This is a genomic window from Actinoplanes sp. NPDC026670, assembly GCF_040638175.1.
Taxonomy (GTDB): domain Bacteria; phylum Actinomycetota; class Actinomycetes; order Mycobacteriales; family Micromonosporaceae; genus Actinoplanes.
Window position 1 is genome coordinate 1 of the sequence record NZ_JBEZXU010000004.1, and the last position, 56,531, is coordinate 56,531.

Annotated in this window: 50 protein-coding genes and 3 tRNA genes (1 of these 53 running past the window's edge); 25 read left to right on the forward strand and 28 right to left on the reverse strand. The window is 68.8% G+C overall.

Going from position 1 to position 56,531, the window contains the following annotated elements; genetic code table 11:
- Window positions 1-408 precede the first annotated feature (408 nt).
- The 9 genes from AB0E94_RS05135 to AB0E94_RS05175 form a co-directional block, all read right to left on the reverse strand.
- Complete coding sequence (locus AB0E94_RS05135) at window positions 409-2,031, reverse strand: cation acetate symporter (RefSeq protein WP_360322773.1); 1,623 nt, start codon at window positions 2,029-2,031, stop codon at window positions 409-411.
- Window positions 2,028-2,417, reverse strand: a complete 390-nt coding sequence (locus AB0E94_RS05140) for a hypothetical protein (RefSeq protein WP_317789476.1) — start codon at window positions 2,415-2,417, stop codon at window positions 2,028-2,030. Before AB0E94_RS05140 ends, AB0E94_RS05135 begins: the two co-directional genes overlap by 4 nt.
- A gap of 31 nt (window positions 2,418-2,448) precedes the next feature.
- Window positions 2,449-3,894 carry a DUF4173 domain-containing protein gene (locus tag AB0E94_RS05145; RefSeq protein ID WP_360322775.1) on the reverse strand — a complete coding sequence of 482 codons (1,446 nt, stop codon included), beginning with the start codon at window positions 3,892-3,894 and terminating at the stop codon, window positions 2,449-2,451.
- A gap of 140 nt (window positions 3,895-4,034) precedes the next feature.
- Window positions 4,035-5,096 carry an ATP-binding protein gene (locus tag AB0E94_RS05150; RefSeq protein ID WP_360322777.1) on the reverse strand — a complete coding sequence of 354 codons (1,062 nt, stop codon included), beginning with the start codon at window positions 5,094-5,096 and terminating at the stop codon, window positions 4,035-4,037.
- Complete coding sequence (locus AB0E94_RS05155) at window positions 5,093-5,776, reverse strand: response regulator transcription factor (protein WP_360322779.1); 684 nt, start codon at window positions 5,774-5,776, stop codon at window positions 5,093-5,095. Before AB0E94_RS05155 ends, AB0E94_RS05150 begins: the two co-directional genes overlap by 4 nt.
- 259 nt (window positions 5,777-6,035) lie before the next feature.
- On the reverse strand, window positions 6,036-6,776 hold the full coding sequence (locus AB0E94_RS05160) for a LytTR family DNA-binding domain-containing protein (protein WP_360322781.1): 741 nt from the start codon (window positions 6,774-6,776) through the stop codon (window positions 6,036-6,038).
- Window positions 6,773-7,966, reverse strand: coding sequence for a histidine kinase (locus AB0E94_RS05165; protein ID WP_360322783.1), 1,194 nt, complete (start codon window positions 7,964-7,966; stop codon window positions 6,773-6,775). The genes AB0E94_RS05160 and AB0E94_RS05165 overlap by 4 nt, the downstream gene beginning before the upstream one ends.
- Before the next feature lie 9 nt (window positions 7,967-7,975).
- Window positions 7,976-9,562, reverse strand: a complete 1,587-nt coding sequence (locus AB0E94_RS05170; protein WP_360322785.1) for a sugar transferase — start codon at window positions 9,560-9,562, stop codon at window positions 7,976-7,978.
- Window positions 9,563-9,738: 176 nt separating this feature from the next.
- Window positions 9,739-10,599, reverse strand: coding sequence for a DNA-formamidopyrimidine glycosylase family protein (locus tag AB0E94_RS05175; RefSeq protein ID WP_360322787.1), 861 nt, complete (start codon window positions 10,597-10,599; stop codon window positions 9,739-9,741).
- A gap of 24 nt (window positions 10,600-10,623) precedes the next feature.
- Between AB0E94_RS05175 and AB0E94_RS05180 the strand changes: the two genes are divergently transcribed.
- Window positions 10,624-11,805, forward strand: a complete 1,182-nt coding sequence (locus AB0E94_RS05180) for a glycosyltransferase family 4 protein (protein WP_360322789.1) — start codon at window positions 10,624-10,626, stop codon at window positions 11,803-11,805.
- A gap of 76 nt (window positions 11,806-11,881) precedes the next feature.
- On the opposite strand, the gene AB0E94_RS05185 is transcribed toward AB0E94_RS05180, so the two are convergent.
- The 3 genes from AB0E94_RS05185 to AB0E94_RS05195 are packed head-to-tail and all read right to left on the reverse strand — an operon-like array spanning window position 11,882 to window position 14,395.
- The gene (locus AB0E94_RS05185; RefSeq protein WP_360322791.1) at window positions 11,882-12,634 is read right to left on the reverse strand and encodes a CDP-alcohol phosphatidyltransferase family protein; all 753 of its coding nucleotides are present in this window, start codon (window positions 12,632-12,634) and stop codon (window positions 11,882-11,884) included.
- On the reverse strand, window positions 12,615-13,676 hold the full coding sequence (locus AB0E94_RS05190; protein WP_360322793.1) for an iron-containing alcohol dehydrogenase family protein: 1,062 nt from the start codon (window positions 13,674-13,676) through the stop codon (window positions 12,615-12,617). The genes AB0E94_RS05185 and AB0E94_RS05190 overlap by 20 nt, the downstream gene beginning before the upstream one ends.
- A complete protein-coding gene (locus AB0E94_RS05195) occupies window positions 13,664-14,395 on the reverse strand; it encodes a phosphocholine cytidylyltransferase family protein (RefSeq protein ID WP_360322795.1) in 732 nt (243 codons plus the stop codon). Before AB0E94_RS05195 ends, AB0E94_RS05190 begins: the two co-directional genes overlap by 13 nt.
- A 122-nt stretch (window positions 14,396-14,517) precedes the next feature.
- Here AB0E94_RS05195 and AB0E94_RS05200 point away from each other — a divergent pair, with 122 nt between their 5' ends.
- The 3 genes from AB0E94_RS05200 (at window position 14,518) to eccB (ending at window position 18,162) form a co-directional block, all read left to right on the forward strand.
- Complete coding sequence (locus AB0E94_RS05200) at window positions 14,518-15,612, forward strand: PLP-dependent aminotransferase family protein (protein WP_360322797.1); 1,095 nt, start codon at window positions 14,518-14,520, stop codon at window positions 15,610-15,612.
- 83 nt (window positions 15,613-15,695) lie between these two features.
- On the forward strand, window positions 15,696-16,811 hold the full coding sequence (locus tag AB0E94_RS05205) for a magnesium and cobalt transport protein CorA (protein WP_360322799.1): 1,116 nt from the start codon (window positions 15,696-15,698) through the stop codon (window positions 16,809-16,811).
- 37 nt (window positions 16,812-16,848) lie between these two features.
- A complete protein-coding gene (gene eccB, locus AB0E94_RS05210) occupies window positions 16,849-18,162 on the forward strand; it encodes a type VII secretion protein EccB (RefSeq protein ID WP_360322801.1) in 1,314 nt (437 codons plus the stop codon).
- Window positions 18,163-18,168: 6 nt separating this feature from the next.
- Here eccB and AB0E94_RS05215 read toward each other — a convergent pair whose 3' ends face one another.
- Window positions 18,169-18,708 carry a hypothetical protein gene (locus tag AB0E94_RS05215; protein WP_360322803.1) on the reverse strand — a complete coding sequence of 180 codons (540 nt, stop codon included), beginning with the start codon at window positions 18,706-18,708 and terminating at the stop codon, window positions 18,169-18,171.
- A 168-nt stretch (window positions 18,709-18,876) separates the two neighbouring features.
- Here AB0E94_RS05215 and AB0E94_RS05220 point away from each other — a divergent pair, with 168 nt between their 5' ends.
- On the forward strand, window positions 18,877-19,401 hold the full coding sequence (locus tag AB0E94_RS05220) for a peptidylprolyl isomerase (RefSeq protein WP_360322805.1): 525 nt from the start codon (window positions 18,877-18,879) through the stop codon (window positions 19,399-19,401).
- A 21-nt stretch (window positions 19,402-19,422) separates the two neighbouring features.
- Complete coding sequence (locus AB0E94_RS05225; RefSeq protein ID WP_360322807.1) at window positions 19,423-20,331, forward strand: rhomboid family intramembrane serine protease; 909 nt, start codon at window positions 19,423-19,425, stop codon at window positions 20,329-20,331.
- On the opposite strand, the gene AB0E94_RS05230 is transcribed toward AB0E94_RS05225, so the two are convergent.
- A complete protein-coding gene (locus AB0E94_RS05230) occupies window positions 20,324-20,719 on the reverse strand; it encodes a PH domain-containing protein (RefSeq protein WP_360322809.1) in 396 nt (131 codons plus the stop codon). The genes AB0E94_RS05225 and AB0E94_RS05230 overlap by 8 nt on opposite strands.
- A 113-nt stretch (window positions 20,720-20,832) precedes the next feature.
- Between AB0E94_RS05230 and AB0E94_RS05235 the strand changes: the two genes are divergently transcribed.
- On the forward strand, window positions 20,833-21,258 hold the full coding sequence (locus AB0E94_RS05235; RefSeq protein WP_360322811.1) for a hypothetical protein: 426 nt from the start codon (window positions 20,833-20,835) through the stop codon (window positions 21,256-21,258).
- Here AB0E94_RS05235 and AB0E94_RS05240 read toward each other — a convergent pair.
- Both AB0E94_RS05240 and AB0E94_RS05245 read right to left on the reverse strand, forming a co-directional pair.
- On the reverse strand, window positions 21,255-22,142 hold the full coding sequence (locus AB0E94_RS05240) for a transketolase (RefSeq protein WP_360322813.1): 888 nt from the start codon (window positions 22,140-22,142) through the stop codon (window positions 21,255-21,257). The two genes, AB0E94_RS05235 and AB0E94_RS05240, sit on opposite strands and share 4 nt — an antisense overlap.
- Window positions 22,139-22,771, reverse strand: a complete 633-nt coding sequence (locus AB0E94_RS05245; protein WP_360322815.1) for a thiamine pyrophosphate-dependent enzyme — start codon at window positions 22,769-22,771, stop codon at window positions 22,139-22,141. Before AB0E94_RS05245 ends, AB0E94_RS05240 begins: the two co-directional genes overlap by 4 nt.
- 46 nt (window positions 22,772-22,817) lie before the next feature.
- Here AB0E94_RS05245 and soxR point away from each other — a divergent pair, with 46 nt between their 5' ends.
- Complete coding sequence (gene soxR, locus AB0E94_RS05250; protein WP_360322817.1) at window positions 22,818-23,261, forward strand: redox-sensitive transcriptional activator SoxR; 444 nt, start codon at window positions 22,818-22,820, stop codon at window positions 23,259-23,261.
- Window positions 23,262-23,499: 238 nt separating this feature from the next.
- Here the strand turns inward: soxR and AB0E94_RS05255 are convergent, their stop codons facing one another.
- From AB0E94_RS05255 to AB0E94_RS05265, 3 genes are all read right to left on the reverse strand, one after another.
- Complete coding sequence (locus AB0E94_RS05255; protein WP_360322819.1) at window positions 23,500-23,631, reverse strand: hypothetical protein; 132 nt, start codon at window positions 23,629-23,631, stop codon at window positions 23,500-23,502.
- A gap of 5 nt (window positions 23,632-23,636) precedes the next feature.
- Window positions 23,637-24,266 (reverse strand): class I SAM-dependent methyltransferase, encoded by a 630-nt coding sequence (locus tag AB0E94_RS05260; protein WP_360322821.1) that lies wholly within the window; start codon window positions 24,264-24,266, stop codon window positions 23,637-23,639.
- 1 nt (window position 24,267) lies between these two features.
- Window positions 24,268-24,352 (reverse strand) — tRNA-Ser (locus tag AB0E94_RS05265).
- A gap of 67 nt (window positions 24,353-24,419) precedes the next feature.
- Between AB0E94_RS05265 and AB0E94_RS05270 the strand changes: the two genes are divergently transcribed.
- The 4 genes from AB0E94_RS05270 to AB0E94_RS05285 all read left to right on the forward strand — a co-directional run bounded on the left by AB0E94_RS05270 (window position 24,420) and on the right by AB0E94_RS05285 (window position 28,155).
- A complete protein-coding gene (locus AB0E94_RS05270) occupies window positions 24,420-25,382 on the forward strand; it encodes an NAD(P)H-quinone oxidoreductase (RefSeq protein ID WP_360322823.1) in 963 nt (320 codons plus the stop codon).
- Between the two features lie 261 nt (window positions 25,383-25,643).
- Window positions 25,644-26,162 carry a DUF4352 domain-containing protein gene (locus tag AB0E94_RS05275; RefSeq protein WP_360322825.1) on the forward strand — a complete coding sequence of 173 codons (519 nt, stop codon included), beginning with the start codon at window positions 25,644-25,646 and terminating at the stop codon, window positions 26,160-26,162.
- A 233-nt stretch (window positions 26,163-26,395) separates the two neighbouring features.
- On the forward strand, window positions 26,396-27,313 hold the full coding sequence (locus AB0E94_RS05280) for an NlpC/P60 family protein (RefSeq protein ID WP_360322827.1): 918 nt from the start codon (window positions 26,396-26,398) through the stop codon (window positions 27,311-27,313).
- 311 nt (window positions 27,314-27,624) lie between these two features.
- Window positions 27,625-28,155: a YbhB/YbcL family Raf kinase inhibitor-like protein gene (locus tag AB0E94_RS05285; RefSeq protein WP_360322829.1), complete on the forward strand. Its 531-nt coding sequence runs from the start codon at window positions 27,625-27,627 to the stop codon at window positions 28,153-28,155.
- A gap of 51 nt (window positions 28,156-28,206) precedes the next feature.
- On the opposite strand, the gene AB0E94_RS05290 is transcribed toward AB0E94_RS05285, so the two are convergent.
- Window positions 28,207-28,920: a class I SAM-dependent methyltransferase gene (locus tag AB0E94_RS05290; protein ID WP_317789503.1), complete on the reverse strand. Its 714-nt coding sequence runs from the start codon at window positions 28,918-28,920 to the stop codon at window positions 28,207-28,209.
- Between the two features lie 277 nt (window positions 28,921-29,197).
- Here AB0E94_RS05290 and AB0E94_RS05295 point away from each other — a divergent pair, with 277 nt between their 5' ends.
- A complete protein-coding gene (locus AB0E94_RS05295; RefSeq protein ID WP_360322832.1) occupies window positions 29,198-31,174 on the forward strand; it encodes a hypothetical protein in 1,977 nt (658 codons plus the stop codon).
- 596 nt (window positions 31,175-31,770) lie between these two features.
- Here the strand turns inward: AB0E94_RS05295 and AB0E94_RS05300 are convergent.
- Window positions 31,771-32,565 (reverse strand): hypothetical protein, encoded by a 795-nt coding sequence (locus tag AB0E94_RS05300; protein WP_360322834.1) that lies wholly within the window; start codon window positions 32,563-32,565, stop codon window positions 31,771-31,773.
- A 319-nt stretch (window positions 32,566-32,884) separates the two neighbouring features.
- On the opposite strand from AB0E94_RS05300, the gene AB0E94_RS05305 reads away from it, so the two are divergent.
- Window positions 32,885-34,414, forward strand: a complete 1,530-nt coding sequence (locus AB0E94_RS05305) for a peptide deformylase (RefSeq protein WP_360322836.1) — start codon at window positions 32,885-32,887, stop codon at window positions 34,412-34,414.
- A 6-nt stretch (window positions 34,415-34,420) separates the two neighbouring features.
- Here the strand turns inward: AB0E94_RS05305 and AB0E94_RS05310 are convergent, their stop codons facing one another.
- Complete coding sequence (locus AB0E94_RS05310) at window positions 34,421-35,530, reverse strand: globin domain-containing protein (protein WP_360322838.1); 1,110 nt, start codon at window positions 35,528-35,530, stop codon at window positions 34,421-34,423.
- Window positions 35,531-35,637: 107 nt separating this feature from the next.
- On the opposite strand from AB0E94_RS05310, the gene AB0E94_RS05315 reads away from it, so the two are divergent.
- Window positions 35,638-36,411: a CPBP family intramembrane glutamic endopeptidase gene (locus tag AB0E94_RS05315; RefSeq protein WP_360322840.1), complete on the forward strand. Its 774-nt coding sequence runs from the start codon at window positions 35,638-35,640 to the stop codon at window positions 36,409-36,411.
- Here AB0E94_RS05315 and AB0E94_RS05320 read toward each other — a convergent pair.
- On the reverse strand, window positions 36,366-36,953 hold the full coding sequence (locus AB0E94_RS05320; protein WP_360322842.1) for a hypothetical protein: 588 nt from the start codon (window positions 36,951-36,953) through the stop codon (window positions 36,366-36,368). The genes AB0E94_RS05315 and AB0E94_RS05320 overlap by 46 nt on opposite strands.
- Before the next feature lie 49 nt (window positions 36,954-37,002).
- Between AB0E94_RS05320 and AB0E94_RS05325 the strand changes: the two genes are divergently transcribed.
- From AB0E94_RS05325 to AB0E94_RS05340, 4 genes are all read left to right on the forward strand, one after another.
- Entirely contained in the window at window positions 37,003-37,434 is a 432-nt protein-coding gene (locus AB0E94_RS05325; protein ID WP_360322844.1) for a hypothetical protein, read from the forward strand.
- 312 nt (window positions 37,435-37,746) lie between these two features.
- Window positions 37,747-37,837 (forward strand) — tRNA-Ser (locus AB0E94_RS05330).
- 41 nt (window positions 37,838-37,878) lie between these two features.
- A tRNA-Arg gene (locus AB0E94_RS05335) sits at window positions 37,879-37,951 on the forward strand.
- A 186-nt stretch (window positions 37,952-38,137) separates the two neighbouring features.
- Window positions 38,138-38,689, forward strand: coding sequence for a Uma2 family endonuclease (locus AB0E94_RS05340; RefSeq protein ID WP_360322846.1), 552 nt, complete (start codon window positions 38,138-38,140; stop codon window positions 38,687-38,689).
- A 75-nt stretch (window positions 38,690-38,764) separates the two neighbouring features.
- Here the strand turns inward: AB0E94_RS05340 and AB0E94_RS05345 are convergent, their stop codons facing one another.
- Window positions 38,765-39,814, reverse strand: a complete 1,050-nt coding sequence (locus AB0E94_RS05345; protein WP_360322848.1) for an SEC-C metal-binding domain-containing protein — start codon at window positions 39,812-39,814, stop codon at window positions 38,765-38,767.
- 80 nt (window positions 39,815-39,894) lie between these two features.
- Here AB0E94_RS05345 and AB0E94_RS05350 point away from each other — a divergent pair, with 80 nt between their 5' ends.
- From AB0E94_RS05350 to AB0E94_RS05360, 3 genes are all read left to right on the forward strand, one after another.
- Window positions 39,895-40,152 carry a hypothetical protein gene (locus tag AB0E94_RS05350; protein WP_360322850.1) on the forward strand — a complete coding sequence of 86 codons (258 nt, stop codon included), beginning with the start codon at window positions 39,895-39,897 and terminating at the stop codon, window positions 40,150-40,152.
- A gap of 172 nt (window positions 40,153-40,324) precedes the next feature.
- Window positions 40,325-41,179: a hypothetical protein gene (locus AB0E94_RS05355; RefSeq protein ID WP_360322852.1), complete on the forward strand. Its 855-nt coding sequence runs from the start codon at window positions 40,325-40,327 to the stop codon at window positions 41,177-41,179.
- Window positions 41,180-41,442: 263 nt separating this feature from the next.
- Window positions 41,443-44,403 (forward strand): hypothetical protein, encoded by a 2,961-nt coding sequence (locus tag AB0E94_RS05360; RefSeq protein WP_360322854.1) that lies wholly within the window; start codon window positions 41,443-41,445, stop codon window positions 44,401-44,403.
- A gap of 78 nt (window positions 44,404-44,481) precedes the next feature.
- Here AB0E94_RS05360 and AB0E94_RS05365 read toward each other — a convergent pair whose 3' ends face one another.
- The 4 genes from AB0E94_RS05365 to AB0E94_RS05380 all read right to left on the reverse strand — a co-directional run bounded on the left by AB0E94_RS05365 (window position 44,482) and on the right by AB0E94_RS05380 (window position 51,215).
- Window positions 44,482-45,765 carry a pectinesterase family protein gene (locus tag AB0E94_RS05365; protein WP_360322856.1) on the reverse strand — a complete coding sequence of 428 codons (1,284 nt, stop codon included), beginning with the start codon at window positions 45,763-45,765 and terminating at the stop codon, window positions 44,482-44,484.
- Window positions 45,766-45,825: 60 nt separating this feature from the next.
- Window positions 45,826-47,544, reverse strand: a complete 1,719-nt coding sequence (locus AB0E94_RS05370) for a cellulose binding domain-containing protein (protein ID WP_360322858.1) — start codon at window positions 47,542-47,544, stop codon at window positions 45,826-45,828.
- A gap of 56 nt (window positions 47,545-47,600) precedes the next feature.
- A complete protein-coding gene (locus tag AB0E94_RS05375) occupies window positions 47,601-48,995 on the reverse strand; it encodes a cellulose binding domain-containing protein (RefSeq protein ID WP_360322860.1) in 1,395 nt (464 codons plus the stop codon).
- 114 nt (window positions 48,996-49,109) lie between these two features.
- Window positions 49,110-51,215 (reverse strand): sigma-70 family RNA polymerase sigma factor, encoded by a 2,106-nt coding sequence (locus tag AB0E94_RS05380; RefSeq protein WP_360322862.1) that lies wholly within the window; start codon window positions 51,213-51,215, stop codon window positions 49,110-49,112.
- Between the two features lie 391 nt (window positions 51,216-51,606).
- Here AB0E94_RS05380 and AB0E94_RS05385 point away from each other — a divergent pair, with 391 nt between their 5' ends.
- From AB0E94_RS05385 to AB0E94_RS05395, 3 genes are all read left to right on the forward strand, one after another.
- Window positions 51,607-53,253, forward strand: coding sequence for a hypothetical protein (locus AB0E94_RS05385; protein WP_360322864.1), 1,647 nt, complete (start codon window positions 51,607-51,609; stop codon window positions 53,251-53,253).
- A gap of 3 nt (window positions 53,254-53,256) precedes the next feature.
- Window positions 53,257-54,150: a hypothetical protein gene (locus AB0E94_RS05390; protein WP_360322866.1), complete on the forward strand. Its 894-nt coding sequence runs from the start codon at window positions 53,257-53,259 to the stop codon at window positions 54,148-54,150.
- Between the two features lie 337 nt (window positions 54,151-54,487).
- A protein-coding gene (locus tag AB0E94_RS05395; protein ID WP_360322868.1) for an Ig-like domain-containing protein crosses the window boundary here: on the forward strand, window positions 54,488-56,531 show its 5' portion. Its footprint extends 194 nt past the window's final position; the window shows 2,044 of its 2,238 coding nt (coding positions 1-2,044); the start codon lies at window positions 54,488-54,490; its stop codon lies beyond the right edge, outside the window.

The window sequence follows — 56,531 nt, forward strand, 5'->3', positions numbered from 1 at the left end:
CCCGCGCCGCGCCCGCACCCGCGCCGCGCCCGCACCCGCGCCGCGCCCGCACCCGCTCCGCACCCGCGCCCGCACCCGCGCTGCACCGTCGCGATCTTGCACGATTCTTCCGGTTCCTCGCGATCTTGCACGATTCTTCGCGTCGGGGCGTGAAACATCTTTCAAGATCTACTTTGTGGCGGAGACCTTGCAACCTTCTTCCTGTCGGGGCAGGGAGAACCGTGCAAGATCGGCTCGAGGGTGAACATCCGTGCAAGATCTCTGGAGGCTCGGCGTACGGCGGCTTCGGGACTGCGCCCATCTTGTCGACCTGCGCGGCTTTCGGTGATGGGTGGGCGTCGACGTCGGCTTCCGGTGATGGGTGGACGTCGGTGTCGGCTTTCGGTAATGGGCGGGCGTCGGTGTCGTTCAGCTTCGGAGGGCCTCGGGGGCGTGCAGGCGCAGCATCGTCGCGCCCACGTCCGGGGGCACCCGCCGGCCTGTGAAAAGGGACACTCCGACCATCACCAGGAAGGCCAGGGGTACCGTCCAGGCGGCCGGCTGACCGACCAGTTCGGCCGGCCAGCCGGTCAACGGTGGCCCGAGCACGGTCAGCAGCACCGCCGCCATCGCCGCGCCCCCGCCGGCGATCAGCCCGGCGATGGCGCCCACGTCGGTCAGCCCTCGCCACCAGATGCCGAGCACCAGCAGTGGGCAGAAACTCGACGCCGCCACCGCGAACGCCAGCCCCACCACCCGGGAAACGTCCATGTCGGACACGTAGAGGGCCAGCCCGGTCGGCACCGACGCGGCGAGCAGGGTGGCGATCCGGAAGTCGCGGATCGAGCCGTTGCGGCCGGGCCTGAGCACGTCCGTGAAGATCACCCCGGCGACGCTGGTGAGCAGGCCGGACGAGGTGGAGAGGAACGCGGCCAGCGCGCCCGCGGTGACCAGGGCGCCGAGCAGCCGGCCGAGATGGCCGTCGCCGAGGACCGCTTCGGGCAGCAGCAGCACCACCGCATCGGTGTTGCCGGTCATCAGCAGTTGTGGTGTGTAGATCCGGCCGAGTACCCCGTACAACGTCGGGAGCAGGTAGAACAGGCCGACCATGGCGAGCACCACGAGGGTCGTCCGGCGGGCTGAGGCCCCGTCCGGGTTCGTGTAGAAGCGCACGAGTACGTGCGGAAGGCCCATGGTGCCGAGGAACGTCGCCAAGATAAGCGAATAAGTGGTAAAAAGTCCGCTCTTGTCGGGAAGGAGCCAGTCCTTGCCGAACTCGCTGTCCACAGTGCTCACCGTCGGAACCGGCGCTCCCGCCGCGAAGTGCAGCTCCTGGCCCTTCTCCACCCGGAGCGTGCCGTTCAGGAGCGCGTCCTGCTGAACCGTCACGGTCGTCGCGACGGGGAAGACCGCCCCGGCCGGCGGGGTCACCGCAGGGCGGCCGTCGGCCTGCCACTGCAAGATCAAGAAGATCATGGGTACGGCCAACGCCGTCAGCTTCAACCAGTACTGGAACGCCTGCACGAAGGTGATCGCGCGCATCCCGCCGAAGGCCACGTTCGCTGTCACCACCACGGCCACGACGAGAGCACCCCAGGCGTACGACCCACCGGTCAGCGTGGCGAACGTGAGCCCCGCCCCCTGCAACTGGGGCAGGAGGTAGAGACACCCGATGAACAGCACGAACGCGGTCGCCAGCCGGCGCAGGGCGGTGGACCGGAGCCGTACCTCGCAGAAGTCGGGAAGGGTGAACGCCCCGGACCGGCGCAGCGGCGCGGCCACGAACAGCAGTAGCGCCAGATAGCCGGCGGCGAACCCGACCGGGTACCAGAGGACGTCCACGCCGTACCGCAGGACCAGCCCGGCGACGCCCAGGAAGGAGGCGGCGGACAGGTATTCACCGCTGATCGCGGCGGCGTTCCAGGACGGGCTCACCGATCGGGAGGCGACCAGGAAGTCCGATGTGGTGCGGGCGAAACGCAGGCCGTACGCCCCGATCGCCACGGTCAGCAGGACGACCAGGACGAGGCCGGGGGCCAGGTACGGATTCACTGCTCCGGCCTGCGGATGAGGGCCGCGAAGTCCTGCTCGTTGCGTTCCGCCCAGCGCACGTAGGCCGCGCCGACCAGCACCAGGAACGGGAACGACAGCACCCCGAGCAGCACCCACGGCAGGTGCACGCCGAAGACTTTGACGGTGCCGACGGCCGGCGCGACCGCGAACAGCAGTGGCAGGGTGCCCAGTCCGGCCGCCACCACCAGGGCGAGCCGCAGCGCGAGGGCGAGTTGGGCGCGTACCAGACCTTTGACGAGCGCCTCGCCGACCGGGGTCTGTTCGGTGAGGTCGGTGCTGCCGTGGTCGGCTGTGCCGCGCCGGGAGGCGGCGTCGGCGAGCACGACCGTCACGCGTGGGCGCGGGGGCGGATCGTCGACGGCCATGTCCGGCAGTCTGTCCGCCCCCGGCTGATTGTCAAGACCGGTACAACATCTGGTGGCAGGTGCTGGGGCTGACCGGCCGGTGCTGGGCGACCAGATCGCGGGCCTTCTCCCGGGCCAGGTTGAAGCCGCGCCAGTCGTCGGCCGGCATGCCGTCGCCGATCGCGTCGAGCAGGCAGTTCCGGATGTCCGGGTCGTCGAGGCCGGTCAGTCCGGGCGCCGCGTCCGGGGAGAGGTCGGCCAGGTACTGCACGTCGATCTGCTGGGTGCGCTCGAACCGCTGCACGTGGTTCTCGGCGATCAGCCCGTCCGGGTCGGCGCCGGCCAGGCCGAGCAGGGTCAGCACGCCCACCGCGAGCGCGACCCGGGGCAGCCAGGCGGCCCGGATCCGGATGCCGGCGATCAGCACCATCACGAGCACCAGCCCGAACCAGGCCTCACAACAGGCGACCAGCAGTCGCAGCCGGGTCAGGCCGTACGTGTCGGTGTAGACGTTCATCCGGTGCAGGGCCGAGGCGACGATCACCAGGGTGAGGGTGGCCAGTGCGCCGAGCACCACACGCAGCAGGATCCGGTCGGCGGGTTCGGTCCGCGGCGCCCAGCGGGCCGCGCCGGCGAGGACCATCAGGGTCAGCGCGGTCACCGCGCAGAGCTGCCAGAACCCGCTGCGGGCGTATTCGGCGTAGGTGAGGCCGGCGGTCTCGACGACGTGCTGCACGCCCCCGAAGAGGACGGTGAGCTGGATCGTCACGAACGCGGCGAACAGCAGCACCAGCAGGCCGAGCGGGATCGCCCACTCCAGGCGGCTGACCTTGCGTCCCTCGGTGCGGTCCAGCCGGCCGAGCGCGGGCGGTGCGGCCCGCAGGTACGCGGCGGCGGTGAGCAGCGGGGCGGTGACCACCGAGACGAAGATCCAGCGAACGATCGTGGTCGGCTGGAGTTCCGGGATCGCGGCCTCGAAGACCCGGGCGAACGCGGCGTCGGCCGAGACGAAGAGCGCGCCGAAGACGACCAGGAGCAGCACCGACACGGCCAGGGTGGCCAGCACCCGCAGCGCGTTCCCGCTCCGCCCTCTGCCGCGCAGCCGTGCTGCGCCCCGGGCCAGCCACAGGCCGCCGCGGCTCGCGGCGATCGGGGCCAGCGCGTACGTCGCCACGATCGAGCGCAGCGAGCGGCCTGAGGAGAGCGCCAGCGCGGTGGTCATGGTCGCGGTGAGCAGGCACAGCACGAAGAGCCAGCCGGCCGCCCGGAACGTGCCGACGGTGAGCAGGGCGACGGTGGCCGCGGCCCACAGGAACCGGTCCCACGTGCCGTTGTCGGTGCGGGTCGGCACCAGGGCCGGCACGACGTCGGGGATACCCACGACGCGAGCCGTGATCAGGGCGGCGGTCGCGGCCAGCGCGGTGACGAGCCAGCCGAGGCCGGCCCGGTCCAGCGGGACGCTGAGGGCGGCGGTCAGGGTGGCGGCGAGGACGGCCACGACGGTCGCGGGTGAGGCCGGGCGGCCCGGTCCCGGCCAGTACCGGCTCCACGGTCCGGGCGCCGGCCAAGGCCCGTGGATAAGTCCTATTTGTCCGTTCGAAGGTTGCACGGTGGTGATGGACATGTCACTGCTCTCCCTCAGACCGCTCGCAGCGGAAGTCGTACCTGGATGTGGCACCCGCGACTGCCGTCCGGCTCGATCACGGCGATGGTGCCCCGGTGCAGCTGCACCACCCAGCGCGCGATCGCCAGGCCCAGCCCGGTTCCGCCACCGGTGGCGCGCTCGCCCCGCGTGAAACGCTCGAAGACCCGCTCCCGCTCCTCGGCGGGGATGCCGTCGCCCTGGTCCACGACGGCGAGCACCACGTGGTCGTCGTGCCGCTCGGCCCGGACCGTGACGATCCCGCCCGGCGGGCTGTGCCGAGCCGCGTTGTCCAGCAGATTCGCGAAGACCTGATGCAGGCGCTCCCGGTCGCCGGGCACCACGAGACGCGGCGCCGACACCTCGAACCGCACGTCGTGGCCGGTGCCGCCGGCGTTCACGGTCGCCTCCCGGGCCACCCGGTCCAGGAAAGCCGGCAGGTCGATCGGCTCCCGGCGCATCGGCACCACCCCGGCGTCCAGCCGGGACAGGTCCAGCAGGTCGGTGACCAGGCGGCTGAGCCGCTCGGTCTGGGCCAGGGCGGTCGCCATCGTCTCCGGCTCGGCCGCGGCCACCCCGTCGACGATGTTCTCCAGCAGGCCGCGCAAGGCGGTGATCGGCGTACGCAACTCGTGCGACACGTTCGCGATCAGCTCCCGCCGCTGCCGGTCGGAGGCCGCCAGATCCGCCGCCATCTGGTTGAACGCCGTGGCCAGCTCGCCCACCTCGTCCTGCGAGCGGGTCCGGATCCGGCGGGTGTAGTCGCCGCGCGCCATCTCCCGGGCCGCGACCGTCATCTCCCGCAGCGGCACCGTCGCGCCGTGCGCCATCACCTGCAACGTGACCAGGCCGAGAGCCGCCGCGATGGCGATCCACAGCAGGTCGATCCGGTAGAAGTCGATGCTCCACAGGAACACCAGCAGGCCCACCCCGCCGGCGAAGCCGAGGGCCAGGGAGAGTTTCGCCTTGATCGACCGGACCGGGTCGAGCGGCCGGGGCAGCCAGGCGAACATCGGCGCCACCAGGTTGTGGATACGCCACATCAGCCAGCTGGTCATCTGTCGACCTCCAGGGCGTATCCGACGCCGTGGACCGTACGGATGAGGTCCGCCCCCAGCTTGCGCCGCAGACCCTTGATGTGGCTGTCCACCGTTCGGGTACCCGAGGTGTCGGCCCAGCCCCACACCTCGGACAGCAGCCGCTCCCGGGGCACGACCGTGCGCGGCCGGCCGGCCAGGTGGGCCAGCAGATCGAACTCGGTCGGGGTCAGGTGTACCTCGGCGCCGCCGCGCAGCACCCGCCGCTCGGCCTGGTTGATCTCCAGATCGCCGAGTCGCAGCCCCGGCGCCGGGGCCGGGGTGGCGGTCTTGTCGGCCCGGCGCAGCAGCGCGTGCACCCGGGCCGCGAGCACCCGCATCGAGAACGGCTTGACCATGTAGTCGTCGGCGCCGACCGCGAGACCCACCAGCTGGTCCGTCTCGTCGTCGCGGGCGGTCAGCATCAGCACCGGCACCCGCTGGTCCTGGATCCGGCGGCAGACCTCCAGCCCGTCGTAACCGGGCAGCATCACGTCGAGGACGATCAGATCCGGCGCGGCCTGGCGGACCGCTGCGACCGCGCTCGGCCCGTCACCGACCACCTGCACCAGGAAGCCCTCGGCGCGAAGCCGTGCGGCCACCGCGTCCGCGATGGCGCGCTCGTCCTCCACGACGAGAACCCGCCGTTCGACACTCTCCATGCTCCTGGCACCTCTCCGGATGATCCTGGTCCCCGGTCGGTGTGCCCCCGTGGCTCACCGGCCGGTGGCCAGGAGCTTATTGATCGCCTGCGCAGAGCCGGCGGTGGAGATGTGAACAACCTGTGGAGATGCATCCTGTGAGGGGCCGCGCGGGCACAGCGGAAGCCGAACCCAGGTTGGCACTGATCCGGGATAGCCGCTACGGGCCTGTGGATAACTCTGTGGACAAGCCGGTGAGGCTGTGGACAACCGTGTGGATTCAGCGGGTCCAGTCGTGTTTGGCCGCCCTGATCAGGCGATCCTTCAGCTCCCTGGTGTGCCGGCGACTCACCGGAAGCTCCACACCGTCCACCGCCACCACATAGCCGGAACCGGTCAGGCGCAGCTCGGTGACCAGTCGTAGCTGGACCAGATACGAGCGGTGAATACGGACGAAACCCGCGTTGGCCCACCGCTCGGCCAGGGTCGCCAGCGAAACCCGTACCAGATGGGAATTGTCTCCGGTGTGCAGCCGGGCGTAATCGCCCTGGGCCTCCACCCAGCGCACCGCCGATCGCGGCAGCATGCGGGTCGTGCCGGCCAGCTCCACCGGGATGGCCGGCTCGTCGGCCGGAACGGCCGGCGCCGGCGCCGCTCGCAGACCCGCCACCCGGCGCAGCGACTCGGCCAGCCGCTCGGCCCGCACCGGCTTGCGAACATAATCGGTCACACCCAGGTCGAAGGCGTCCACCGCGCCGTCGTCGTAGGCGGTCACGAAGACGATCGCCGGCGGCTGGGCGAACCGCCGCAGGATCCGGGCCAGCTCCATGCCGTCCAGGCCGGGCATCCGGATGTCCAGGAAGACCGCGTCCACCTCGGTGTCACGCAGCACCCGCAGCGCCTCGGTCGCATCACCGGCCCGGTGCACGTGCGCCACCCGGCCGTCCGCGTTCAGCAGGTAGGCCAGCTCGTCAAGCGCCGGCGGCTCGTCGTCGACGGCGAGCACGACCAAGCTGCTCATGCCCGCACCTGGGGGTGGAATTTCGGCACCCGCATGCTCACCTTCGTACCGGAGCCGGGTGCGGTCTCCACCACCAGGCCGTTGTGATCGCCGAAGACCGACCGCAGACGTTCGTCCACGTTCACCAGACCGACGTGCTGCCCGTCCTCGGAGTCCGACCCGTCCAGCGTGAACACCGCCGGATCCATGCCGACCCCGTCATCCTCGACCGTGATGTGGCATTCCGCCCCCGCGTCCCGTGCCTCGATGCTCACCATACCGACGCCCGGCTTGCGGGACAGTCCGTGCCGGACCGCGTTCTCCACGAGCGGCTGAAGACACAGGAACGGCAGGCCCACCGGCAGCACCTCGGGCGCGATCTGCAGCCGCACCTGAAGCCGGTCCCCGAACCGGGCCCGCTCGATGGTCAGATAACGATCGATCGACCGCAACTCCTCGGCCAGCGTCGTGAACTCGCCGTGCGCCCGGAACGAGTAGCGGGTGAACTCGGCGAACTCCAGGATCAGCTCCCGGGCCCGCTCCGGATCGGTGCGCACGAACGACGCGATCGCGGTCAGCGCGTTGTAGATGAAATGCGGGCTGATCTGCGCCCGCAGCGCACGGACCTCGGCCCTCGCCAGCCGCTCCCGCGACGACTCCAGCTCGGCCACGGCCATCTGCGACCCGGCCCAGCGCGCCGCCTCCAGCGTGGCCTGGACCAGACCCGGCGCGGGCTGTCCGTCGGCCACCGCGATCAGCGCGGCCTTCGCCGCGCCACCGGGGCCACCCAGCGGCGCGATCACCGCACCACGCGCCACGCAGTCGACACGGTCACAGGACAGATCAGACCCATTGAGTACGACCGAACGCTGCGCTCTGACCGACTTACGCGCTGCCGCGATCAGTTCCTGTTCGTGGTGGGCGCCCCGGCCGTCGTACGCCAGGCATCTGTCTCCATCGACGATCGCCAGACCCACCGCACCGACCAGCTCCCGCAGATGCCGGACCGCTTTTCCGGCGGTAGCCGGCGTCAGGCCGGCGCGCAGCGGTTCGGCCGCGAGCACCGCCGTGTGCAGAACGTCGTAGGTGGCCCGCTGCATCGCCGTGGCGATCCCGCGCCGGGCCCGCAGCCGCAGCACCGCCACCACGGCCGCGGCCAGGGCGGCGAGCACGGCGACCACCGCCAACGCGCTCCCGACCTGGCCATTCATGCTGCGACCCTAATAGGCGCCCTTGCGCTTGAGAACCACGCCGATGGTGCGCCAGAGGATGCTCAGGTCGTAAGTGAGTGACCAGTTGTCCACGTAGTAGAGGTCCAACCGGACCGCCTCGTCCCAGGACAGGTCGGAACGACCGCTGACCTGCCACAACCCGGTCATGCCGGGGCGCACCAGCAACCGCCGCCGGACGTCGCCCAGGTAGTCGCCGTCATCCGCGGGCAGCGGGCGCGGGCCGACCAGCGACATCTCGCCCTTCAGCACGTTGATCAGCTGCGGCAGCTCGTCCATCGAGGTGGCCCGCAGTTTCGCGCCGAACGAGAAGATCCGCGGGTCCTGCTTCATCTTGAAGAGCATGCCGTCGGTCTCGTTGAGCTCGTCCAGCGTGGCCTTGCGCTCCTCGGCGTCCACATACATGGTCCGGAACTTCCACACCCGGAAGGTGCGGCCGTCGTGGCCCACCCGGGTCTGCCGGAAGAACACCGGACCCGGGTCGGACAGCCGGATGCCGAGCGCGATGAACGCCAGGATCGGGCTGATCGCCAGCAGGCCGAGACCCGCCGCGACCCGGTCCATCAGGTTCTTCACCAGCCAGCCGGGACCCGACAGGGTCGGCTCCTCGACGTGCAGCAGCGGCAGGCCCTCGATCGGGCGGATGTGCACCCGGGGACCGGCGATGTCGGTCAGCTGCGGCGCGACCACCAGGTCGACGCCGGTGCCCTCCAACTGCCAGGCCAGACGGCGCAACTCACCGGGTTCGGCGCTGGCCGACCCGCAGACCGCGATGGTGTCCGCACCGACCTCACGGACCAGCGACAGCACGTCCCGCCCGGCGTAGACCGGAACCGGCGTCTCGATGCCGCGGGCGGCCGCGAAACCGTCGGTCAGGTGGATGGCGACCGGGATCAGACCGGCGGCTGGGCTGCGGGTCACCGCGGTGTAGACCTCGAGCGCCTCCGGCAGGGTGCCGACCAGCACCATCCGGTGCGCGCCGTGCCCGGTGTGCCGGCGGGCCACGTGCAGCACCTGACGGGCCAGCGCGCGGCACAGCAGGATCAGGAGCAGCGCGCTCACCGACACCGTCGCGACCGTGCCACGGGACAGGTCGGCCTTGGTGGCGAACGCGAGCAGCGAGACAGCCGCGACGACGGTCACCGAAGCCCGGACGACCCGCTTGAACTCCTCGCTGCCCAGGCCCAGATAGCGCCGGTCGTAGGAGCCGTTGGTCCACAGGATGATCAGCCAGCCGAGTGGCAGGACGATGTACGCGAAGAAGTTGAACAGGTCCGGCCCGTCGAGGAACCACCAGGACCGGTTGAGGCCGGCGCGCGACTTCTCCAGGAAGGTGCTGGCGATCCAGCTGGCGCCGAGAGTAGAGAGCAGATCGAGCAAGACCAATGCAAAGGTGTACGGGCGGTGCCAGCGCGAACGTCTGCGGCTCTGCCGGCCCCACGCGTTCCGCGGCACCCCGTTGCTCGGCGGCTGCTCTTCCTGCCACTCGAAGCTGTCGTACCGCACGGGTCTGCTCCGGCTGCTGTCGGTAGTTGGGCGATGCAGGCTAGTAGTCACTCCGCCTACGTCCTCCCGCATCCGGAAAAAGATTACGCACCGCCACGACCTTGGGATCATCGGCGGGTCCACCGATACCCGTTCGCGTCAAGACGGTTGCCAGGGACCGGGCCACTATACCGATGGATCGGCAGGAAGAAAGGTGACGTGACGGCGGCAATCGTGATGTATACGCGCTGTCATCATTCGGTAGCGGCTCACCGGACCAGCTTGGACAGCCGGCGGTCGGCCAGCGGTTTCCCTCCGGTTTGGCAGGTCGCGCAGTATTGCAGGCTCTTGTCCGCGAACGACACCTCACGGACCGTGTCGCCACAGACCGGGCAGGGCAGGCCGGTCCGGGCGTGCACCCGCATACCCGCGCGTTTCTCGCCCTTGAGCTCGGCCGCTTTCTGTCCTACCGAACGCTCCACCGCGTCCGTCTCGATCGCGCGCATCGCCTCGTACAGCGTGGTCATCTGCTCGTCGGTCAGTTTTCCGGTCAGCGCGAAAGGGGACAGTTTCGCCGCGTGCAGGATCTCGTCGGAATAGGCGTTACCGATCCCGGCGAGCACCTCCTGATCGACGAGCACCCCTTTGATCTGTCCTTTTCGCCCCCGGATGCGGGTGGCGAACTCCTCCGCCGACACGGCCAGCGCGTCCGGGCCGAGCCGGGCCACCCCCGGCACCTCGGACGGGTCGCGGACCACATAGGCGGCCAGCGACTTCTGCGTGCCCGCTTCGGTCAGGTCGAACCCGGAACCGTCGTCCAGCCGCACCCGCACCGCGATCGGGCCGGAGCCCGGCTTCAGCGGGGCCGGCGACTTGAACGACTCGCGGTAGTGCAGCCAGCCCGCCCGGGCCAGGTGCACGATCAGGTGCAGGTCGTCGCCGATGCCGGCATCCAGGAACTTGCCGTGCCGCCCGGCACTCGTCACAGGCAGCCCGGCCAGCGCCGACGGCTGCGGATCATAGGTTTTCAGGGCGCTGAAAGAGGCGACTTCGAAGCGTTCCACGGTACGGCCGACCGCGCGCTCACGCAGATAGGCAGCGAGCGCCTCGACCTCGGGAAGTTCGGGCACCTCCTCACGGTAGCGTTTCCCGCCATGAAGGTGGTGGTGGCGCACAACCGGTACCGCGAGGCGATCCCCTCCGGCGAGAACGTGATCGTCGACACGGAGATCGGCCAGCTGCGGGAGGCCGGCGTCGAGGTGGTTCCGTTCCAGCGCAGCTCCGACTCGATCGACTCGATGTCCACGGCACGTAAGGTGCTGCTGCCGATCTCCCCGGTCTACGGGGCGGCCACCCAGCGGGAGCTCGCCGCGGTGCTCCGGGCCGAACGTCCTGACGTGTTGCACCTGCACAACCCGTACCCGCTGCTCTCGCCCTGGGTGATCCGGACCGCGCACGCCCACGGTGTCCCGGTGGTCCAGACCGTGCACAACTACCGGCAGGTCTGCTCGTCCGGGCTCTACTTCCGGGACGGCCACAACTGCCACGACTGCCGCGGCAAGCTGATCGGGCTGCCGGCGATCAAGAACCGCTGCTACCGCGGGTCGGCCGCGCAGAGCGCGATCATGGCGACCACGCTGGCCGTGCACCGGCCCACCTGGCGGTCGGTGGATCGGTACATCGCGCTCACCGACAAGATCGCCGCGCATCTCAGCGACTACGGCATCCCGGCCGACCGGATCGTGATCAAGCCGAACGGGCTGCCCGACCCCGGCACGCCGGCGCCGCTCGGCGAGGGATTCCTGTACGGCGCCCGGCTCTCCCCGGAGAAAGGGCTGGGCCTGCTGCTCGACGCCTGGCGCCGGCACCCGGACGGCAGCCTCGGGCCGCTGCGCATCGCCGGTGACGGTGAGTTGCGTCCGCTCGCCGAGGCGGCCGCGGCCGAACGATCCGACGTCACCTACCTGGGCCCGCTCGACCGTGCCGGAATGACCGCGGCCCGGCAGGCTTCAGCGGTCGTCATCGCCGTCCCCACCTGGGAAGATGTGCTACCGACAGTGATCCTGGAGGCGATGTCCTCGGGGCGGGCGGTGCTCGGAACCGCCGTCGGTGGCATCCCCTACCTGGTCGGCACCGGGCCGGGCGCCGCGGGCTGGCTCGCTTCGCCCGATCCGGTCTCGCTCGCGGCCGCGCTCCCACAGGCCCGGGCCGACGCGGGCGCGGCGGCGACTGCCGCCCGAGCCCGCTACCAGGAACACTTCCACCCCGACGTCCTGACCCCGCGCCTGATCTCCATCTACGCGGAGATGTCCACCACCGCGGCCACCAGGCGTTGATCCGCGTGCCGACCTGTCGCCCGCGTGCCGATTTTGTGGTGCGGATCGAGCCGCAGGTCGGCACGCGGGCTCTCGGTCAGGAGCCCTTCAGCGCGGCCCGGCCGGTGAACGCGATCGACGCGGCCAGGAAACCGCCGTTGATCAGGGTGAACAGGGCCACGAACCAGACCGCCCACTGCGGCGCGATGGTCAGCACCACGCCGGCCAGGGCGATCACGGCGCCGTAGTCGCGCACCAGCTTCGCCGCCCGGACCGGGAACGACGTGCTGGTCACCATGCTGGCGGCCTGGGCGCCGGACTGCATCACCGAGGTGACCAGGTTGACCATCCAGGTGGCGGCGAAGGCGGCCAGCAGCCAGGCGGGAGTGTCCGGTTCCTGGGCTTTCGCGACTGCGGACAGGGCCGCCACCAGGGAACACTGGACTGCCACGTCGCAGAGCACGTCGAGGCGGCCGCCGGACGAGCTGGACTGGCCGGTCACCCGGGCCAGCTGGCCGTCCGAGCAGTCGAAGGCGTAGGCGAGCTGCCAGCCGACCAGGGCGAGCAGACCGATCGGGGCGGCCCACAGCGACCCGTCGGCGACCGGGCCGGCGGTGCCGATCACGATGAACGACACCAGGCAGCCCAGGCCCAGGTTGAGGATCGACAGGACGGTCGGCGACAGGTGGCGCTTGTGCGCTGCGACCGCGATCCGCGACCCGATCCGCTGGCTGATGCCCTCGCTGAACAGGCCACCGCCACGATTGGCCGCGTAGTAGTCGGCTGCTGTGGGCGGGCCGCCCTCGGTGCGAGGGCGGCTGGAACCGTGGTCAGAGGGTTGCGATGACATCGTTGTATTCGGCCAGCTTCTGCCGGGTCTGCTCCGGCGTCATGGCGAGGTGTTCCAGGATGGTGTAACGATCCGGGCGGGTCCGCGGTGCGAACTCGATGACCTGTGCGAACTGGTCGGCGTCGAGTCCGACGTCGGACGGCGTGCGGGGGAGCTGGTGCCGGGCCAGACAGTCCGACATCTGCTTGAGCCGCCGCTCGTCGCCACGCAGGAACGTGCAGAACAGTGCGCCCAGACCGGCGAGTTCGCCGTGGGAGGCGGTGTTCGGGAAGAGCGAGTCGGTGGCGTGCATGATCTCGTGGCAGCCGCCGCTGCACGGGATGCTCGTGCCGGCCACCGCCATCGCGAGGCCGCTGGAGATCAGCGCCTCGGCGAGCGTGGTGACGAACGCGTCGTCGGTCATGTCGCCGGGCATCGAGAGGACCGCCTCGGCGCCCATCCGGGACAGCGACGAGGCGAGCCCGTCGACGGACTCCCCACGCATCTCCCGGGCCAGTTCCCAGTCGGCGAGAGCGCTGATGTTGCTGACCACGTCACCGATGCCGGCCCGGTTGACCCGGTCCGGGCCGCTCTCGACGAAGTCCAGGTCGACGACGACACCGAACGGGATGTGCACCCCGTACGACCCTTTGATCCCGTCGTTGATCAGGCTGGCGACCGGTGAGGCGATGCCGTCGTTGGCGAGGCTGGTGGCGACCGAGACCATCGGCAGGCCCCAGCGGCTCGCCGCGTATTTCGCGGTGTCGACGGTCTTGCCGCCGCCGATGCCGACGACCGCGTCGTAGTGGCCGCTGCGCAGCTTGGCGGACAGGTCGAGGGCGGCGTCCAGGGTGCCGCCGCTGGTGACGTAGACCTCGGCCGAGTTCAGCGAGGGGCGCAGCAGATCGACGATCTGCTCGCCAAGCCCGGGGCCGACCACCACTGCCACGTCGCCGCCGGAGGAGATCCGGCCGTCGGCGAGGATCTTGCCGAGGTCGGCGACCGCGCCCCGCCGCACCTCGATGTGCAGCGGGGTCTGGACGCTACGGGCTAGTAGCGGCATGCGATGTCCCGAGCCTTCGCCAGGTCCTCGTGGTTGTCGACCTCGACCCAGGAGACCTCACCGATCTCCGCGGCCCGCACCTCGTTGCCACGGTCGGCGTAGAGCTGGAAGCCGTCCTCGTAGAACTGGTTCGGGTCCTTCTCGAAGGTCGCCTTGAGCGCGTCGGCCAGCTTGCCGGCCGCGGACGCCTCGATGATGTTGGCGCCGATGTACTCCCCGTACGCCTCGGCCGGGTCCATCAGCTTCGTGATTTTGGTGAGCTGGCCATCCGCATTGAAGACGGTCTTCATCTCCTCGTCAGCAAGCTTCTTCACAGTATCGACGGCGAGGAGGATGCTCGGCCCGCGCTTGGCGAGCAGGGTGTGCTCCACGCTGACCGGGTGCACGGTGTCGCCGTTCACCATGAGGGCGCCCTGGGCGAAGTGGTCCCGGGCGAGCCACAGGCTGTAGGCGTTGTTCCACTCCTCGGCCTTGTCGTTGTGAACCAGGGAGATCTTCACGCCGTACTTCTGCTCGAAACCCTCGACGCGCTCCTCCACCGCGCCGGCGCAGTAGCCGACGACGATGGTGACCTCGGACAGGCCGGCGGCCGCCAGGTTACGGAGCGAGATGTCCATGATCGTGGTTTCCCCGTCCACGGGGACCAGCGCCTTCGGGAGCGTGTCCGTGTACGGGCGCAGCCTGCGGCCGGCGCCGGCGGCGAGGACCAATCCGATCATGGGGGTGGTTCCTTCCAATGCGATGAGGGGTGCCCAGCGAGGATAACGGCATGTGTCCCATCCGTAGGACTCGCGAGGGGCACACCGAAAATGGTATAGACCCGGCTTCTAAGCTGTCGGGTATGACCGCTGAGCAGCTGATCTCCTTCGCCCGTGGCGCCCCGTCGCTGGACATCGTCGACGTGGAGGGCCTCAAGGCCGCCGCCGCCCGCGCTTTCGACGCCGACCCCGCCGGCGTCACCGCGTACGGCACCTCAGTCGGCTACCTCCCGCTGCGGAAGTGGATCGCCGACAAGCACAACGTCACCCCCGACCAGGTCATCGTCACGAACGGCTCGCTCCAGGCCGACGCGTTCCTCTTCGGGCACCTGGTCAAGCCCGGTGACGACGTGATCGTGGAGAAGCCGACCTACGACCGGACCCTGCTCAACCTGCAGAACCTGGGCGCCAAGGTGCACCAGGTCACCGTGCAGCCGGACGGGATCGACACCGACGAGCTGCGTGCGCTCCTCGAGTCGGGGGTGCGGCCGAAGCTGGCGCACATCATCCCGAACTACCAGAACCCGGCCGGTGTGACGCTCTCCGACGAGAAGCGGCGCGCGCTGCTGGCCCTGGCCGAGCAGTACGAGTTCATCATCTTCGAGGACGACCCGTATGTGGACATCCGGTTCCGTGGTGAGCCGCTGCCCTCGATGCTGTCGCTGGACACCAACAGCCTGGTCGTGCACGCCTCCAGCTTCACCAAGACGGTCTGCCCCGGTGTCCGGGTCGGTTATCTGGTCGGTCCGGCCGCGCTGATCGACGCGATCGCGAAGAAGGCCACCAACCTCTACATCTCCCCGGGCATGGTCTCCGAGGCGATCGTGCACCAGTTCTGTGTGTCGGGTGACATCGAGAAGTCGGTGCAGACGGTCAGCGCCGCGCTGGGCGAACGGGCCCGGGTGCTGGCCGAGTCGATCCGTAAGCACATCCCCGGGGCCACCTTCACCGAGCCGGACGGTGGGTACTTCCTCTGGGTCGACCTGCCGTCGGACGTCGACGTGGACAAGCTGTTCTCGGCCGCGATGAAGAAGGGGGTCGCGGTCGTCAAGGGCAGCGACTTCCTGCTGGAGGGCGGGCACAACTCGCTGCGCCTCGCCTTCTCGGCGGTCACCGTCGACCAGATCGACGAGGGCGTGCGTCGTCTCGCCGAGGCGATCGAAGAGGTACGGGGCTGAGCTGTTCCGCGCCGGGTGGGCTGATGTTCGCCCGGCGCGGGTACCCTCGGCTGGTTTTGTCGTCGCACCGGGGGAGGTCGAGCATGACGGAACGTTCGTGGACCCGAGGCCGGCCCCTCGGCAAGATGTGGGCCGAGCGGATGCGTGGCCTGCTCAACAACGGTGACAACCCGAGTCAGGTGAGCTTCGACGGGCAGAGCCCGTCCTCGGTGGTGGACTGCGGCGTCTACGTCGACGGCAAGCGCCTGCCCGGTGACTTCAGCCCGGACCAGGCTCTCGCCGAGGCGTGCAGCCGGGACGGCGCGTTCGTCTGGCTGGGCCTGCACCAGCCGGCCGAGCCCGAGATGGCGGCTGTCGCCCAGGTGTACGGCCTGCACGAACTGGCCGTGGAGGACGCGGTCAAGGCCGAGCAGCGGCCGAAGCTGGAGCAGTTCAACGACGTGCACTTCCTGGTGCTGCGGACCGCCCGGTACGTGCCGCACCAGGAGCTGACCGAGAGCTCCCAGGTGGTCGAGACCGGCCAGATGATGATCTTCATCGGGGAGCGGTTCGTCATCACCGTCCGGCACGGTGACGCCTCCGAGATGGCCCCGGTCCGGGCCGACCTGGAGAACCAGCGGGTGGCGCTGTTGCAGCAGGGCCCGTGGGCGGTCGCCTACGCGGTGACCGACCGGGTGGTCGACCACTACCTGGAGGTGGCCGACGACTTCGAGGCCGACCTCGACCTCATCGAGGAGGGTGTGTTCTCACGTGACCGCATCGCCCCGATACAGCAGGTCTACCAGCTCAAGCGGGAGCTCGTGGAGTTCCGCCGGGCGGTCGTCCCGCTCCAGCGGCCGCTCGCGTCGATCACGTCGAGCCAGGGCGTGGTGCCCAAGGAGATCAGGCGTTACTTCCGGGACGTCCAGGACCACCTGACCCGTACCGTCGAGCAGGTCTCCTCCTACGACGACCTGCTCAACTCGATCCTCCAGGCGCGGCTGGCGCAGGTGACCGTCGACCAGAACAACGACATGCGCAAGATCGCGTCCTGGGCGGCCATCGCCACGGTGTGGACCGCGTTCGCCGGCGTCTACGGCATGAACTTCGACTACATGCCGGAAACCGACTGGAAGTACGGATACCCGGCGCTGATCGCCCTGTTGTCCCTGGTCACCGTGGCTCTCTATCGAGCGCTGCGCCGCAACGGGTGGTTGTGACCCCCACGGAATCAAGCCCGGCGGCTAGAGTGCCGGGGTGCCGTCGCGTCAGGATGAGCTGCACTCGTATCAGTATTCGGTGCAGCGTGTGGTCGCGGCGCTGGTCTCGCACGACCCGGATCCACACCGGTCACCGCTGCGCCGGGCCGGCGTCACGGCACTCGTCGGTCTGCTGGTCGCCGCCCTCACCGTCGGCGGGTTCGCCGTCTACGGCCTCTTCACCGGGCACAGCCTGGCCGAGGCGAACGACACGAGCGCGGTGCTGGTCGAGAAGAGCAGCGGCGCCCGGTACGTCTACCTGAAGTCCGACGGCAAGCTGCACCCGGTGCTGAACTACACGTCCGGACTGCTGCTGACCGAGGGGGACACACCCGGCCTGAAGACCGTGCCGGCCGAGAAGCTCGCGAAGATCCCGCTCGGCGCCACGCTCGGCATCCCGGACGCGCCTGATGCGCTGCCCGCCTCCGGGAGCCTGCTCAGTGGGGCCTGGTCGGTGTGCACCGACACCGCCTCGGGCCGGGCCCGCAGCACGCTCGTGGTCGGGACAGCTCCGGTCGGCGGCAGTGCGCCCGCCGGTGGCCTGCTGGTCCGGGACGTGACCGGGCGTACCCATCTGATCAACGACGGGAAACGGCATCTGCTGCCGGCGGCCCGGGTGGACGCCATCGAGCGCGCCCTCGGCTGGTACGGCTCCCGCCCCTGGCTGGTCGCGACCGCCTGGGTCGACGCCGTCCCGGCCGGCCCCGATCTGGCCGCGCCGGTCCTCCCGGCCGGGCGGAAGAATTCGGTGATCCCCGGTCGCCGGGTCGGTCAGGTGCTGACCGGTGACGGGAAGACGTACGCCGTGGTGCTCGCCGACGGGATCGCCGCGCTCACCGAGATGCAGGCGAAACTGATGGCCACCACGCCGATCACGGTGGACCCCGCGGTGTTCCTCAAGCTGCCCCCGTCGGACACCCAGCTGGTCGGCGCCGAAGGGCTGCCCGCCGCGGTGCCCACTCTGGCCGAGACGCCGGCGAGCGCCTGCGTGACGATGCCCGGCGCGGCCGTGAAGGTGAACCCCACGATCCCCGCCGGCACGGTTCCGGCCGCCAAGGCACGGGTCGATCTGGTGCACGTGGCCCGGGGTAAGGGCGCGCTGGTGGAGGCGATCGCCTCACCCGACGCCCCGGAGGGCAGCGGCACAGTGAGCCTGATCACCGACTCCGGGCTGTATTACCCGCTGGCGAGTCGTGACCTGCTGAGCCGGCTCGGGTACGGCAGTGTCCGTCCCACCCGGATCCCGGCGCAGCTGGTCGCGTACCTGCCCGCCGGTCCGGCCCTGGATCCGGTCCGGGCCGGCCGGCAGTAGCGGGTTCTACCGGGGTTCCGGCTTGCTCTTGCTCTGCTCGGTGACGGCGCCGTTCGCGGTGGTGTAGGTGGTCGGCTCCATCGGCTCGAACGCGGCGTCGTCAGCGCCGGTGCGGGACGACGCGGGCTCGTACTCGTCCCACTGCGCCTCACGGCGGCGACGGGCCACGTACGCGGCGCCCACCCCGACGGCGGTGCCGACCAGAGCCCAGCCGACCAGACGGCCGGAGCGGCTCTTCTTGCGGCCGATCGCCTTCGCCGCCTTCTTCTGCAGCTTGGCGGCCTGCTTGCGCTCAGCCTTCAGCTGCCTGCGGGTCGCCTTGCGGGTGGTCTTCCCGGCCTGCCGGACGTTCTCCGACGCGGCGTTCAGCGCGGCCAGCGCGCTGTCCCAGCTCTGCGAAGCGGCGTCCCGGGCGGCGCTGGCGGCCGGCTGGACCCGTTCCCTGGCGGCGTTGATCTTGGGTGCGACGGTCGCGCTGGTCTCGGTTGCCGCGATCGAGGCCGCGCGCTTGAAGTGGTCGACGCTCTGCCCGAGCTCGTTGCGCATCCGCGCTTTCCGGCTCCGACGGCGAATCGTTGCGAACACCAGTGCCCACCTCCTGTGGTTTTCTTCCAGCCATGTTGCCCTCTCGGGTACCCCCGCGCGGCCGGATCTCCGACATGGGGGAGGATCCGAATTGCACGAGAACAGCCCATCACGATGACGGGAGTACCCGTGGCCGAGACCCTTTACGCCACCCTGCACACCAATCACGGCGTCATCCGCCTCCAGCTCTTCCCGGACCACGCCCCGGCGACGGTCCGGAACTTCGTGGAGCTGGCCGAGGGCACCAAGGAGTACAAGGACCCCCGGACCAACCAGCCGGGCAAGGGGCCGTACTACGACGGCACCATCTCGCACCGGGTCATCGCCGGTTTCATGATCCAGCTGGGTGACCCGACCGGCACCGGCCGCGGCGGCCCCGGCTACCAGTTCGGCGACGAGTTCCACCCGGAGCTCTTCTTCGACCGGCCGTACCTGCTGGCGATGGCGAACGCCGGGCCGGGCACCAACGGCTCGCAGTTCTTCATCACGGTCGCGCCGACCCCGCACCTGAACCGTCGGCACACCATCTTCGGCCAGGTCGCGGACGAGCAGTCGGCCAAGATCGTCGACTCGATCGCGAACACGGCGACCGGCCCGGGCGACCGCCCGCGCGAGGACGTCGTCATCGAGCGAGTGGTGATCGAGCGTTCCTGAGCCTCAAGGTACCTTTGTGCCATGAATGAGGCGCCGTCGACGGCTCCGGTCTGCTACCGGCATCCGTCGCGGGAGACGCAGCTGGCCTGCACCCGCTGTGAGCGTCCGATCTGTGTCAAGTGCCGGATCGACGCCGCGGTCGGGTTCCAGTGTCCGGAGTGCGTCAAGCAGGGCAACAAGGGCGTACGGTCGGCGCGCACCGCTTTCGGCGGAGGTCGCGTCGGCCAGCTCGGTTACGCCTGCCAGGCGATCATCGCGATCAACCTGCTGTTCCTGACCGCCTCGGCGATCTTCGGCGGCCCCCGCGCCATCGTGGGCGGTGGCGGCTGGTTCGGCCTGCTCGGCATCAGCACCCCGGTCACCGAGTGGGGTGAGGTGCTCGGTTATGCGTACTACCCGAACGGCGAGTTGCACGGCGTGGCCCACGGCGAGTGGTACCGCCTGATCACCGCGATGTTCATCAACTACGGCGCCGTCCACATGCTCCTCAACATGTCGCTGGTGGCCACCCTCGGGCGCTATCTGGAGCGCCAGCTCGGGCCGCTGCGGTTCCTGGCGCTCTATCTGATCGCCGGGTTCGGCGGCAACGTCGCGGCGTATGTCTTCCAGGCCCAGAACCAGGGCTCGGCAGGCGCCTCGACGGCGACGTACGGCCTGGTCATCGCGGTCATCGTGATCAACCGGCGGCTGTCGCTGGACGCCGGTCCGGTGATCCCGCTGCTGGTCACCAACCTGATCTTCACGTTCAGCGTGCCGAACATCTCGGTCGCCGGTCACCTCGGCGGGCTCGCGGCCGGGGCGGCGGCCGCTGCGGTGCTCGCCTATCCGAAACTACCGCGGCGCGGGCTGAAACAGGGGCTCGGCTGCGCGCTGGTGCTGGTGATCATCCTGGCGGCGACTGTCGCGCGGACGTATTACCTGCTCAACTGACTGGCCGGAGATCGGCCAGCGTCACCGCGACCTCGTGTGGATCGGCGCTCAATTGGGGCTCACCCAGGACATATACGGCTTCGCCGGTGTCGATCTCCAAAACGTCGCTGCGGCGGGCGCGCTCCACCCGTACCGCCTCGATTTGATCCCACGAGATATGCCGCCGCCGCGCGAATCCGGTGAGCACGGTGATGCCGGCGTCGTCCGCCGAAAGGCGGACCGGATGGAGCACGTCGCGGGCCGCCCAGGCCACGATGGCCGTCGCCACCACTGCCGCGACCAGCCAGCGGGAGAGGTCCTCGGGGCCGAACACGGCGACCAGGAGCGGCAGCGCGGACGCCGCGATCAGCTTCGCGACCGGAAGCGCCGGTTTCACTCGCCACTGCATGCCATCACTATCGCAGAATGGCGCCGACCACTTTTCAGCTGCCGCTGTAATTCGATATTCAGCGGGTTCGCCCGACTCTTCCGCTATTCATACTCCGTTAACACTGCATGGACGTGTTCTTGAGTACGTTCCACCCCGCGGCCGAGGCAGCCGCGGCCATGCCGGCGGCGAACCGGCACCTGTCGATCTTCCGCAGATGCGTCGACTCCGATGATCCGGCAGTCCTGGTGGCCCGCTGTGTCCGGCCCGGCGCTCCGCTCTCCGGTGAATGGCTCCTGCTGCTGACCACCCGCCGGCTGGTCGTCACCCAGGACACCCGGCCGCTGCACCGGCTGCGCCTGCACCTCAACGCGAACCTGCGCCACCTGAGCAACGTGACCTGGCGTCTCGACCTGTCCAAGCCGGGCATCGAGCTGGCCGTCACCGCGATCGACGGGGTGCGCGAGCGGCTCCGGATGCGGCTGGGCGACTCGGACACCGTGTGGCGGGCCGAGTCGCTCCTGCGCGAGAGCTTCGTCGCGAAGCCGGTCTGCGTCTAGCTTTTCGGCCGGTCCCCCAGGAAAGCCTCGATCGAGCGGCGCAGCCCGGCCGGGTCCAGGCCGTGAGCGCGGGCGTGATCATGCCTGCTGCCGTACCGTCGCACCTCGGCGCGCCCGACGCCCAGATGCAGCGACCGGTGCGGCAGCCCGCTCAGCGCCTCGCTGACCAGGTGGGCCGAGGTGCCCTTGGCGTAGGGCTCGACCATCACGATCTCGTCGCCGTTCATGGCGGCGCGCAGACCGGCGATGTCCAGCGGCCGTGGCGTGTTGGTGTAGGCCACCGTCACGTCCAGGCCGTGGGTCGCCGCCAGCACCGGATCGAGCATCGGCCCGACCGCCACCACCAGCGGACCACCCCGGCGTAACACCCGCAGCGTGCCGCCGTCCTGGTGGGCACGGCTGTTCTCCTGCGTGGAGAGGCGCACGTAGACCCGGTCGTCGTGGCGGGCCGCCGCGCGCAGGATCGGCGCCACCTCGTCCCGGTGGCCCGGCACGTGCACGGTCCAGGCGTCGAGGGTGTCCAGCAGGGCCACGTCGCCCGGGGACTGGTGTGTGTAGCCCTCGGCCGCCGCGTCGTACGAGGCGCCGATGCTGACCAGCACCGCACCCACGTCCTGGTGCGCGAAGTCGAGCTTGATCTGCTCGTACGCCCGGTCGATCAGGAACGGCGCGTACGAGTGCAGGTACGGCCGCATCCCGGTGAGCGCCAGCCCGCCGCCCACACCGGCCATCAGCTGCTCCCGGATGCCGACGTTGAGCACCCGGTCCGGATGGCGTCGTTGCGCCGACGCGAACGAGTCGGCCGAGATGTCGGCGATCACCAGGGCGGTCCGCGGGTCCTCTTCGAGGATGGCGGTCGTGGTGGCGATGAACGTCTCTCTCACAGCGCCGCCACCACCAGACGCGGCCGGTTCTCGACGATGCTCAGGGCCCGTTCGATCTCGTCGCGATCGCGCCCGTCGACCACGGACACACCCCAGTTCGGGAACCGAGCCGGTATCCCTCCCGGCCAGCCGTGTGTCGAGCTGTGGTTGTCGACGACGATCGCGGTGATCGGCAGCCGGATCGCCGCCGCGTACGCGATCGCCTCGTGGTTCGAGCCCTCGTCCAGTTCCGCGTCGCCGAGCAGCACGAACGTCCGGGTGTCGAGGAACCCCTGGGCACGCAGCCCGAGCGCGGCCCCGACGGCGATGCCCAGCCCGTGACCGAGTGATCCGGTGCCGACCTCGACCCCGGGGATCAGCACCCGGTCCGGGTGGTGGCCGAGCGGGCTGTCCCAGCCGCCCATGTCGTCGAGCCACTCCTCGGGGAAGAAACCCTTGGCGGCGAGCACCGCGTAGTACGCGGCCGGGCCGTGCCCCTTCGACAGGAAGAACCGGTCCCGGCCCGGATCATCGACGGTCTCCGGAGTGATTCGTAACACTCGGTTGTAGAGAACCCACAGCACATCCAGCGTGGAATGGGCGCTGGGGGAGTGTTTGACGTCCGCGGTGACTCGGCTCAGCAGCTTCATGTGTCTAGGCTGCAACTTGAAGTTCACTTTAACTCAAGGGAGTGTCATGGAGACGCTGACCATCGGCGAACTCTCCGCCCGCAGCGGAGTCGCGCCGTCGGCCCTGCGCTTCTACGAGCGGGAGGGGCTCATCCACGCCTCACGCACCAGCGGCAACCAGCGACGATACGACCGGGCCGAGTTGCGGCGGGTGTCGTTCATCAAGATCGCGCAGCAGGTCGGGGTGTCCCTCGACGAGGTTCGCGAAGCCCTCGACTCGCTGCCGGAGAACCGGACCCCGACCAAGGCCGACTGGTCCCGGCTGTCGGCCCGCTGGCGTTACCGGCTCCAGGAGCGGATCACCGTGCTCGAACGGCTCCGCGACGAACTGAGCGGTTGCATCGGCTGCGGGTGCCTGTCGTTGCAACGGTGCAAACTCGCCAACCCGGGCGACCGGCTCGCCGCGGGTGGCACCGGCCCGCAGCGGATCCTCAATCCGGCGGCCTCCTGACCGCCGCCTGGTGGAATCCTTCCGGCCGCCGGCTTGCGGAATCCTCCCGGCCGCCGGCTGGCCTGATCTTCCCGGCCTCGGAGATCTTGCACGGTTCTCCACGTTGGCGGCGATCTTGCATGGTTCTTCACGTCTGGGTGTGGTTTGTCGTGCAAGGTCTACTGCGCCGGGGAGACCTTGCAGCCTTCTTCCCGTTGGGGTGTGGAAAGACCTGCAAGATCGGCGCGAGCATGAAGAATCATGCAAGATCCACGAACGACGAGCCGTGTGCGGCGAGCTGCGGGGAGGCGTTGCCGAGGCGGCGTCGCGGCCGAGGAGAGGCGTTGCCGAGGTGGCGGCGCGGCGGCGGCGCGGTCGAAGAGAGGGTCATCCGCGCTACTGGCGGAATCGGAAGAACCGGTCCGTCGCGGTCAATGCCTGCGGTCGGCCGGCGAAACGATGCGCTCCGACGGTGAAGAGGACATCGTCGGGCGCGGTGAACGCCTGCTCCACGAAACCCTCGGCGGCCAGCCACGCCCGGATCGACGGCGTCAGATCCGGGGCACGGCGGGTCCGGGTCCAGATCACCGTCGCGCCGGCGGCGCACAGTTGGGGCAGGACCGCAATGGTCGCTCGTACGTCGGTGTCGCTGATGTTGCCGAGCACGCCGGCCATCAGCACCAGATCGGCCGGAACCGCACCGGAGTAGACGGCCGGGTCGCCGGCGTCACCCCGGACCACGCTCACCCCGGGCAGGCTCGTCGCGTGCTCCCGGGCCGCGGCCACGTTGCGCTCGTCGAACTCGATCAGCGTCGCCCGCACCCGCCCGGCGTCGGCCCGCTCCGCCAGCACGCCGAGCAGGTCATGCCCTTGCCCGGCACACATGCTCACCACGGAGAGATCGGGCTCGAGCCGCTCGTCCAGCCACCGCGCGACATGCTCCTGAACCACCCGCAGCCGCCGGGCCAGCGGAGACCCGGGCTCGGCATAGGGCCGATGCCACGCATGCCAGTCCTTGGTGATCAAGCGGAGGGCGTGGGATTCGAACCCACGATGAGTTTCCCCATACCGGTTTTCAAGACCGGCGCCATCGGCCACTAGGCGAGCCCTCCCGTAGTGCTGCTCCAGTCTGCCACCCGCGCTTGGATCGTGTCGTACCGGTGGGGCAGAGTCGGCCGTATGCGCGCGATCGTGATCGAGGACAAGCAGTTGGTCTGGGCCGAGGTTCCGGATCCGGAGGCGGCTGAGGGCGAGGTCGTCGTGGATGTCACGGCGTCGGCGGTCAACCGGGCGGACGTTCTGCAACGGCAGGGCTTCTATCCGCCACCGCCCGGCGCGCCCGTCTATCCGGGGCTGGAGTGCTCCGGTGTGATCAGCGCGGTCGGGCCGGGCGTCACCGGGCACCACGTGGGTGAGCGGGTGTGCGCGCTGCTCGCCGGGGGTGGTTACGCGGAGCGGGTGGTGGTTCCGGCCGGGCAACTGCTGCCGGTTCCGGCCGGGTTGTCGCTGGTCGAGGCGGCGTCGCTGCCCGAAGTGGCGTGCACGGTCTGGTCCAACGTGGTGGATCGGGATCGGCTGCGTCCGGGCGAGACGCTTCTGGTGCACGGCGGCGGCAGCGGGATCGGCACGTTCGCCGTGCAACTGGGGGCCGCGCTGGGCGCGAAAGTCCTGGTCACTGCACGAGAGAGCAAACACGAGAGGCTGCGCACGCTCGGCGCCGATCTGGCGATCGACTATCAAAAAGATGATTTTGTACGGCGTACGCAGGATCACACCAACGGAAGAGGCGCTGACGTCGTCCTGGACATCATGGGAGCGAAGTACCTGGCCCGTAACATCGAGGCGCTCGCGCCGGACGGCCGGATCACGGTGATCGGCATGCAGGGCGGGCGCACCGCCGAGCTCGACCTGGGTGCGCTGATGGCGAAGCGGGGCCGGGTGTCGTCGACGTCGTTGCGGGCTCGGCCGGCCGCGGACAAGGCGCGGATCGTGGCCGGTGTCCGTGACCAGGTGTGGCCGCTGGTGGCCGCCGGGCTGATCAAGCCGATCGTGCACAGCACGTTCCCGTTGGCGGAGGCAGCCGCGGCGCACGAGTTGCTGGAGTCGAACGACCACTTCGGCAAGATCCTGCTCCAGCGCTGAGCGGCACTTCACTCCTTCGAGGGGATCACGACTCTTTCGGGTGCCCGCGATGAAGCCATATGACCGATAAGGTCGGATATGCGGCGAGTCGCGGCCACATCCGGCCACCCCATCCCCAGCATGGACGGACACCGCGTCCGACATCCGGACGCGCCGTATCCGACCGGAGGGGACACCGTGACGTACGCACCGCATCGTTCCGCGCCCGCCGCTCACCGGGCGCCCGCCCGCCGGGCATCGCCCCACGAGGACGGGGTCGACGTGCACCCGTTGCGCACGAGGCTCTGGATCGCCGGCGGAGTCGCCGTCTCCACCGCCCTGATCGCCTTCGGGGCATGGGCGGTGGTGACCACCCCGGCCACGGTCGTCGTCACGGTCGCCGATCCGGGCGACACACCGGCCGCCGATTTCGGTTTCGAGGTCACCGGATTACGCTGCGGCGTGGAGTCGGTCGGCCCCGAAGGGATGGCGGAGAAGGCCGCCGGACAATTCTGTCTGGTCGACCTCGAAGTGACGAACAACAGCGGCGAGCCGAAACTGTTCGACAGCGGCGCGCAGCGCGTTCAGGACACCAACGGGGTAGCCTACGCCGTTGCCGATCAGGCCGCGGTGTTTCTCAACGAAGGCAGTCCGTCTCTGCTCGCCGAAGTCGAGCCGGGCGTGACGGTGACCGGTGTGCTGCCCTTCGATGTGCCTTCTGACGTGCGCTTAAGTGAGGCAACACTTACCGGGGCGATGTCCACTCCGGGCGTACACGTGATGTTGCCCGATCCCCGCTGAACGTAGCGTTTATCGGTTCGTGATCGGGGATCAATTATGTGAATCACACCCCGGCGGATTCGATGTTGTGTTGGCATGGTCCACGGAATACGCACGGTTGTCCGGGTTCCCATTGCCCACCTTCGACGGCGGCTTAAACGTGGCAGGCAGCATCGGCCACGTTCGGATGGGATTCGCGTGAGTGCCCCGGGCCTATTTCGGAGGCAACACTGCACGGTTCGTCCACCCGGCGGGTGCTGACCGCTGGCGCACTCGCGCTGGCCGTCATCGCACCGGCCCCAGAACAGGCCGAGCACGGCACGGACGCGGTCAGCAAACCGCTCCAGGCCCTGCCGGCCACACCGGAACTCGCGGAGCACCCGCTGGGCGCGGAGATCCAGAAGCGACAGCTCGGCGAGTCGGCGCCGGAAGCGGCGCAGGCGCCGTGGAACCGGCTCCGTGAACTCCGGTTCGATGCCGGCTTCGAGGCGGCGCCGGTACGTGACGGGCTGGAGGCCCGTGCGGCGGCCGCTGAACGTGTGTCACGCGCTCTTCCACGGCGGGCCGTCACGGCCAGCCGGCCATCGGTCCGGGTACGGCCGTCACCGGTCTCCCGACGCCCCGCAGTCCTCGCCCGTCAGGCCGTCCGGGTCGCTGAGCGCCCGGCCGCCCGGGAGATCCGTACGGTACGTGCCGCGCGCCCCACACGGGCTCAGGTGGCCCGTCCGGCGCAGAGGCGGGTGGCCGTACAGCAGAGGCGGGTGACCGTGGATCGTGGCGTCGCACGGCGGAGCGCCCGCAGCACCACGGTTCGCAGCCTCGGGTCGGCCGGCGCCGCACGGGACATGCGTGCGGTCATCGCGTACGCCAAGTCGCAGGTCGGCAAGCGCTATGTGCGTGGCGGCGAGGGCGCGAGCGGCTTCGACTGCTCCGGGCTCACCAAACGGGCGTACGCGAAAGCCGGTCTCAGCCTTCCGCACTCGTCCGGCGGGCAGGCCCGTAGGGCCAGGTCGGTCTCGCGGTCTCAGGCCCGTCCGGGCGATCTCGTGGTCGGCCGCGGTCACGTGGGCATCTACATGGGCAACGGGATGATGATCGACGCGGGGAACAGCCGTACCGGGGTGGTCTACCGCAAGGTGTACCGAGGGCTGTCGGTGTCCCGGCTGAACTGAGATCCGGGCCCGGAAAAGCAGTCAGCACCCGCCAAGACCTGACGGGTGCCGACTCGCTGACCGCCGCGGCTTCTGCGCGACGACCGATCGCAACCAGGCGCGGGGATCTCGGCCGCACACACCCGGTCGGATGTCTGACAGAAGCATTACCGAGGACGGGTCGACCCATGCGCACCACCTGTGCGTTTACCCGTACGAGTGACCACGCTTGGTGATGGGGACGAAAGGCGCTCGACACGTCGAACGGTTAGTCTCTGCCCATCGTGGGAAAACCGGATCAGTTTCAGTGACCACGCCGCCGGAGGCCCATCATGAGTCTTGACCGCGCCACGGCGCCCGATCCCTACGATGTTCTGCCACCGGTCCCGGCATTCACGGTGACCAGCACGGACATGACGGACGGGCAGCCCCTCGACGAGCTCTACGTGCACACCAGTGTCGGCGGGAAGAACCTTTCGCCGCAGCTCTCCTGGTCCGGGTTCCCGGCCGAGACCCGTGGCTTCGTGGTCACCTGCTTCGACCCGGACGCACCGACGGGCAGCGGCTTCTGGCACTGGGTGCTGGTGAACCTGCCGGTCTCGGTGACCTCGCTGGAGCGCGGGGTGGACCCGCTGCCGGAGGGCTCGTTCTGCGTGCGCAGTGACTATGGCGACCGCGCCTACGGTGGCTCGGCGCCGCCGCCCGGCGACCGCCCCCATCGGTATGTGTTCGCGGTCCACGCGATCGACGTCGACCGCCTCGAGGTGACACCCGACGCGTCACCCGCCTACGTCGGCTTCAACCTCGCGTTCCACACTCTGGCCCGGGCCACGATCCGGCCGACCTTCCAGGTGCGGGGCTGACGCAGACAAGAAGGCCGCCGGCATCGAGCCGGCGGCCTTGATGACCGTGGATCACTGAGGCGAGCGCGCCACACAGAAGACCGACTGGCCGAACGGCGGCCGGACGATACGCTCGGCGGCCTTGGTCACCGGCAGCACCAGCGAGTCGTACACCTTCACCATCGGCCCCTCCTTCGGGGCGAGCTTGAAGATGCTGGTCGCGGTGTAGTAGCCGAGCAGCCCCAGCGCGTTCGCGTAGTGGACCTTCTCGATCTCCAGCCCGGCCTCGACGAAGGCGGCGCTCAGCGTCTTCTTCGTGTAGCGGCGGATGTGCCCGGTGGCGATGTCGACCTGGCTCATCGCGAACATGAACGCCGGCACGATGATGATCACCTTGCCGCCCGGGCGGACGAGTTCCTTCATGCTGCGCAGCGCGCCGACATGGTCCTCGATGTGCTCGAGCACGTTGTAGGAGACAGCAGCGCTGTACTCCCCCGCGGGGTTCTCGACGGGCAGCAGCATCTGCTTCACGTCGATGTTCGAATACTCCGCCATCCGCTCCTTGAGCAGGACGAGACGGTCGGGGTCGGCCTCGGTCGCGGTGAACTTCGGCAGGTGCTCGGCCCACTCGATCGCGTAGTCACCGAGACCGCTACCGATCTCGATGGGATTGTCCCCCAGATGCGGGAGAGCGAGCTCGACGAACCACCTGCGGTGGTTCACCGCTGTGGCGAGGCCTTCGAGCACTTCGGACTGGATCCGCTGGTCTCCAGTGATGTCTGCCATAGGTGAGGTTCCCTCGTCTTGCCGTTCCGAGTGACAGCGGGACCGATGAAGTTAACCATCTGGAGCGCCTATCCGAAAGTTGACCGCTGGTCATCACTGATTTTTTGGCCTGATTGAGACATGGGTACGGCAAGCACTCGGACGGGTTACCCCGCAGGGAGTTCACAGGTTGGACACCTGCTTGGACACGCGGAAAACACGCGTACATATCGGCTCTATCACGCCTGGGACACACACCGCTGGCTTCTCGTAAACCTCGGTTAGGGTGGCCGATGCTATGACGATTACGGGTTTTGACTCGACAGGCCAGTCGACCGGCGAGAACGTTCTGCCGTCGAGCCGGGTGACCGCCGACGATGACCTGGAAGCGGAGCTGATAGCCCTCGGGTCAAGTGTTGCGGTGGCCACGCCGGCCATTACCGCGCCCACTGTCGACCCTGTCGAAGAGCAGGTCGGAAGCCCTTCGTGGCGCCGCTGGCTCACCTGGCGGGATGTCGCCGCGCTGCTGAGTTTCCTCGCCGTGGCGCTCTACCTGACCGCACCTATGTGGCTCAATCTTGATCATGAACTGCGTGATGATCCGCAGGATCAAGCTTTCTTCGAGTGGATGCTGGCGCACGGTGCGCGCGTGCTCACGGATGGCGTCTATCCGTTCTTCTCGGACCGCATGAATTACCCCGACGGGGTGAACATGATGGCCAACACGTCAGTGTTGGCCGTTTCCTTGCCACTGACGCCCGTCACTCTTCTGTTCGGTCCTCATGTGGCGTTCAACGTATTTCTCACCGGCGCATTGGCATTTACCGGCGCGGCGTGGTATTTGGTGCTCTCGCGGAGGTTCGTCCCATCTCGGGCGGCTGCCTGGGTCGGGGCCCTCTTCTGCACCTTCGCGCCGAGCATGGTCTCGCACGCCGGCGGGCACCCGAACATCGTCTCCCAGTTCCTCGTCCCGCTGATCATCTGGCGCACCCTGGAGCTCCGGGCCCGCGGCCGGGCGCTGCGAAACGGGCTGATCCTCGCCGGCCTGCTGGTCTGGCAGGCGTTCATCAACCTCGAGATCCTCTTCATGACCGCGGTCGGCCTCGGCTTCTTCTGCCTCGTCATGGGGATCGCCCGGCGCCGGCGCAATCCGGACGAGGCACTCCAGTTCCTGCGGGCGCTCGGCGTGACCGCGGCCGCCACCCTGGCCGTGCTCGCCTACCCGCTCAGCGTCCAGTTCTTCGGCCCGCAGAGCTACCAGGGCCTGTCCGAGTACGTCCGGGCGTTCGGCGCCGACCTCGCATCGTTCGCCGCCTACTCCCGGCACTCGGTTGCCGGCGACGCCTCGATCGCCAGCCGTCTCACCCAGAACCCGGCCGAGGAGAACGCCTTCTTCGGCTGGGGCCTGATCGTCCTCTTCGCCGGACTGCTGATCTGGCTGCGCCGCTCGGTCGCGGTACTGACCCTCGGCGGCATCGCACTGCTCTTCGCGGCCATGTCGCTCGGCCCCAACATCGTGCTCAACGGCGTCGACACCGGCGTCCCCGGCATCTGGGCGGTGCTGCACAGCATCCCGGTGCTCGACTCGGCGGTCCCCACCCGCTGGGCCATGGCCATCGCCCCGATCGTCGGCATCGTGCTCGCCCTCGGCTGCCAGCGCGCCGCCGACATGATCCGCAGCCAGCCCGCCTCCCGTGGCCCGGTCCGCGTCGCGATGATCACCGCGGTCGCGATGGCGCTGGTCCCGCTGATCCCGAAGCCGCTGGCCACCGTCCCGATGGACCCGGTGCCCACGTTCGTCAGCTCGGGCGCCTGGCGGACATACGTCGACGACCAGCACACCATGGTCGCGCTGCCACTGCCGGACAGCGCCTACCCCGACCCGCTGCGCTGGGCCGCCGAGACCGGCCAGGACCTTCGGATCGCCGGGGCGTACGCGCTGCTGCCCGCCCAGAACCCACAGGACCCGCAGGACCGGACCGCGATGTTCGCGCCGCCGTGGCGCCCGACGAGCGGCCTGATCGCCTCGATCAAGCAGGGCAACCCGATCCCGGAGATCAACGACACCCGCCGCGAGATGGCCCTGGCCGACCTCCGCTACTGGAAGGCGGCCGTGGTGGTGCTGACCCCGCAGGCCCGCGACATCGAAATGCTCCGCACCATGTCCGAACTGCTCGGCTTCCGGCCCACCTGGACCGGCGGCGCCTGGGTCTGGGATGTCCGCCACCTGGTCGACGACCCGGAAGCAGTCCTGGCCGGCGGCGAACCCTACTGACCTGACCCGACCCTGCCCGTAGCCCGCCGAGCCTTCGGGCTGTCGCACCGGTCGCGCAGGCGACCAAGATGCCAACCTGAGGCGGGATGTCGCATTCGCGGAGAATTGGACCCTGATCAGCCTTGTAGATCTTGCACGGTTCTCCACGCTAATGGCGATCTTGCAAGGTTTTTCACGTCTGGGCATGTTTTGTCGTGCAAGGTCTACTGCGCCGGGGAGACCTTGCAGCTTTCTTCCCGTTGGGGCGCGGAAAAGGCTGCAAGATCGGCGCGAGCGTGGAAAGTCGTGCAAGATCCGCGGGCGACGAGGCGTTGCCGGCGGGGTGTTGCGGCCGAGAAGGCGTCATCCGTCTGAGGACTGTGAAGAGGCAGCAACCAGGGCCGGCACCGATCCTGCCGCCTTCGCTCGCTGTCCTTCTCGAGGTGAGGTGGCTGCGCAGAAGACTCCCTGGCGGGAGATGTTGCAAGGTCCACGCCGTGAAGTGGCTCTGGAGCGCCTGGGGTGGTTGCCACCGGATTCAGCCCGGCGGTCGCGTTTCGGTCTCTGGCCGACGGGCTCGTCGCGTGGCCGCCACGGGGCCTGTGTAGGTCGTACCGCTAAGTGGTTTTGATGCAGCAACCCGGGCAGACCTTGGGGCGCGGCAGGGTGAAGGCCAGGCAGCAGGTCTTGCGTTGCACTTCGAGCCGGCCCTGGCTGGGGATCAGGTCGATCAGGTCGCGGACGCCGAGGGCGCCGAGCAGGCGGTCGATCGTCTCGGCGGAGGAGCCGGGGACCGCGTCGGCGGAGCGTAGGACGCCGTAGGCGACGCCGGAGGCGAGCGAGCCGAGCAGGGTGCGTTTGCCGAGGCGAACCCGGCTGTGGATGGCGTCGAGCAGCGGGGTGAGGTGCTCGTCGAGGAGGCTGCGGCGGAATTCGGTCAGCAGGGCTTCCTCGTCGGCTACGACCTTGACCTGCGGGAGGCCGGAGAGCGCGAGCGGATCATGGGGCAGAACGGCGACCGGGATGTCGGGCCGCAGGCCGAGAGTGATCAGCGGGCGCGGGTCGTCGAAGCGCATCAGGGTGTCGGTTGCGGTGAGCAACGGCACACGCCGGGCGGAGGCCCAGCCGAGGACGGCGGGCAGGGCCAGCCAGTAGGTGTACGACTTCCAGGCGAGCGCGGCGGCGGCGTGCGGCTGGGCGCTCCAGCGGCGGCGTGCGGCCTCGAGGAGCGTGTCCAGGTGCACGTCGGCGAGGCGGGCCGTCGGGGTCCAGCCGGCCAGGTCGCGGACGACCAGGTCGGGGGCCAGCCCGGGGACCTCGGTGCTGGTGCCGAACATGGCGCGCAGGGTCGCCGTCACCGGGGCCAATGGCCGGGGGCGGATCTGCGTGAGCTCCATGGTGATGCTGCTCATGGGCGGTCGCCTGCCCGCGGCACTCGTCGCTGAGTCACCGCACAACTCCTCGCGGATGAACTTGCTGAAGCAGATGGGGGCGAGCCGGCTCTTGTGGAGCGGCAGGGGCTCGCGACGACCCACGGTACCCGGTTAAGGGTAGCCTAACCACACCGCCCAAGGGGATCTTTCGGGCGAATGCCCAAGGTAATGATTACTTTACGTAGCGTGGCTGCGCTGCCGGATTCGTCAAGGTATCTGTCGGCAACGCGCTACTAGCTCCTTGGTGACACAAGATCCCAGCGACACTGAACATGCCGTCGCGAAGGGGACATCCGTGATGACCACCTCGCCCATTGAAAGGGCCGCAGATCAGTTCGTCACGGCGCTTGCGCAATGGCGGGTCGAGCGCGGGATGACCAAGAAGCAACTCGCTGCACGCATGGGCTTCGATCCCTCCTACGTCAGTCACGTCGAGGGACGCCGGCACAAACCCACCGAGGACTTCGCCCGCCGGGCCGAAGCCGTCCTCGGCGCAGGCGGCGCCATCTGGCAGAGATTCCAGGAGTACGACGAACTGCGCCACGCCCGCACCACAGGCATGCACCGTGACCCTCCGGTGCCGGTGCAGTGGCTGCCACCCGGCACCGGCCTGATCGTCGAGCGTGAGGTCGCCGAGCTCGCCTACACCGACGGCGCCTACCGCTGCCGCGTCCAGCGCTGGCTCTACAACGCCGGTGTCGAGCCGGTCACCAGGTACCTCGCCAAGATCTCGGTGGACCGCTACCCACATGACCCGGCCGGCTCCAACCGCCACCACCGGGACAACCCGCTCACCTTCGAAGAGATGGACGTGCAGGCGTTCGCCGGGGAGAGCGACGCCGCCGAACCCATGATCTGGCGGGTCAAGCTCGACCGGGACGCGTCCAAGGAGATCTGGCTGATGTTCGCCAACGGGCGCGGCCAGTTCCCGCTCTACCCCGGCGAGCGGACCACCATCGAGTACGCGTACACGGTCGGTGAAGAGAAGTGGGGCCAGTGGTTCCAGCGCGCCGTCCGCCTGCCGACCCGGTCGTTGACCGTGCGGCTGAACTTCCCGGAGAGCTTCGAACCCCAGGTCTGGGGTGTGGAGGCGTCCCTCGCCGCTGAGGTGCCCGTCCGTACCCCGTTGGAACGCCGCACCGAGGGAGGTCGCGCCATTTTCGAGTGGTCAACCGACGCGCCCCTGCTCAACGCGCGGTACCGGCTGGAATGGCGGTACCGCGGCGCCGATGCCCCGGTCTACGAGGAGACCGGGCCGCCGGAGCCGGCCCTGCCCAGGGCCTCGCACCGGATGCGTGGCATCGGCATCATCCAGCGTGGGTCCGATCTGCTCCGGCAGCGGGCCCGCCACTTCCAGCTGCCCCGCGAGGGGGTGGCCGCCCGGAACGCGGTCACCCGGCTGCTCACCTCGCTCGGCCGCCTGGAGGACCTGCACGAGTTCAGCAAAGGTGTGGGTCTCGCCGCGTCGCAGATCGGAGTGCCGGTGGCGGCCGCCGTGGTCCGCCCGCCGGACCGCGACGTGGAACCGGTCGTCCTGCTCAATCCGCGGGTCGTCGGCGAGTCCCGGGAGAGCGACGAACAGTACGAGGGCTGTCTGTCGTTCTTCGACTACCGCGGACTGGTCCCCCGCCCGCTGCGGATCGACGTGGAACACGCGCGGTTCGACGGGACCCGGGTGGTGACCAGTTTCGAACGGGCGCTGGCCCGGCTGATCAGCCACGAGATCGACCACCTGGAGGGGCGGCTCTACGTGGACCGGATGGAGGCCGACGCCAAGCTGATCCCGGTCGCCCAGTATCAGCAGACCGGGCGGCCCTGGGATTACTAGGACTCTCTAGTCGCTGAAGCTGTCGTACTTTATCCGGACTGAGGGGATCTGGAGTTCGGACAGCTTCTTCAGGGTGGAGCGCACCATCCGGCCCGAACCGGAGACGAAGAAGTCGTGCTCCTTCCACGGGCCGTACTTCGCCACCACGTCCGAGATGTCACCCTGCTCGCCGGGGAAGGTCGGGTCCTCGCTGCACGCGGTCACCACCGACAACCACGGATAGCGGGCGGCCAGCCGGTTCAGGTCGGCCAGGTCGTACAGATCCTCACGGTTGCGCGCGCCGAAGAAGACGTGCACCCAGCGGGTCCGGTTGTACCGGGTCAGCTCCTCGAGCAGCGACTTGATCGGGGCCAGCCCGGTGCCACCGGCTACGAAGACGGCGTCCCGGGTCGATCTTCGGTCCAGGGTCATCGTCCCCATCGGCGCGGCCAGCTTGATCATGTCGCCGACCCGCAGCCGGCGGACCAGCGCGCTCGACACCCAGCCGGCGCCCACCGCCCGCACGTGGAACTCCAGCGTGTTGTCCCGCCGGGGCGCGTTCGCCGGGGAGTAGGTACGCCACAGCCGGGGCTGGTAGCGGGGGGCCTCGATGCTCAGGTACTGCCCGGCCCGGTAGTCGAGCGGCTGCAACGGCAGCACGGTGAACACGGCGATGTCCTTGGAGCGGCGCTCGTGCGCGACCACCTCGCCGTACCAGTACGGCGGGTTCGGATCGGCCTCGGCGCCGGCCAGCATCTTCGAGGCGATCACCGCGTATGCGTCGGCCCACGCCTGGTCGTACTCGACGCCCCACTCCTCACCCGCGAAGGCGCGCATCGACTCGATCAGCGCGCCGCCCACCACCTCGTAGTGCTCTGGTTCCACGTGGAACTTGCGGTGGTCGCGCCCGAGCGCCCGCAGGTACTCGTCGAACCGCTCCGGATCCTCCAGCGTCTGCACGGCGGTCACGATCGCGGTCAGCAGACGGGCCCGCTGCACGTCCATCTGGACGGGGAAGAGATCGCGCAGATCCGGATACGACAGGAAGATCCGCGCGTAGAAATAGCCGGCAACCTTGTCCTGATGTTCCTCGACGAGGCTCCAGCTCTCCTTGAGCAAGCGTGCGAGGTCTCCCATGCCATTCAGGGTGGTCAGCACAGTCGGGAACACGACGCACCTGAAGTGCGACAGCGGTGTGTCGCATGGCGAAATAGGTGGATTTGTGACTCGCCTAGAGTGGCGGGGTGACCGTGGAAGACCAGCAGCTGACCACCCGCCCGCGTTACCGGGCCGAGATCGCCATCGTGCTGTTGCTGTCGCTCGGACAGTCGGCCGTCTACTCCGTGGTATCGCTGACCGCGAAACTCACCGCCGAGAAGCCCCTCGCACAGCAGACCACCACACTCAACCCGACCGTCTCGCCACGGATCTACCTCGACCTGACGTACCAGATGCTCGGGATCTTCTTCGCACTGATCCCCGTGGCCCTGGCGTTCTTCCTGCTCGCCAAGGACCGCATCGGACCGCGTGAACTCGGCATCGACTACCGCCGACCCGGATACGACATCGGCTGGGGATCCGCGCTGGCCGCCGGCATAGGGCTGCCCGGACTGCTCTTCGTGTACGCGGCACTACAGCTCGGCATCAACGCGCAGATCAGGCCGTCCGGGCTCGAACCCTACTGGTGGTCGGTGCCCGTGCTGGTCCTCTCCGCGATCCAGAACTCCGTCCTCGAAGAAGTGATCGTCGTCGGATATCTGGTCACCCGACTCCGGTCAGCCGAGCTGCCGGTGCTCTGGATCATCGCGGCGTCCGCCGTCCTGCGCGGCTCCTACCACCTTTACCAGGGCTTCGGCGGCTTCATCGGCAACGCGGTCATGGGCGTGGTCTTCGTGCTGTTCTTCCTGCGTACCAAACGCCTCATGCCGTTGATCGTCGCCCACAGCCTGCTCGACATCGTGGCCTTCGTCGGCTACCAGCTGCTGCCCGACTCCTGGTTGAGCTGGCTCTCGGTGTAGTACCGGCGCGCCCGGACCGCGATCGCCTCGGTCGTCGTGCGGGCGCTCAGAACCCCCGCCAGCAGCCGGATGCCGGGACCGGTCAAGGTCAGGGCGGCCCAGCCGGCCACCGTTCCGGCGCCCGGGCTGACCAGCCGCAACAGGTCCGCGGCCCGCTGCGGGTCACTCGGATCAAGACCATGGATCGCGGCGAGGTGCAACACCAGCTCGGCGTGCGTGATCACGGTTGCGACGCCAAGAGCAATGGGGGCGTACGGGCCGGCGAGCGCTCCAACGCCGCCACGCAGTCCCGCGGTCCGGGTGAACCGTTGCACGGCCAGCCTGGTCAGAGCGTCCCGCGAAGCCGTGGGGTAGGTGGCGCGGACGTGATCGGTCCAGCCGCGGGCGCGCGGGCCGAGGGCCTGGACCAGGGCGTGGGCCAGGATTTCCGGGGTGCGGGCCGGTTCCGCCACCACCTGCTCGGCAATCGAGTCGAACCCGCGCCGGCCGGGTTCGGTGGTGACGACTGCCAGCTGGACCGGCGTTTCTCCCGGCTCGACCACGTGAAGCTTCGGCGCTTCCGCCGTTGCTGCGGCCTCCACCGGTACTGCGGTGACCTCTACCGGTTTTTCGGTGGCCCTCTTTGCTGGGGCGCGTTTGGCTGGGGTCTTCTTGGCGGGTGCCGCTTTCTTTGCCGCGGTGCGCTTTGCCGGTGCCGGATCGTCGGAGGTCGCGGGTTTGGCAGCGGTGCGTTTCGCCGGTGCCGGGGCGGCGGCCGCGGGTTTGGTAGCGGTGCGTTTCGTCGGTGCCGGATCGTCGGAGGTCGCGGGTTTGGTGGCGGTGCGCTTTGCCGGTGCCGGGGCGGTGGCCGCGGGTTTGGTGGTGGTGCGTTTCGCGGGATCCGGGCCGGTGGTGGGCTCGGGGCCGGCCGCGGGCGTGGCGGGTTGCTGCTCGGGGCTGCGGACCGGCTGGGACGGCACGGCCGGTGCCTCGGGCTTGCGTGGGCGGGCCGCATCCGTACCCGAAGAGGGGTTTGAAGAGTGACCTTCGGCACCTGAGTCAGGGGCCGGGGGTTGGAAGGTGACCGCCGGCGGCGCACCGCGGCGCCCGGGGCTCGCGGCCGGTCGCTCAGCGGAGGGCGTCTGCTCGGGCGTGCTGAACGGGCTTCGCGGATCCCGAGCCCGCGGAGCCTCCCGGCGCGTGTTGTCCTCCATCGCTGGCAGCCTAGCCGCATCCGCAACGTTTCGCCTGTTCGCGCCCGGTCGCGAAGATCTCCGGTGCGCCGGATGCCTACCTCTTTGTGCGGCCGTCACCGAGTCCGGTATTGTCAAGCCTCGGTGGCCCTCGGGTCACCGGGGAGACTTCGCCTAGTCTGGTCTATGGCGCCGCACTGCTAATGCGGTTGGGGTTTTAAAGCCCCTCCCGGGTTCGAATCCCGGAGTCTCCGCGCGAAAGTCGGTGTTGTAGGCTGACTGAGCAACAAGGCAAGCGCCCGTAGCTCAATGGATAGAGCATCTGACTACGGATCAGAAGGTTAGGGGTTCGAGTCCCTTCGGGCGCACAAAGCATTCAAGGCCGTGAGCTGCGGAAACGCGGTTCACGGCCTTCATGCTTTCCATGCTCTGCTCGCGGTGTCCTGCATGGCGGGACGGTGGTGATCGGATGGTGATCGCGTGTCGAAAACGTGCCGATCCCTTTTGGAATTCGCCCGATCGGGCCTCGAATCCGGCAATCCCGTGGGGGCACGATGAGCGCCGAAGCCGTGGGTGCGGGAATGCCGACCCAGGTGACGCTGGACGACCTTGCCCAGATGGCCGCCGCTGACGAGAACCACCGCTACGAACTGAGTCCTGAGGGAGTGCTGTCCGTCGTGCCGTCGGCGGATCCCGACCACGCGCTCCTCGTCTCCCGAATTTTCGCCTGGTTCCTCACCAACGGTTACGGTCCGGAACAGGTAGCGACGGACTGCGGTATCGATGTCGGCGGTGGGCGGGTGCCTGACCTGACGGTGTGGGCGGAGGGGATGCCGCCGCGTCGAGCCCGGTCGAGCTATGCCGGCACGGCGGGGCTTCTGCTCGCTATCGAGGTCGTGTCCCGGGGTTCCGAGGTGATCGACCGGATGATCAAGAAGGCGGAATACGCCAAGGCTGGGATTCCGCGCTACTGGATCGTCGAGCGCGACAGTGTCACTGCCGTGCATCGGCACAATCTCAACGTCGAGAGCGGTGAGTACGAGCCGGACCCGGGCGGCCCGCAACCCATCGCATGGCTGTTGACCACCGTTCCCGAGATCTCCTGAGCCGACGCGATCGGCTCGCCGGCTGGCGCACTTCCTTCCGGCTACCGCAGCTCAGGGCGCATCGACGAGTTCCGGTCAGGCCCGCGGGCGGGCCGGTGCCGCGCAGCACTTCTTGTACTTACGTCCCGAGTCGCACCAGCATGCGCTGTTGCGCTGGGGCGGCCAGGGCCGCACCCGGTCGGGGCGCGCCTTGGTGCACCACTCGCCGTAGGCTTGCCGGGTCGACTGGTCGGCCGGATCGCGTCTCTGCGAGTTCGCGTACGCCTCGTAGTCGGCGAGAGTCGCGGTGACCAGATGCACCCGAGCGGCGCCGGAGTCCTCGTACGCGTAGGCCTCGCGCTGGATCCGCCCAGCGTACGTCTCGTAATCGGCGCCGTAATGGGCAGTCGATTCCGGCCAGCGAGATCGGACCGTCGGGAAATCCTCCCGAACCCACCGCAGGACGATCCCGTCGAAGGCTGTCCCATCACGGGGTACATCGAGATCATCGCTACGTTCCACGGACTTCAGCCGTTCATTGATCATCGTGGTCACTTGCGCGAGTGTCCTGTCGGCCTCGGCTCGGGCTTCGAGATCCTCGTCGTCGAGCGGTATACCGAGGTTCTCCCGAAGATAGCCGCGGTTGATGAGCAGCCCATGCCGCCGCCTTTCCGCCTCGGGGTCGTCATCGGCTCCGACCACGTGGTTCAGCCCGGCCTGGCACCATTCGAGGGCCAGGCGCTCCTGGCCGGCGTCGGAGAGCATTTCGGTCATGTCATCGAAGATTCGCAACGTGCCAGGACTACCGGGCAGTTCGTCCAGCTCTGCTCGGAGAACGCGCTGAACCTGGTCGGCTTCCCGGTCACGCTGCAACGCGTAGAGCTGTTCCGCGACGCCGACCTGCGCATCCCGGCCCCATTCGCCGCCGAATCCCGCGGCCCGGCGGAACAACTCCAACGCCCGCTCATAGTCGTCGCCGCGGGCTGTCGCCCACCCGGCATCCACTAACGCCCGCGGCTCCTCAGGGTCCCCGGCATGATCCGCGGCCCACTGTTCACGCTCGGCTGCGGAACGCTTACGCCCCGCAGCGGCCAGGAATATCTCGTACGCGGTGGGAGAACCGGAGACCGCGGGGGAACTGTCCACACCTGAAATCTACCGGTACGGCCGAGGCCCACGGTTCAGGCCATTCTTGTTGTCCACCCTTTGTGGAGCTTGGGTGGCGTGTGGGCTGCTCGGGACTGATCACCACCCCGATCTCGCCGATGCCGCCGAGCCTCCCCAACACCGAGGAGGGCACGACGTTCTACCTGCCGAACGCGGGCACATACCAGTTGGCGTTCTCCTGGCAGATCACCGACCCGGGGTGGGCCAACTCGGTTGCCACGACACAGACCTTCGGTTCCATCCGCTTCCACTGCGAGCAACTGGGCCCGGATACCGACCCCGGTCAGTGCTACTTCCGGGGGCTCTCGCCCGCGTGAGCGGGCGGACGCGCCGGGCGGCTGCACGCCTCGGGAGTCACGTTTAAGAATCTTTAAGGAAAGCTCCCTCAGTATCCTGAACTGCTTCCACGTCACTGCTCGTACATCTCGGCACAGGCAGTACCGAGACGAAGAGGAGCCGTGCATGTATCGACGCGGAGTCAGCAGCCGGATGCGCAAGCTGGTGATCGGAGGTGCCGCCGCGGCGCTGCTCGGCTCAGCGCTCGCGGTCGGCACGGGGATGAGCCAGGCCGCCGAGTCCGGTGACATCAATGCTTTGGTGCCGGCGCTGGGTTTCAGTCCGGGGGATCCGAACGCGACGGCCGACCGCGTGGGTCCCACTGGAGTAAATGTTCCCGGTCGCTGCCCGCCCACTCAGGCCCAGGTGAACGCGCAGGTGGCGCTCAAGAATGCGAGCCTTCCGAGTGGAACGGATCTGGAAAGTCGCATTCAGCGTTTTGAAAAGACCTTGTCGGCGATTCAGGACTTGAAGTGCCCGGCATCTTCCACGACTTTGCTGGGCCGCTTGAAGTCCTTGACCGCGCTGCGCGGGGATGCGAACCGCGATAACATTCTGCGTGGTTTGGGTTTGAACGAAACGCCAGCGGATAGAGTCGCCGCAGGATCCGGTGACGCGGCCCCGGGCGGAGCGACGGGGAACGCCGGAGCCGGCTCCGGTGACATCAATGCTTTGGTGCCGGCGCTGGGTTTCAGTCCGGGGGATCCGAACGCGACGGCCGACCGCGTGGGTCCTACCGGGGTAAATGTTCCCGGTCGCTGCCCGCCCACTCAGGCCCAGGTGAACGCGCAGGTGGCGCTCAAGAATGCGAGCCTTCCGAGTGGAACGGATCTGGAAAGTCGCATTCAGCGTTTTGAAAAGACCTTGTCGGCGATTCAGGACTTGAAGTGCCCCGCATCTTCCACGACTTTGCTGGGCCGCTTGAAGTCCTTGACCGCGCTGCGCGGGGATGCGAACCGCGATAACATCCTGCGTGGTTTGGGTTTGAACGAAACGCCAGCGGGATAAAGCCGCGGGAAATGCGCGGAAACGCCTCGCCGGAGGCCTCTCACCACGGGGGTCTCCGGCGCGTCCGTGTGTGGGCCATGCGCGCGGCGCGGTACCGGGTCGACCCCGACAACGCGCTCTGTGAGTACACGGTGGACGGCCAGGCCAGCCGGTGCTGGGGCCGCAAGCCACATGGGCCCTCACGATTGTGAATGAACTGCCCCTATGCTCAGTCGGCTGACATAAAGATCTTCAGCAACACTGTCATGGGGGTTCATAACTACATGCGCACAAGACTCGGCGCAGCCACGGCCGGCGCGGTCCTCATCGCCGGTATCTCCCTGGTCGCCTCTGCCCAGCCCGCCTTCGCCGACGCGGCGACCAGGTTGCCCATCTCATCGGTGGGTGGGGTCGTCGTCGACGGCGTGCACAAGCAGATCTTCATCAGCGATCCGCAGGCCGGCAAGATCATCGCGACGGGCTACGACGGAACGGTCATCGCCACCCGAAGCGGTCTGCCCGGGGTGGCCGGCATCAGCCTTTCGCCGGACGCGACAACCCTTTACGGCGCGGTGCGCGGCGCCGACTCCATTGTGTCCCTGGCGACGGAGACCCTCACCGAGACCGCACGGTACGACACCGGCACAGGCACCGGTCCCAAGTTCCTGGCGTACACCGGGGGTCTGCTCTGGTTCGGATACGACGGGTCGGGAACCGCGGACGACGCCACGCAGGCCGGCATCGGTTCGCTCGACCTGGCCGGCGCGGCGCCCACTGTGCTACTCGATCAGGACAAGGACACGCCGTGGTTGGCCGCGCCCAGGCTCGCCGCCACCCCAGCGGCGCCCGGCGTGCTCGCCGCGGGCGAGTCCACGTACTCCGATACCGCCAGCCGGGTCGCTGTCTTCGACGTTTCCACCGGCGCAGCCCGGCGAACCGCGGTGAAGACACTCGGCAACGGCCGTACCGACGACCTCGCCCTCACCCCTGACGGAAAGCGCCTCATCACAGCGCGGGCCGGCGGGTCCCACGAGGTCTGGAAGGTCCCGCAGTTGTCCTCCGCAGGGACTTATCGCACCGAGTGGTCAGCCAACGCCGTGGCGGTCGCCGACGACGGCACCGTCGCCACCGGCAGTTCCGCCTGGTACGCCCCCGACGTGCACACCTTCGCGCCGGGCTCGATGACTGTCCTACGCAGGTACGACTTTCCCAATACCGGCACCAACAGCGGTGCGGACACCCTCGCGAACGATGGCCTCGCCTGGGAGCCGGGTGGCACCGATCGGTTGTTCGCCGTCACGAGCAACTCCCAGAACGTCTTCTCCCTGAACGTCCTGACCGATCCGACCACGCCGGACCCGGAGCCGGTGCCGCGCCCCGGACTGCCGGTGGAGACGGTGTCCGACTTCGTCGTCGACGGCGTTCACCAGCGGGTCTTCGTCAGCGATGCGCGAAACTCGACGATCGTTGCGGCGGACTTCACCGGCAAGGTCCTCGGCGTCCGGCGTAACCTGCCGGGCGTACAGGGGCTTGCGCTGGCCGCCGACTCGGCCCACCTCTATGCGGCCGTGCCCGGCGCCGACGCCGTGGTGTCCATCGCCACCGACACGGTGACCGAGGCTGCCCGCTACCCGACCGGTGACGACACGACCCCGACGTATGTGGCAGCCACTGCCGGCAAGATCTGGTTCGGGTACGGCGACGACGAGGGCGGCGACATCGGCTCGGTGGACATCACCGGGGACCAGCCCACGGTGGCGCTTGCCCAGGACGCGTCCGGATGGCCGAAGCCACCGCGCCTCGCCACGGTCGCGGGCGCCCCGAACCTGCTCGCCGCCGCGAGCTCGGGCAAGGCTTCCGCGTACGACGTGTCGAGCGGCACCGCGATCCGGACCGCCGTGGGTGCCGACAAGCCGTGGTTCAACGACCTGGCTCTTTCCCCCGACGGAAGCCTGCTGTACACCGCCAGCGGCGAGGGCACCTGGGTCTGGAAGACCTCGGACATGGCGCTGGTGACCTCCTACCCGCCTGTCAGCAGCCCGCACGCGCTGGCAGTGGCTGCAGACGAGACGCTGGCCATCGGTTACGGCAACTTGAACTACCAGCCTGAGGTGTACGTCTATCCGGCTGGTTCGGCCACACCGATCCGGATCATCGATCTGCCGGACACGGATCCCAACATCACCGGCGCTGACAACCTGGTCGCACAGGGGCTCGCCTGGGAACCGAGCGGCAGCCGGCTGTTCGCGGTGGCGGAGAACTCCAGGAAGGAGTTCATCCTGCAGGCGCTGGTGGACCCGGCCAAGTCCGTCACGACCCTGACCGTCGATGTTCCGGCCACCGCCGCAAGGGGGAAGTCGCTCACCGTCTCGGGCACGCTCACGGCCAGCGTCCCGCTGCCGGCCGGCACCCCGTTGACGGTCGTCCGCGTCGACGAGGAGGCGCCGAAGGGGCAACCGCTCGGCATCAGGGCACTGGGTGCGAACAACCGGTTCTCGTTCACCGACATCCCGTACGCCGGTGGCAAGGTCACCTACCAGGTGTCGTACGCCGGCGACCCCAAGCACATCGCCGCCTCCGCTGCCGACACCACCAGCATCGCCAAGGACGCCACGACACTGAGCCTGAACGGCAACGGCACGACGCACACGTACAACAAGAAGGTCGTGTTCACCGCCACGCTCGGCAAGTCGTACCAGAACCGGGTCGTCGAGATCTGGGCCGACCCGTACGGCGGCGACAAGCCGAACAAACTGGTGGCGAAAGGCAAGGTCAACAGCAAGGGCCAACTGTCGGCCACCGTCTGGATGACCCGGAACACCACGGTGACCGCTCGCTTCACCGGCGATACGCGTACGGCTCCGAGGACCGCGAAGGCTACGGCCTACGCCAAGGTCAACGTGTCCCTGGCGGTCGGCGGGCAGTACAAGACCGGCAAGATCGGATCGACGAAGTACTACTACTTCCACAAGTCGAAGAACCCGGTCTTCACCACCGTGATGACGGCCTACCAGGGCCGCGCCCAGCGGTTGGAGCTGCAGGTGTACGTGAACGGGAAGTGGCGCTACGCCGGCTCGCAGTACTTCACGCTCGCGGCGAACGGTCGCTCGAGGGTGACCCTGGGGCCGCCGCACGACAAGGGCCTGCGCCTGCGAGTCCGGTCGTCGTACGTGTGGACCTCCTCGGGCGACGCTGTGAACGCCACGACCGTCGGCAGTTGGGCGTACCTGACCTTCACTCGATGACCCTGGTCGGATGACGACACAGCCTTCTCGGTCGCCTGCCCGAGAAGGCTGTGTCGCAGAGGTCAGATCGGGTGGCGATCAGCTGCTGGAACAGGTGAGGCCGGGTGCCGTCGGTGTTCCGGTGGCGAGAAACCCGAAGGTGGTGGAAGCGCCCGCGGCCAGGGTGCCGTTGTAGGTCTCATTGGTGACGGTGACTCCTGTTCCGCTGGTGGTGAGCTTGCCGTTCCAGACCTGGCTGATGGTCTGGCCGCTGCCGAGGGTCCAGCCGACCGTCCACGAGGCGATGGCTGTGCTCCCGGCGATCACCGTCACCTCACCCTGAAAACCGCCGGACCAGGAGCTGGTCGTCCGGTATGTCGCGGTACAGGCTCCACCGGCGGGCGGCGTGGTGGGCGCGGTGGTCGTGGATGCGCCGATCGGGTTCCAGCCGTCGGTGCCGGCCAGGTATTTCTGTGGCGTGTAGTCGGCCGCTTGCGCGTCGGTCAGCTGCGGCCGGTTGCTGTTGTTGCTCGCACCGGCGCCGGTGTTCCGGTATTCCAGGAACCGGGCGTTCGTCCAGGAGTTCTCCGACATGTCCGTCCACGGCTGTGCCGTCTTGATCGTCGCGCTGAGGCTGGACTCCCGGTAGAGCACTTGGGCGGCCGGCCCCCATGGGCGGCCAAGGGTCGTCACGTTGTTCGCTGCGCCGGTGATGGTGCTCTTGTAGAAGAGGATTCCGTACCTCAGTGCGGTGTCGGTGTTGGCCGCGATGATCGGACCACCGCTCGACCGCTTCTCGTAGATGGTCGAGTTGTGGAAGACCGCACTCGCGCCGCCGAAGATGAAGTCGACGGTGCCCTCGACGTACACGTTGTGGAAGTAGTGGCGGTAATTGTTGACCAGCAGGGTGTCCTGGTTGCCGAGGAACCGGACGTTGTCGAACACGGCCCGGTCGCCGTTGACGTTGACGGCCACCGCCTGGCTGCCCTCGCCGTAGTCGTTCGACATGGTCAGGTTGGTGGCCAGGAAGTCCTTCGCCTTGACGAAGACGGTGGCGCTGTTCGACGTGCCGTAGCCGCCGGCGTTGCTGTGGTTGTTCACGATCACCGTCTGGGCGGCTGACGAGCCGAGTCCCTGCAGCGTGACGTACGGCTTGTTGACGGTAACGATCTCGCGGTAGGTACCGGCCTTGATGGTGATCACCTGCCTGGTGGAGTTGCTCGCCGGGATCGCGTCGACGGCCGCCTGCACCGTCGTGTACATGCCGGTGCCGTCCTTCGCGACGGTGAGGGTCGCGGCCTCGGCGGGCGTACTGGTCAGTCCGACCACGACACCACCGGCGACGAGTGCGAGGGCGGCGACGAACTTGGGGAACGTGGACACGGGTACTCCTTTCGATCGCGGCCGTGCCCGCACGAGGCGGGCACGGCCGCGGTTCCGTCGTCAGCTCGCGGTGCAGGTGAGGGTCGGTGTCGTCGGTGTGCCGGTGGCGAGGAAGCCGAACGTCGTCGAGGCCGAGGCGGCCAGGGCGCCGTTGTAGGACTCGTTGGCGACGGTGACTCCTGCACCGCTGGTGGTGAGCTTGCCGTTCCAGGTCTGGCTGATGGTCTGGCCGCTGCCGAGGGTCCAGGTGACGGTCCAGGCCGCGATTGCTGCGCTGCCCGCGGTCACGGTTACCTCACCCTGGAAGCCCCCGGACCAGGAGTTGGTGGTGGCGTAGGCGGCGGAGCAAGCACCACCGCCCGTCGGCGGTGTGCTCGGGGTGGGGCTGGTGGTGGGCGGTGTCGTGGGGGTGGTCGCCTGGCCTCCGTTGGCGGCGTAGTCGAGGTACTCCTCGACGTTGCGGTAACCGTCGCCGTCCGCGTCGCCGTTGTGGTCGGCGCTGTTCGGGTTCAGCCCGTTCGCCGACTCCCACGTGTTGGGCATGCCGTCCCGGTCGGTGTCCCACCCGCTGGGTGCGTTGACCTGCGAGGCGTTCCAAGCGTTGTTCCACTCGGTGGCGTTCGGATAGTTGATCACCGCACCGCTGGTGTTCTTCGTCTCGTTGATCACCCGGGTGTCGACGGCGTCCCGTGACCACCAGAAGGCCCCGGAGTTGGCGAGGACCTTGGTCAGCGCGGCGGACGCCGACTCGGTGGTGATGTTCGGAACGGCGAACCTGCTGGACGCGTGGGTCGGGACGTCGGTGAAGCGGTCCCAGGCGACATCGACGCCGTTGGCCAGGTTGGCGTCGCCGTCGTAGTCGCCCCTGTTCCCGGAGATGTACGCGCTGGTCCCGGTGGCGCCGGTGAACACCTCGGGGTTGCTGGTGTTCTGCCGCAGGTAGGTGTTGCCGACGAAGTTGGCCCGGGCGAGCTGGCCGTCGCCGCTGTAGCCCTTGCCCTCGAAGACGACGTTGTTGCTCCACTCGACGTTGGTGGTCGCGCCGACCTCGTTGCCGAGTCTCGGCAGGCGGCTCTTGTGGTGGGCGAACAGGTTGTGGTGGTAGGCGATGTTGGATCCGGTCACATCGCTGCCGACCAGTGCGCCGTAGCTGTGCCCGTTGTAGTTCAGCCCGTCGGAGACGATCGCGTACTGCACGGTGATCTGCCCGGCCGCGTCGCTGGAGCTGATGCCCTCGTCGTCGTGCCAGCTGACCGAGACGTGGTCGACGATCACGTTGTCGCCGGTGATCCAGATGCCGTCGTTCGTCGCCGTACCGGGATTGGCCTGGTCCTGTCCGGGCCGGAACTTCAGGTGCCGGATGACGACGTTGCTTCCGGTGATCTTGGTGGCCTGGCCCATGATCGTGATACCGGGCTTCGGCGCGGTCTGCCCGGCGATGGTCAGGTTCTTGGCGCCGATGGTGAGCCAGCCCTGACGGCCGGCCGGTGACAGTTTGATGGTGCCGGCCACGTCGAAGACGATGGTGCGGCCGGTGCTCGGCGTGGTGTTGATGCCGTACCGCAGCGAACCGGCCTGCGGTGACGTGGCGTTGTCGGTGAGATTGGTGACGTGGTAGACGTCGCCGCCACGGCCGCCGGTGGCGTACATGGCCGGACCGGCCGCGCCGGGGAAGGCGGCTACGGTCGCGGCGCTGGCGGACCGGCTGGTGGCGACCAGACCGGCGAATGTCAGGAGACCGGCCACCGCGGCGGCCAGGACCTTTCGGGATCGGGACATGCTGACCTCTCGGAGGGAGCGGGAGCGCTCCCAAATTGGGGATGAAAAAAGGGGGATCAGGCGCAGGTGACGGACGGTGTCGAGGCGGTGCCGGTGGCGAGGAAGCCGAAGGTGGTCGAGGTGCCGGCGGCGAGGGCGCCGTTGTAGGTCTCGTTGGTGACGACGACACTGGTGCCGCTGGCGGTGAGCTTGCCGTTCCAGACTTGGCTGATCGCCTGCCCGCTGGACAGCGTCCACTTCGCCGACCAGGCGCTGATGGCCGAACCGCCGGCGGTGACGGTCACCTCGCCCTGAAAACCGCCGTCCCACGAGTTGACGGTCCGGTAGGTGGCTGAGCAGGACCCGGACGGTGCCGTGGTGGTCGGTGCCGTGGTGGGCGGGGTGGTCGTCGTACCGGTCAGCTTCGGGCCCGCGCAGGCCTGCACCGAGGTGGGCACCGCACTCGCCGCCTCCGGGGTGTAGCTGTACGGCGGTGTGGTGAACGGAGTCACGCCACCGCCCGTGCCGCCGGCGCCGGTGTCGCGTACCCCTGTGGTGCTCTCGTAGGTGTTGCCCCGCGCGGTGATGTAGGACGGGCGGGCGTACATGAACTGATGCGGGTTGTTGGTCTTCTTGAAGTAGTTGTTCTCGACGAGAACCGAGGCCAGCGCGCCGACGCCGATGCCGTAGAGGTTGCCGGTGGTCGTGTAGTAGTTGTTGTAGACGTGGCCCTTGCCGAACAGCACGCGGGGCATGCGCTGGTCGACCAGGTCGGCGAACCAGTTGTGGTGGTAGGTGACGTTCAGCTTGCCGGCGTCGATGCTGTCGTTGTTGGCGTCGGAGCCGTTGAGGCTGGCGAGCCGGTGCGGGTGCGACGCGTTGGTGTACCAGAACTTCGACCAGGACACCGTCACCAGGTCGGATCCCTGGGTGATGTCGAGCAGGCCGTCGGTGGCGTCCCAGACGTTGAGGTGGTCGAACCAGAGGTGGTGGGCACCTCGCGCGGCCAAGGTGTCGTCCGGGCCGGAGTTCGGCCAGAAGCCCTTCATGTTCAGGTTCCGGATGATGACGTTGCTGGTGCCGGCCTTGATGTTCAGGCCGCCGTAGATCGTGGCGTTGCCGTCGGCGCCGATGACCGTCTTGTTGCTTGCGACGTCGACGGCGTAGCCCCCGGTGGTGATGGTGCCGGAGATCCGCAGCACCCGCGGAGTCGAGTCACCGGCGTACTTCGTGAGATCAGCGAGCGTGGTGATGGTCTGCGGCGTCGCGTTTCCGCCGCCGGTCGTCGTGCTCAGGCCACTGCCCGAGGTCGCCGCCCAGCCGAACAGTTGACTGTCGCAGGCCGCCGCCGAGACCGGTGCCAGGCCGAGCACGGCCGGACCGGCGACGACGGCGACGGCAGCCGCCGCAGTCAGGGCGAGCCCGGACACGGCCGCCACGATCGTGCGGCGTCTACGGAGGTGAGTTTTCACCGTGGGGAATCCTCCTGTCGCGAGTTGGCGCCGGCCGGTTGATGAGGGCCCGGCCGGTGCGAGTCGCGTTACAGACGGATTTCCGGGACGTACATAACACCCTTGCAAGGAAAATTATCTGTACGGGGTCATCGGCGCACCCGTCCCGGCATCGCGGCTGTTGGTGAGATACCTGGTCACCGGTAGTGCACCGCTGACGGCCCGGCCCGCCTCCGCCGTCGCCGGATCGATCTCCACGAGCGCCGCGGTGCTCCAGCCCGCGTCGTCCCACGAGTTGCCGTCGGTCTTCGTACCATCGGGAAGTCGAATGTCCTGGTCGTTGCCCAGCGCGAGGTTCGCCTGGAGCCGTGTGGCCGAGGCGAACGCGAATCCGTCCCCGGCGTTACGGAAAGCGGTGTTGCGGGTCAGCTCGTGTGCCGCACCGCCGCCGAGGAAGCCGGTTCCGTTGTTTTTCCAGGCGGCGCTGCGGGTGATCAGGTGCGGAACAGCCCCGTCGCCGAGCTCGAAGCCGTGTCCGGTGCCGAGCACCCGGGGCAGGTTCCAGCGGTTGATCCCGTTGCCGTAGGACCAGGACCCGTCGATGGTCAGGGCGCCGGTGAACCCCTCGACGGCGATCCCGTCGTCGACGTTGTCGAACATCCGGCAGCCACCCACCAGGTTGCCGCCTCCCGAGCCGGCAACAAACGTGATGCCGTCGGCCGACCGCCCATCCGGGTCGGCGTTGTCGTAGAAGTCGCTGTCGATGATCTTGTTGCCGGATGCGCCGGCGCCACCCAGCGTGAGGGCGGATCCGGCGTTGCCGTGCACGGTCAGGTTCCGCAGCACATTCTGCGAACAGGAGATGCAGGCGTACGCGTCACCGGCCGCGCCCCACACGTCCAGGCTGCTGACGATCCAGTGGTCGGCCCGGTGCCTGATGAACGGCCCGTCGGACGGCACCTGCCCGGCGTCGATGCTCGGCTTCTCGCCCGGGTAGTTGGTCAGGGTGATCGGCGCTTCGGCGGTGCCGTCGGTGGTGATCTCCAGAGGACCGGTCACCCGGTGGAAGCCGTCGCGCAGCAGGACGGTGTCGCCGGGCCGGGCCAGCGCTATCGCCCGGTTGACAGTTCCCAGCGGCGCGCCCTCGGTGCCGGCCGCCTGATCGTCACCATTCCTGGCGACGTAGATCTTCCGCCCGGGCGTCGCGCCGTCCGGGCTCGGTGACACCGGGACGGATGCCGAGGCGGAGGTGGCCGGCGCCCCTGGCGACACCACAGCAGGTGGTGTGCCGAGGGGCGGTTGCGCTATCGGTTGTTCCCTGGGGGTGGCCGGCAGGAGCACGACGGCCGCGGCGACGGTGGCGCCCGCGGTCGAGGCAGCCAGCAGGGCAGCTCGCTTGACCGACAGCACCTCGGCGATGCGATGCAGGATGCCGACGGCCACATTCGCCGTGACCGGCTGCGCCAGCAGGGCCGGGAGCAGGGCCAGGCCGGCCACTCTGATCTGCGACTCGGGCGGCAGCAGCCCGCGGCCGACACCGATGCAGGCCTCGCACCCGGTCACGTGTCGTGACATCCGGCGTAGTAACCGCGCGTCGGCGTGCTCGTCCCATCCGCGGGCGGCGGCGGTGAGGCCCGGACACCGCGGACGGGCTTGGTAAGCGGTGAGCACGGTGTGGACCCGTGCCAGGTGTTCGCGCATCCGCTGGATGCGGACGGCCGCGTGTGTCGGGCTCAGGTTCATGGCCTGGGCGAGCTCGGCACGGGTCAGCTGACCGTTGAGCTCCTGCCACCACAGCCGTAGCACCGACCGGTCCTGAGGGCTGACCCAACGGGTGGCCTCCAGGAACCGCTGATGCTCCTTCTCCCGGTCCGCTCGCTCGAGCGCGGCGGCTGCCACGTCGACCTCGGCGTCGGGCACATCGCCGAGGTCGGACAGCAGCGCTCGCTGATCGATGGCCCGACGGTGGGCCCGGCCCCAGTCCTTGACCTGCCGGATCGCGACGCTCACCAGCCAGGATCGGAAACTGTCCGGCTCGCGCAGGTTCTTGATGCCCTGCAGGGCCCGCAGCATCGTCTCCTGGACCAGGTCGTCGGTGTCCGGATGGCCCCCCAGCGCACGCCCGATCACGTTGCTGATCAACGGCAGGTACCTGGACAGCAGGGCCTCCGCGGCCCAGCTGTCGCCCTGCTGGGCCGAGATCACGAGATGGGCATCCGACGGCTCCGCCAACCCGGTCACCTCACAACAGTCCTGGAATTCGATAGACGATTATCGTTTCATTGGAGGGATTCCGCTAACGGCGGGCCGGGGTCTGGATCCCGCGACGCTGACGACAGGCCCGGCTGGAGTCCTCATTAGGCGGAACGGGTCCCCCTGAAAGCGCCGGGCAGCCGGTGAACGGCGCCCTGTCCCAGTCGATCAGCAGAACCTGGAGCTGATCTTCGTGGGTGGTCCGGACGATAGATCGACGAGAAGCCATGAAGGTTCGACGCCCGCTCGTACGTCCGTCAATCCAAGGTAGCCAATTGTCAGGTTGACACAAAGTCGCTACCGGGCATAACTTGGCTGTACGCGACTTCTTGTCAATGCGACGAGAATTGATCATCCGGCACACGCCAGGAGATGACCAATGACTGGAAACCCGACAGCCGCCGGCCCTGCGGCGGGACAACCACCGCCCTCGAACACCCACTGGCTCAGCGCCGCGACCCGCCACATGTGCGCCGGCGCCTACCTCGACGAGAACTTCGCCCGCACCAGCGTGGAGGAGGTCTACCAGCAGCCACAGCGCGCGGTGGCACCGTCTTTCGGCTTCGATCTGGGCCCCGTGCTCATGCACTGCCGCCGGGCATACCGGATCGCCCTCATCCGGGACGGCGTGATCGCCGGCGCTCTGCTGCTCCTCGCCTGCACCTCCGGTATCGGCCTGATCCTCGGGCTGGCCCTGCTGGCCGGCTGGCACACGGTCGTGGCGTTCTACCGGATGATCACCGACACCCTGCGGCGGATCATGGCCGGTGAACGGATCGCGTTCGGTGCGCTGGTCCGGCAGCTACTCACGTCGGCCGTCGGCCTGTTCGTGCTGTTCATCGGGCTCGGCGTCGCGATTCCCGCCCTCGGCCTGATGTCGGCCAGCGCCGCCTTCGGCTCCTCGGCCAGCGTGGACGCGAGTCTGTCGGCGCTCCTGGGCAGCGCACTGCTGACCATGATCGTCGTCTTCGTCACCCCGGCCGCCACCTCGCTGACCCAGTGGAGCCACGCGGTCCGGCACTCGCCCGGCCGCCAGCCGGAGCCGCTCGCCCCGGATCACCGGATCGAGGAGATCCAGAATCAGCAGCGTGGCAACACGAGTGTCTACTCCGGCTACTCCCCGTTCATCGGGTCGGGCACACCGATCGGCGTCGAGGGATTCGCACTCCGGATGATCCGCAGCCAGAACGGCCTCGCGGACCAGAGCGACGAGGGTGCCCGCGAGTTCCAGGAGCTGCCCTTCAGCAACGGGGAACTCGTCGCATACGTCGGCTCCGGTCTCGCCGAGCTGGCCACCGCCCATGACCCCGCCCGCAGGATCCCCGGCCTGACCGTGGCCGACCGCTTGTTCGTCGCCGGCAACGAGGCTCTGTGGAGCGAGGTGTGGTCGGACGCCGCCACGATCTCCCAGGTCCTCGTCAACCCGACCGACAGCTGCCGGCACTATCTCGAGTGCCAGGTCACCTCCTGGAACGGCGAGCTGATCACCAGCGTCTACGTCCATTTCCTGCTGGCCGGGCGCACGCTTTATCTCGAGATCGCCACCAATGCCCTGACACCTTGTCAGGACCTGTACCGGACCGTCGACGACCTGCGCAGTCAGGGCGCCTGGCCCTATCTGCGGGCGGCGTGGTGGGGACTGGCCTCCGCGGCGAGCACCGTCGCGTCGGCTCCGATCAACCTGGTCCGCGCCGCACTCGTCGCCATGACCAGGCAGGGATCCCGGGCGGCCTCAGCCCGGTTGCCACGCGGCTTCGACTACGGCGCCCAGACCAGTGTGCGGGAGCTGGCCTCGCCGGGGCTGCTCCGCAACGACTTCCAGACCCAGGACGTCGTCAAGTTCAAGAACATCCTCACCCGCCGGGTCGTCGCCTCGACTCTCGACTTCCTGGTGGCCAAGGGCGTGGACGTCACCGAGTTCCGTCAGCGCGCCAACGTGCTGATCAACGAGGGCGTCATCGTGGGCGGCAACGTCGGAAAGAACGCCTTCAAGGACAGCCAGATCAACTCCAAGAAGCAGGACTGAGCCATGAACATCCACAATGAGGGCGTCATCGTCGGTGGCAACGTGGGCAAGAACGCCTTCCGTGGCAGCCGGATCAACTCCGGCAACAACGCGGCCCGGGGCGAGGCCGAGCCCGGTGCGACCGGCGGGCCGCTGACCGACGTGGCGGTGCTGACCGTCCTTCCGCAGGAGGCCCGGGCGATGATCGACGTCTTCCGGCACGCCCGCGACTACCGCACGGAGAAGACGCCCACCGGCGTGGTGCACCGCGCCGCGTTCGACACTGAGGGCGGCGGCCGTGTCGACGCCGTCCTCGCCAAGACCCTCGACCGGGGGCAACGGTCGGCCACCGCCGCCTATGCGAACCTTCGTCGCGCGTACCGTCCCGCCGTGGTCGCCCTCGTCGGCATCGCCGGCGGCATCGATCCGAAACTCGACATCGGCGATGTGGTCATCGCCAACCAGGTCGTCTACTACGACGAGCGGCGGGAGACTCCGGACGGGCCGGTCCGGCGGGGTGAGGCGACGATGCTGCCGACCGCGATGACGGCAGTCGTAAACGACCTGTTCACCAGGCACAACGAGCCCTTCACGCTGCCCTCGGCCGGGGGCGACGGGGAGTTCCGGGTGATGAGCGGAACAGTCGGGAGCGGCGGCGCCGTCATCACCGACGCGGAATCGGAGATCCGGAGTTTCCTGCAGACCTTCAACGAGAAGTGCCGGGTCGTGGAGACCGAGGCCGGTGGTCTGGTGCAGGCCGTCCGCGAGGACGCCACGGCGGTCACCGATCCGGTGGGCTGGTTGGTCATCCGCGGGGTGTCCGACCACGCCGACCCGGCCAAGGGGCACCGCGACCATGACCTTGCGGCCCGGCACGCCGCGGCGGCGTTCGAAAAGCTGGTGCCGCTGTTGAAGTGATCAGGCGGGGTCACCCGGGCGACCGCCGAGAGAGGGTGACGCCGGCGGCCAGGATCTGCAGTGGGGCACCGGCCATCAACCTGTGCCTGTGGATCGATCGGCTGGACAGTGGCCTCTACCGGGTACACGTCGCATCGACGTACGCATGGGTCTGGTCCTGACCCCGCGTTCCGCCGGGATCCTCCCCGATCCCGGCGGACAGCCCGTGCCGCGCGGGACAGCGAGGGCATGTCGATGTCTCGTACGATGCGTGAGCTGATCTTTTCTTTGTCAATGCGTGGGGAATCCGTTGACGAAATCTCTTCTTCGCTGGGCCCTGGCCGGTACGGCCGCGGCTATGGCATCGGCCGTACTGGTGGCTCCGGCCGCCCAGGCTGCCGGTCCTGTCCTTCTTTCCGGGGCGACACCCCATGTCAGCGCGGCGGTGGGCGCTGACTTCGATGTCGCTCTGTCGGTCACCAACGCGAGCACCGCGCCACAGACGGGTGTCGGCGTCGTGTTGCACACCGACTGGGGCTACGAGGCCGCTGAACAGTTCTCCAACTGCGACTACACCGACGGGCGGGCGCGGCTCTGCGTCTTCGACCAGGCGCTGGCGCCCGGCTCGACCTACCGGCTCGACCTGCCGTACCGGGTGCGGTCGGACACCTACGCGCCGGGCAGCCTGGCCGGTGAGTTCGAGTGGCTGACCGCGGCTGAGCTCGCCGGTCGCACCCGGGGCACCCCCGGCGTCGGTGGGGTGCTCCAACTGCGGGAGGGCGACCCGCTGCCTGCCGAGGAGGACCGGACATTCCAGGTCGTTGACGTTTCGGTGACCGGGAACAGCACCGCGGACCTGGTCGCGATCGGCGGCACGGTCTCCGGCGCGGTCGGTGACCTGGTCCAGGCCACGGTGGGGGTGCGCAACGACGGCCCGGCCACGATCGACAGGGGCCGCTCCGGTGATTCGCCGGCCGAGATCGCGGTGGCGCTTCCGGCGGGCACGTCGTTCGTGAGCGCTCCGGGGTGCGGCCGCACCGACGACGCCTCGATCTACGGCTGCGGAGTGCGGGCTCCCTACCTCTTCAAGGTGGGCACGACCGCGACCTGGACGTTCACCTTGCGGATCGACAGTGTCGTGCCCGACGCCCAGGCGGCGGTCCAGGTCAATCCGCCGTGCGAGTGCACCAGCCGCCCCGGCGACCCGGACCGGTCCGATAACACGGCGCTGCTGACGGTCAACCCGACCACCGGGGGCATCGACCAGCTCGCGCCGGTGATCGCCGGCACCGGCCTACTCGACGGTCAGAAGGTACCCGCCGAGCTCGTCTTCTACCCGGCTGCGGCCGACAACGTCGAGGTCACCGACCTGCGGGCGACGGTCGGCGGCGTCGAGGCGGACTGCACCCGGACCGATGGCTGCCGGGTTTCGCTGGCAAGTCTGCCCCAGAACACCCTGGCCACCGTCGTGGTCCGGGCCGCGGACGCGGCTGGCAATCAGAGCGAGAAGTCGGTACGGGTACGCGTCGACAACGTCCTGCCCAGCGCGACCCTCTCACCGGCGCCGGGGTCGTCGGTGCCGAGCGGGCCGGTCAAGATCACGCTGACCGGTGTCGCCGCCGACGTCTGGCGCATCGACGCTCTCGACGGCCAGCTCCGGACCCAGCTGGAGGGGGACCCCTGGAGTTACACCTGGACCGCGGTCACCGGTGCGGCGTCTCCGGCGTTCGTCCTCCGTGACCTCGCCGGCAACACCACCACCATCGAGACCGGCTACACCGTGACCGTTGACGACCAGCCGCCGGTCATCACGCAGGTCGACTTCGTCGGCACCTACTCGACGAACCGGCTGGACACGGGCACCGGCTGGGTCGGCGGTGTCAGCACCCTGAAGCCGACGATCCACGACGCGTCGCCGATCGTCCGTACCGAGTGGACCGTCGACGGTGTGCTGCGGTCGAGTGCCCCGACTTTCGCCTGGGACGCGCGCGCCTCCGTCACCTCCACCGCGACCGTGCAGCTACAGGTCTGGGACGTGGCCGGCAACACGTCGACCCGCGCGTTCCCGGTGAACATCGACAAGACCGGACCGACGACGTCCATCACACCGGGCCACCGCGCGCTGATCCGGGGTACGTCGTACGTCACCTCGGTCAAGGCCGCCGACCCGCGCGGTGTCGCGGTCACGAACCTTGCCGGCCGGACCGGCTCGGTGACGTCGGTGCGGGTGGCGGCCGGCAAGGACGGGGTCAAGACGATCACCTGGGTGGCCGTCGACAGGCTGGGCAACTCGTCGAGCGCCACGCGGACGGTGATCGTCGACAACACCGCCCCGACGTTCAAGGTCACCAGGGCGCCGAAGAACAAGTCGAAGCTGTCCAAGAAGATGACGTTCACGGCGT

What these genes read in the sequence shown, in the direction of transcription:
- AB0E94_RS05140 (WP_317789476.1), bottom strand. Translation starts at nt 2,417, where the DNA reads ATGGCCGTCGACGATCCGCCCCCGCGCCCACGCGTGACGGTCGTGCTC.
- AB0E94_RS05150 (WP_360322777.1), bottom strand. Translation starts at nt 5,096, where the DNA reads ATGACCAGCTGGCTGATGTGGCGTATCCACAACCTGGTGGCGCCGATG.
- AB0E94_RS05155 (WP_360322779.1), bottom strand. Translation starts at nt 5,776, where the DNA reads ATGGAGAGTGTCGAACGGCGGGTTCTCGTCGTGGAGGACGAGCGCGCC.
- AB0E94_RS05160 (WP_360322781.1), bottom strand. Translation starts at nt 6,776, where the DNA reads ATGAGCAGCTTGGTCGTGCTCGCCGTCGACGACGAGCCGCCGGCGCTT.
- AB0E94_RS05165 (WP_360322783.1), bottom strand. Translation starts at nt 7,966, where the DNA reads ATGAATGGCCAGGTCGGGAGCGCGTTGGCGGTGGTCGCCGTGCTCGCC.
- AB0E94_RS05170 (WP_360322785.1), bottom strand. Translation starts at nt 9,562, where the DNA reads ATGCGGGAGGACGTAGGCGGAGTGACTACTAGCCTGCATCGCCCAACT.
- AB0E94_RS05180 (WP_360322789.1), top strand. Translation starts at nt 10,624, where the DNA reads ATGAAGGTGGTGGTGGCGCACAACCGGTACCGCGAGGCGATCCCCTCC.
- AB0E94_RS05185 (WP_360322791.1), bottom strand. Translation starts at nt 12,634, where the DNA reads ATGTCATCGCAACCCTCTGACCACGGTTCCAGCCGCCCTCGCACCGAG.
- AB0E94_RS05190 (WP_360322793.1), bottom strand. Translation starts at nt 13,676, where the DNA reads ATGCCGCTACTAGCCCGTAGCGTCCAGACCCCGCTGCACATCGAGGTG.
- AB0E94_RS05195 (WP_360322795.1), bottom strand. Translation starts at nt 14,395, where the DNA reads ATGATCGGATTGGTCCTCGCCGCCGGCGCCGGCCGCAGGCTGCGCCCG.
- AB0E94_RS05200 (WP_360322797.1), top strand. Translation starts at nt 14,518, where the DNA reads ATGACCGCTGAGCAGCTGATCTCCTTCGCCCGTGGCGCCCCGTCGCTG.
- AB0E94_RS05205 (WP_360322799.1), top strand. Translation starts at nt 15,696, where the DNA reads ATGACGGAACGTTCGTGGACCCGAGGCCGGCCCCTCGGCAAGATGTGG.
- AB0E94_RS05215 (WP_360322803.1), bottom strand. Translation starts at nt 18,708, where the DNA reads ATGCGCAACGAGCTCGGGCAGAGCGTCGACCACTTCAAGCGCGCGGCC.
- AB0E94_RS05225 (WP_360322807.1), top strand. Translation starts at nt 19,423, where the DNA reads ATGAATGAGGCGCCGTCGACGGCTCCGGTCTGCTACCGGCATCCGTCG.
- AB0E94_RS05230 (WP_360322809.1), bottom strand. Translation starts at nt 20,719, where the DNA reads ATGCAGTGGCGAGTGAAACCGGCGCTTCCGGTCGCGAAGCTGATCGCG.
- AB0E94_RS05245 (WP_360322815.1), bottom strand. Translation starts at nt 22,771, where the DNA reads ATGAAGCTGCTGAGCCGAGTCACCGCGGACGTCAAACACTCCCCCAGC.
- soxR (WP_360322817.1), top strand. Translation starts at nt 22,818, where the DNA reads ATGGAGACGCTGACCATCGGCGAACTCTCCGCCCGCAGCGGAGTCGCG.
- AB0E94_RS05255 (WP_360322819.1), bottom strand. Translation starts at nt 23,631, where the DNA reads ATGACCCTCTCTTCGACCGCGCCGCCGCCGCGCCGCCACCTCGGCAAC.
- AB0E94_RS05270 (WP_360322823.1), top strand. Translation starts at nt 24,420, where the DNA reads ATGCGCGCGATCGTGATCGAGGACAAGCAGTTGGTCTGGGCCGAGGTT.
- AB0E94_RS05285 (WP_360322829.1), top strand. Translation starts at nt 27,625, where the DNA reads ATGAGTCTTGACCGCGCCACGGCGCCCGATCCCTACGATGTTCTGCCA.
- AB0E94_RS05290 (WP_317789503.1), bottom strand. Translation starts at nt 28,920, where the DNA reads ATGGCAGACATCACTGGAGACCAGCGGATCCAGTCCGAAGTGCTCGAA.
- AB0E94_RS05295 (WP_360322832.1), top strand. Translation starts at nt 29,198, where the DNA reads ATGACGATTACGGGTTTTGACTCGACAGGCCAGTCGACCGGCGAGAAC.
- AB0E94_RS05300 (WP_360322834.1), bottom strand. Translation starts at nt 32,565, where the DNA reads ATGAGCAGCATCACCATGGAGCTCACGCAGATCCGCCCCCGGCCATTG.
- AB0E94_RS05305 (WP_360322836.1), top strand. Translation starts at nt 32,885, where the DNA reads ATGACCACCTCGCCCATTGAAAGGGCCGCAGATCAGTTCGTCACGGCG.
- AB0E94_RS05310 (WP_360322838.1), bottom strand. Translation starts at nt 35,530, where the DNA reads ATGGGAGACCTCGCACGCTTGCTCAAGGAGAGCTGGAGCCTCGTCGAG.
- AB0E94_RS05340 (WP_360322846.1), top strand. Translation starts at nt 38,138, where the DNA reads ATGAGCGCCGAAGCCGTGGGTGCGGGAATGCCGACCCAGGTGACGCTG.
- AB0E94_RS05355 (WP_360322852.1), top strand. Translation starts at nt 40,325, where the DNA reads ATGCGCAAGCTGGTGATCGGAGGTGCCGCCGCGGCGCTGCTCGGCTCA.
- AB0E94_RS05360 (WP_360322854.1), top strand. Translation starts at nt 41,443, where the DNA reads ATGCGCACAAGACTCGGCGCAGCCACGGCCGGCGCGGTCCTCATCGCC.
- AB0E94_RS05370 (WP_360322858.1), bottom strand. Translation starts at nt 47,544, where the DNA reads ATGTCCCGATCCCGAAAGGTCCTGGCCGCCGCGGTGGCCGGTCTCCTG.
- AB0E94_RS05385 (WP_360322864.1), top strand. Translation starts at nt 51,607, where the DNA reads ATGACTGGAAACCCGACAGCCGCCGGCCCTGCGGCGGGACAACCACCG.
- AB0E94_RS05390 (WP_360322866.1), top strand. Translation starts at nt 53,257, where the DNA reads ATGAACATCCACAATGAGGGCGTCATCGTCGGTGGCAACGTGGGCAAG.